At 68.7% G+C, this 55,614-nt stretch carries 51 protein-coding genes and 1 tRNA gene; 9 read left to right on the forward strand and 43 right to left on the reverse strand.

Features of this window, described 5'->3' with window-relative positions; all coding sequences use genetic code 11:
* Positions 1-120: 120 nt before the first annotated feature.
* From secG to V7053_RS01665, 13 genes are all read right to left on the reverse strand, one after another.
* Positions 121-378, reverse strand: a complete 258-nt coding sequence (gene secG, locus V7053_RS01605) for a preprotein translocase subunit SecG (RefSeq protein WP_334170514.1) — start codon at positions 376-378, stop codon at positions 121-123.
* Between the two features lie 57 nt (positions 379-435).
* Complete coding sequence (gene tpiA / locus V7053_RS01610; RefSeq protein WP_334170515.1) at positions 436-1,248, reverse strand: triose-phosphate isomerase; 813 nt, start codon at positions 1,246-1,248, stop codon at positions 436-438.
* 86 nt (positions 1,249-1,334) lie between these two features.
* Complete coding sequence (locus V7053_RS01615; protein WP_334170516.1) at positions 1,335-2,582, reverse strand: phosphoglycerate kinase; 1,248 nt, start codon at positions 2,580-2,582, stop codon at positions 1,335-1,337.
* A gap of 40 nt (positions 2,583-2,622) precedes the next feature.
* Positions 2,623-3,630 carry a type I glyceraldehyde-3-phosphate dehydrogenase gene (gene gap / locus V7053_RS01620; protein WP_334170517.1) on the reverse strand — a complete coding sequence of 336 codons (1,008 nt, stop codon included), beginning with the start codon at positions 3,628-3,630 and terminating at the stop codon, positions 2,623-2,625.
* Positions 3,631-3,920: 290 nt separating this feature from the next.
* On the reverse strand, positions 3,921-4,556 hold the full coding sequence (locus tag V7053_RS01625) for a superoxide dismutase (protein ID WP_334170518.1): 636 nt from the start codon (positions 4,554-4,556) through the stop codon (positions 3,921-3,923).
* 97 nt (positions 4,557-4,653) lie between these two features.
* The gene (whiA, locus tag V7053_RS01630) at positions 4,654-5,634 is read right to left on the reverse strand and encodes a DNA-binding protein WhiA (protein WP_241053998.1); all 981 of its coding nucleotides are present in this window, start codon (positions 5,632-5,634) and stop codon (positions 4,654-4,656) included.
* Between the two features lie 73 nt (positions 5,635-5,707).
* Positions 5,708-6,718, reverse strand: coding sequence for a gluconeogenesis factor YvcK family protein (locus tag V7053_RS01635; protein WP_334170519.1), 1,011 nt, complete (start codon positions 6,716-6,718; stop codon positions 5,708-5,710).
* Positions 6,718-7,641: an RNase adapter RapZ gene (rapZ, locus tag V7053_RS01640; protein WP_334170520.1), complete on the reverse strand. Its 924-nt coding sequence runs from the start codon at positions 7,639-7,641 to the stop codon at positions 6,718-6,720. The genes V7053_RS01635 and rapZ overlap by 1 nt, the downstream gene beginning before the upstream one ends.
* Before the next feature lie 14 nt (positions 7,642-7,655).
* Positions 7,656-9,587 (reverse strand): excinuclease ABC subunit UvrC, encoded by a 1,932-nt coding sequence (gene uvrC, locus V7053_RS01645; RefSeq protein ID WP_334170521.1) that lies wholly within the window; start codon positions 9,585-9,587, stop codon positions 7,656-7,658.
* Positions 9,588-9,666: 79 nt separating this feature from the next.
* Positions 9,667-10,329, reverse strand: a complete 663-nt coding sequence (locus V7053_RS01650; RefSeq protein WP_334170522.1) for a lysophospholipid acyltransferase family protein — start codon at positions 10,327-10,329, stop codon at positions 9,667-9,669.
* Positions 10,329-11,072: an HAD hydrolase-like protein gene (locus V7053_RS01655; RefSeq protein ID WP_334170523.1), complete on the reverse strand. Its 744-nt coding sequence runs from the start codon at positions 11,070-11,072 to the stop codon at positions 10,329-10,331. The genes V7053_RS01650 and V7053_RS01655 overlap by 1 nt, the downstream gene beginning before the upstream one ends.
* Before the next feature lie 118 nt (positions 11,073-11,190).
* Positions 11,191-14,118, reverse strand: coding sequence for an excinuclease ABC subunit UvrA (gene uvrA, locus V7053_RS01660; protein WP_334170560.1), 2,928 nt, complete (start codon positions 14,116-14,118; stop codon positions 11,191-11,193).
* A gap of 199 nt (positions 14,119-14,317) precedes the next feature.
* Positions 14,318-14,695 (reverse strand): GntR family transcriptional regulator, encoded by a 378-nt coding sequence (locus V7053_RS01665; RefSeq protein ID WP_334170524.1) that lies wholly within the window; start codon positions 14,693-14,695, stop codon positions 14,318-14,320.
* A 63-nt stretch (positions 14,696-14,758) separates the two neighbouring features.
* Here V7053_RS01665 and V7053_RS01670 point away from each other — a divergent pair, with 63 nt between their 5' ends.
* On the forward strand, positions 14,759-15,409 hold the full coding sequence (locus V7053_RS01670; protein ID WP_334170525.1) for an MBL fold metallo-hydrolase: 651 nt from the start codon (positions 14,759-14,761) through the stop codon (positions 15,407-15,409).
* A 42-nt stretch (positions 15,410-15,451) separates the two neighbouring features.
* Here V7053_RS01670 and V7053_RS01675 read toward each other — a convergent pair whose 3' ends face one another.
* A complete protein-coding gene (locus tag V7053_RS01675; protein ID WP_334170526.1) occupies positions 15,452-16,258 on the reverse strand; it encodes a trans-aconitate 2-methyltransferase in 807 nt (268 codons plus the stop codon).
* Between the two features lie 35 nt (positions 16,259-16,293).
* Between V7053_RS01675 and V7053_RS01680 the strand changes: the two genes are divergently transcribed.
* The 3 genes from V7053_RS01680 to V7053_RS01690 are packed head-to-tail and all read left to right on the forward strand — an operon-like array spanning position 16,294 to position 20,760.
* The gene (locus V7053_RS01680) at positions 16,294-18,882 is read left to right on the forward strand and encodes a DEAD/DEAH box helicase (RefSeq protein ID WP_334170527.1); all 2,589 of its coding nucleotides are present in this window, start codon (positions 16,294-16,296) and stop codon (positions 18,880-18,882) included.
* Positions 18,883-18,892: 10 nt separating this feature from the next.
* Entirely contained in the window at positions 18,893-19,447 is a 555-nt protein-coding gene (locus tag V7053_RS01685; protein WP_334170528.1) for a GNAT family N-acetyltransferase, read from the forward strand.
* Positions 19,444-20,760, forward strand: a complete 1,317-nt coding sequence (locus V7053_RS01690; protein ID WP_334170529.1) for an alpha/beta fold hydrolase — start codon at positions 19,444-19,446, stop codon at positions 20,758-20,760. Before V7053_RS01685 ends, V7053_RS01690 begins: the two co-directional genes overlap by 4 nt.
* 15 nt (positions 20,761-20,775) lie before the next feature.
* On the opposite strand, the gene uvrB is transcribed toward V7053_RS01690, so the two are convergent.
* Positions 20,776-22,884, reverse strand: a complete 2,109-nt coding sequence (uvrB, locus tag V7053_RS01695; protein ID WP_334170530.1) for an excinuclease ABC subunit UvrB — start codon at positions 22,882-22,884, stop codon at positions 20,776-20,778.
* A 72-nt stretch (positions 22,885-22,956) separates the two neighbouring features.
* On the reverse strand, positions 22,957-23,595 hold the full coding sequence (coaE, locus tag V7053_RS01700) for a dephospho-CoA kinase (protein WP_334170531.1): 639 nt from the start codon (positions 23,593-23,595) through the stop codon (positions 22,957-22,959).
* 72 nt (positions 23,596-23,667) lie between these two features.
* Between coaE and V7053_RS01705 the strand changes: the two genes are divergently transcribed.
* A complete protein-coding gene (locus V7053_RS01705; RefSeq protein ID WP_334170532.1) occupies positions 23,668-24,345 on the forward strand; it encodes an IMPACT family protein in 678 nt (225 codons plus the stop codon).
* A 12-nt stretch (positions 24,346-24,357) separates the two neighbouring features.
* Here V7053_RS01705 and V7053_RS01710 read toward each other — a convergent pair whose 3' ends face one another.
* The 5 genes from V7053_RS01710 to polA all read right to left on the reverse strand — a co-directional run bounded on the left by V7053_RS01710 (position 24,358) and on the right by polA (position 31,525).
* The gene (locus tag V7053_RS01710; protein ID WP_334170533.1) at positions 24,358-24,807 is read right to left on the reverse strand and encodes a flavodoxin family protein; all 450 of its coding nucleotides are present in this window, start codon (positions 24,805-24,807) and stop codon (positions 24,358-24,360) included.
* Positions 24,808-24,987: 180 nt separating this feature from the next.
* Positions 24,988-26,451: a 30S ribosomal protein S1 gene (gene rpsA / locus V7053_RS01715; RefSeq protein ID WP_334170534.1), complete on the reverse strand. Its 1,464-nt coding sequence runs from the start codon at positions 26,449-26,451 to the stop codon at positions 24,988-24,990.
* 179 nt (positions 26,452-26,630) lie between these two features.
* Entirely contained in the window at positions 26,631-27,566 is a 936-nt protein-coding gene (locus tag V7053_RS01720) for a polysaccharide deacetylase family protein (RefSeq protein WP_334170535.1), read from the reverse strand.
* Positions 27,567-27,596: 30 nt separating this feature from the next.
* On the reverse strand, positions 27,597-28,892 hold the full coding sequence (locus tag V7053_RS01725) for a GNAT family N-acetyltransferase (RefSeq protein WP_334170536.1): 1,296 nt from the start codon (positions 28,890-28,892) through the stop codon (positions 27,597-27,599).
* The gene (gene polA / locus V7053_RS01730; protein ID WP_443022484.1) at positions 28,892-31,525 is read right to left on the reverse strand and encodes a DNA polymerase I; all 2,634 of its coding nucleotides are present in this window, start codon (positions 31,523-31,525) and stop codon (positions 28,892-28,894) included. The genes V7053_RS01725 and polA overlap by 1 nt, the downstream gene beginning before the upstream one ends.
* A 103-nt stretch (positions 31,526-31,628) precedes the next feature.
* On the opposite strand from polA, the gene V7053_RS01735 reads away from it, so the two are divergent.
* On the forward strand, positions 31,629-32,156 hold the full coding sequence (locus V7053_RS01735; RefSeq protein WP_443022483.1) for a hotdog fold thioesterase: 528 nt from the start codon (positions 31,629-31,631) through the stop codon (positions 32,154-32,156).
* On the opposite strand, the gene V7053_RS01740 is transcribed toward V7053_RS01735, so the two are convergent.
* The 4 genes from V7053_RS01740 to V7053_RS01755 form a co-directional block, all read right to left on the reverse strand.
* Positions 32,141-32,680 (reverse strand): dihydrofolate reductase family protein, encoded by a 540-nt coding sequence (locus V7053_RS01740; RefSeq protein ID WP_334170538.1) that lies wholly within the window; start codon positions 32,678-32,680, stop codon positions 32,141-32,143. The two genes, V7053_RS01735 and V7053_RS01740, sit on opposite strands and share 16 nt — an antisense overlap.
* A gap of 33 nt (positions 32,681-32,713) precedes the next feature.
* Positions 32,714-32,938 (reverse strand): hypothetical protein, encoded by a 225-nt coding sequence (locus tag V7053_RS01745; protein ID WP_334170539.1) that lies wholly within the window; start codon positions 32,936-32,938, stop codon positions 32,714-32,716.
* Positions 32,935-34,125, reverse strand: coding sequence for an inorganic phosphate transporter (locus tag V7053_RS01750; RefSeq protein ID WP_334170540.1), 1,191 nt, complete (start codon positions 34,123-34,125; stop codon positions 32,935-32,937). The genes V7053_RS01745 and V7053_RS01750 overlap by 4 nt, the downstream gene beginning before the upstream one ends.
* Before the next feature lie 121 nt (positions 34,126-34,246).
* Positions 34,247-34,328, reverse strand: a tRNA-Leu gene (locus V7053_RS01755).
* Between the two features lie 282 nt (positions 34,329-34,610).
* On the opposite strand from V7053_RS01755, the gene V7053_RS01760 reads away from it, so the two are divergent.
* Positions 34,611-35,168 (forward strand): ANTAR domain-containing response regulator, encoded by a 558-nt coding sequence (locus tag V7053_RS01760; RefSeq protein ID WP_334170562.1) that lies wholly within the window; start codon positions 34,611-34,613, stop codon positions 35,166-35,168.
* A 75-nt stretch (positions 35,169-35,243) separates the two neighbouring features.
* Here the strand turns inward: V7053_RS01760 and pyk are convergent, their stop codons facing one another.
* From pyk to hisI, 11 genes are all read right to left on the reverse strand, one after another.
* A complete protein-coding gene (pyk, locus tag V7053_RS01765) occupies positions 35,244-36,728 on the reverse strand; it encodes a pyruvate kinase (protein ID WP_334170541.1) in 1,485 nt (494 codons plus the stop codon).
* A 129-nt stretch (positions 36,729-36,857) separates the two neighbouring features.
* On the reverse strand, positions 36,858-38,315 hold the full coding sequence (locus V7053_RS01770; RefSeq protein WP_334170542.1) for a glutamate synthase subunit beta: 1,458 nt from the start codon (positions 38,313-38,315) through the stop codon (positions 36,858-36,860).
* On the reverse strand, positions 38,308-42,918 hold the full coding sequence (gltB, locus tag V7053_RS01775; RefSeq protein WP_334170543.1) for a glutamate synthase large subunit: 4,611 nt from the start codon (positions 42,916-42,918) through the stop codon (positions 38,308-38,310). Before gltB ends, V7053_RS01770 begins: the two co-directional genes overlap by 8 nt.
* A gap of 132 nt (positions 42,919-43,050) precedes the next feature.
* On the reverse strand, positions 43,051-43,218 hold the full coding sequence (locus tag V7053_RS01780; RefSeq protein ID WP_334170544.1) for a hypothetical protein: 168 nt from the start codon (positions 43,216-43,218) through the stop codon (positions 43,051-43,053).
* A gap of 156 nt (positions 43,219-43,374) precedes the next feature.
* Positions 43,375-44,247, reverse strand: coding sequence for a tryptophan synthase subunit alpha (gene trpA, locus V7053_RS01785; RefSeq protein WP_334170545.1), 873 nt, complete (start codon positions 44,245-44,247; stop codon positions 43,375-43,377).
* Positions 44,244-45,611 (reverse strand): tryptophan synthase subunit beta, encoded by a 1,368-nt coding sequence (gene trpB / locus V7053_RS01790; protein WP_443022485.1) that lies wholly within the window; start codon positions 45,609-45,611, stop codon positions 44,244-44,246. The genes trpA and trpB overlap by 4 nt, the downstream gene beginning before the upstream one ends.
* Positions 45,612-45,711: 100 nt before the next feature.
* Positions 45,712-46,542: an indole-3-glycerol phosphate synthase TrpC gene (gene trpC, locus V7053_RS01795; protein ID WP_334170546.1), complete on the reverse strand. Its 831-nt coding sequence runs from the start codon at positions 46,540-46,542 to the stop codon at positions 45,712-45,714.
* Entirely contained in the window at positions 46,542-46,805 is a 264-nt protein-coding gene (locus V7053_RS01800) for an HGxxPAAW family protein (RefSeq protein ID WP_334170547.1), read from the reverse strand. Before V7053_RS01800 ends, trpC begins: the two co-directional genes overlap by 1 nt.
* Positions 46,806-46,890: 85 nt before the next feature.
* Positions 46,891-47,556 (reverse strand): Trp biosynthesis-associated membrane protein, encoded by a 666-nt coding sequence (locus V7053_RS01805; protein WP_334170548.1) that lies wholly within the window; start codon positions 47,554-47,556, stop codon positions 46,891-46,893.
* A 1-nt stretch (position 47,557) separates the two neighbouring features.
* Entirely contained in the window at positions 47,558-49,114 is a 1,557-nt protein-coding gene (locus tag V7053_RS01810) for an anthranilate synthase component I (protein ID WP_334170549.1), read from the reverse strand.
* A 43-nt stretch (positions 49,115-49,157) separates the two neighbouring features.
* The gene (gene hisI / locus V7053_RS01815) at positions 49,158-49,586 is read right to left on the reverse strand and encodes a phosphoribosyl-AMP cyclohydrolase (RefSeq protein WP_334170550.1); all 429 of its coding nucleotides are present in this window, start codon (positions 49,584-49,586) and stop codon (positions 49,158-49,160) included.
* A 78-nt stretch (positions 49,587-49,664) separates the two neighbouring features.
* On the opposite strand from hisI, the gene V7053_RS01820 reads away from it, so the two are divergent.
* Together V7053_RS01820 and V7053_RS01825 are read left to right on the forward strand one after the other, a co-directional pair.
* A complete protein-coding gene (locus tag V7053_RS01820) occupies positions 49,665-50,309 on the forward strand; it encodes a TIGR03085 family metal-binding protein (RefSeq protein WP_334170551.1) in 645 nt (214 codons plus the stop codon).
* Positions 50,310-50,355: 46 nt separating this feature from the next.
* A complete protein-coding gene (locus V7053_RS01825; protein WP_334170552.1) occupies positions 50,356-50,841 on the forward strand; it encodes a hypothetical protein in 486 nt (161 codons plus the stop codon).
* 37 nt (positions 50,842-50,878) lie between these two features.
* On the opposite strand, the gene hisF is transcribed toward V7053_RS01825, so the two are convergent.
* The 7 genes from hisF to V7053_RS01860 all read right to left on the reverse strand — a co-directional run bounded on the left by hisF (position 50,879) and on the right by V7053_RS01860 (position 55,509).
* Positions 50,879-51,652: an imidazole glycerol phosphate synthase subunit HisF gene (gene hisF, locus V7053_RS01830; protein ID WP_334170553.1), complete on the reverse strand. Its 774-nt coding sequence runs from the start codon at positions 51,650-51,652 to the stop codon at positions 50,879-50,881.
* 14 nt (positions 51,653-51,666) lie between these two features.
* Entirely contained in the window at positions 51,667-52,512 is an 846-nt protein-coding gene (hisG, locus tag V7053_RS01835; RefSeq protein WP_334170554.1) for an ATP phosphoribosyltransferase, read from the reverse strand.
* An 82-nt stretch (positions 52,513-52,594) separates the two neighbouring features.
* On the reverse strand, positions 52,595-52,858 hold the full coding sequence (locus V7053_RS01840; RefSeq protein WP_334170555.1) for a phosphoribosyl-ATP diphosphatase: 264 nt from the start codon (positions 52,856-52,858) through the stop codon (positions 52,595-52,597).
* Between the two features lie 123 nt (positions 52,859-52,981).
* Positions 52,982-53,455, reverse strand: coding sequence for a 6,7-dimethyl-8-ribityllumazine synthase (gene ribH, locus V7053_RS01845; RefSeq protein WP_334170556.1), 474 nt, complete (start codon positions 53,453-53,455; stop codon positions 52,982-52,984).
* 56 nt (positions 53,456-53,511) lie between these two features.
* Positions 53,512-54,192 (reverse strand): GTP cyclohydrolase II, encoded by a 681-nt coding sequence (gene ribA / locus V7053_RS01850; RefSeq protein ID WP_334170557.1) that lies wholly within the window; start codon positions 54,190-54,192, stop codon positions 53,512-53,514.
* A gap of 1 nt (position 54,193) precedes the next feature.
* Complete coding sequence (ribB, locus tag V7053_RS01855) at positions 54,194-54,841, reverse strand: 3,4-dihydroxy-2-butanone-4-phosphate synthase (protein WP_334170558.1); 648 nt, start codon at positions 54,839-54,841, stop codon at positions 54,194-54,196.
* Positions 54,838-55,509 (reverse strand): riboflavin synthase, encoded by a 672-nt coding sequence (locus V7053_RS01860; RefSeq protein WP_334170559.1) that lies wholly within the window; start codon positions 55,507-55,509, stop codon positions 54,838-54,840. Before V7053_RS01860 ends, ribB begins: the two co-directional genes overlap by 4 nt.
* Between the last annotated feature and the right edge of the window lie 105 nt (positions 55,510-55,614).

The raw sequence follows: 55,614 nt of genomic DNA on the forward strand, positions 1-55,614 counted from the left end.
CGCAAGGAGCCAGCCTCCGCCTAGGGCCCCGGCCGCCGTCGTCCGTTCGACAACCACAAAGGGGGGGAAACAGCTTTCGCTGTTCCCGCCCCTTCGGTTGCCCGGGCGACCGTCAACCCGTCAGGAGCTGCTGGTCCCGGAAAAGCGCATGATGAGTCCCAGAGCGACGATCACGACGCCCCACGTGATGCCGAGGATGATCGTGAAGCGGTTGAGGTTCCGCTCCGCGACCCCAGACGACGAGAGGCCCGACGACATTCCACCGCCGAACATATCCGACAGTCCGCCGCCACGGCCCTTGTGCATGAGGATGAGCAGGGTCAGCAGCAGGCTCGTGATGCCGAGCAGGATCTGCAGGATGATCTGGAGTACTTGCACGGTGGTGCCTCGTGGCCTTCCTCGAGTGGTGGTGCGGGCTGAACAGGACGAAGAACGCTAAGCGCCCGCGTGGCTCTCGAACCTGACAATGCTAGCAAACTCGGCTGGGTCGAGGCTCGCGCCGCCCACGAGGACGCCGTCCACGTCCGGCTGGCCGAGGATCGCAGCCGCGTTGGCTGCCTTGACCGAGCCGCCGTAGAGGAGCCGGGCGCCCCGGGCAGCGTCGTCGCCGAAGATCGAGGAGAGCTCAGCGCGGATCGCTGCACACATCTCCTGGGCGTCCTCTGGCCCAGCCACCTCGCCCGTGCCGATCGCCCACACGGGCTCGTACGCGACGACGAGCGACGACGCCTGCTCGACGGTCAGCCCTTCGACGTCGGCGCGAAGCTGCGCGAGGGTGTGCTCGACGTGGTGGCCCGCCTGGCGAATCTCCAGGCCCTCGCCCACACACAGCACGGGGACAAGGCCGTGTCGGTACGCGGCCTTCGTCTTGGCGTTGAGCTCCTCGTCGGTCTCGCCGTGCAGCGTCCGCCGCTCGCTGTGGCCGACCAGGGCGTAGGTGCACCCCAGCTTGGCGAGGAAGGCTCCGCTGATGTCCCCGGTGTAGGCACCCGAATCGAACGGCGAGAGGTCCTGGCCGCCATAGACGACCTTGAGGTCGTCCCCCTGCACGAGGGTCTGCACACCCCGGAGATCCGTGAAGGGCGGGAAGACGGCAACCTCGACCCTGCCGAAGTCGTGGCGCTTGTCCTCGAGGGTCCAGGCCAGCTTCTGCAGGAGGGTGATGGCTTGGACGTGGTCCATGTTCATCTTCCAGTTGCCTGCGATGAGGGGGATGCGGTCGAACGAGCCGTTCGAGGAAGTGGTCACGGTGTCTCCTGTGGGTGGTCTGCAAGCGAAGAGAACGCCAGGCGCGCCCCACCAAGGATGGGCGCGCCCGGCGTACTGGGGGGACGTCAGGCGCCGAGGGCGGTGAGGCCCGGCAGCTCCTTGCCCTCGAGGTATTCGAGGCTTGCGCCGCCGCCAGTCGAGATATGCCCGAACTGGGAGTCGGCGAAGCCGAGGGTGCGCACGGCCGCAGCCGAGTCACCGCCCCCGACGACGGTGAGCGCGCCCGCCGCTGTCGCGTCGGCGAGGGCCTGCGCGACGGCCTTCGTGCCCGCCGCGAACGCCGGGAACTCGAAGACGCCCATGGGGCCGTTCCAGAACACCGTCTTCGCGCCCGCGATCTCCTTCGCGAACGCCGCCGCGGTGTCCGGGCCGATGTCAAGGCCGATCCCAGCCTCGCCGAAGCCCGTCTCCTCGATCGCATCGGCTGAGGCGACCTCGTGCTCCGCGTCGGCCGCGAACTTCGAGGCGACGACGACGTCGGTCGGCAGCACGAATTCGGTGCCCGCCGCCGTCGCCCGCTCGAGGTACGCCTGGACCGTGGGGATCTGGTCCCGCTCGAGCAGGCTCGAGCCGACCTTATGGCCCTGCGCCGCAAGGAACGTGAACAGCATGCCGCCCCCGACCAGCAGCCGGTCGGCCTTGCCGATGAGGTTGTCGATCACCGCGAGCTTGTCGGAGACCTTCGATCCGCCGAGGACCACGACGTAGGGCCTCTCGGCTCCCTCGGTGAGGCGCTTGAGCACCTCGACCTCGGCTCGTACGAGCTCGCCCAGGTAGGAGGGCAGGATCGACGCGATGTCGTAGACGCTCGCGTGCTTGCGGTGCACGGCACCGAACGCGTCGTCGACGTACGCTCCCCGAGGGGCGTCGTCGGCACCGGTGAGGGCAGCCAGTTCGCGGGCGAGATCTTCGCGCTCGGCATCGATCTTGCTGGTCTCGCGCGCGTCGAAGCGGACGTTTTCGAGGACGAGGACCTCGCCGTCGCCGAGCTCCGCCGAGAGCTCGCGGGCGCTCGGGCCGACGACGTCGTCCGCGAGCCGCACCGGGAACGACGCGAGTTCCGCGAGGCGGTCGACGGCGGGACGCAGCGAGTACTTCTCTTCCGGCATCCCCTTCGGGCGGCCGAGATGGGCCATGACAATGACCCGTGCGCCGGCCTCTGCCAGCTTCGAGATGACGGGGAGGGACGCGCGGACACGGCCGTCGTCGGTCACGGTGGAACCGTCGAGCGGCACGTTCAGGTCCGACCGGACCAGAACGTGCCGCCCACGGACACCATCGGCGAGCAGCTCGTCGAGAGTGTGTGCAGTCATGGACTCAGGCTATCCGAGTTCCGAGAACGTTACGGCGCTCTCAGAGCTTGGACGCGACGAGCTCCGTGAGATCGACGAGGCGGTTCGAGTAGCCCCACTCGTTGTCGTACCAGGAGACGACCTTGACCTGGTTCCCGATGACCTTCGTGAGGCCCGCGTCGAAGATCGACGAGGCGGGATCGCTCACGATGTCCGAGGAGACGATCGGGTCCTCGGTGTACGAGAGGTAGCCGGCGAGGGGGCCGGACTCGGAGGCAGCCTTGACGGCCGCGTTGACCTCGTCCTTCGTCACCTCGCGGGAGACCGTGACGGTGAGGTCCGTGGCCGAGCCGGTGGGGACCGGGACGCGGATCGCGTAGCCGTCGAGCTTGCCCTTGAGCTCGGGGAGGACCAGACCGATCGCCTTCGCAGCGCCAGTCGAGGTGGGGACCATGTTGATCGCGGCGGCGCGCGCACGGCGCAGGTCGCGGTGCGGGCCGTCCTGGAGGTTCTGATCGGCGGTGTAGGCGTGGACCGTCGTCATGAGGCCACGCTCGATGCCGAACGCGTCGTTGATCGCCTTGGCGAGCGGGCCGAGGCAGTTCGTCGTGCACGACGCGTTGGAGATGATGTTGTGGTTCTCCGGGTCGTAGACCTCGTCGTTGACCCCCATGACGATCGTGACGTCCTCGTCGGTGGCCGGGGCCGAGATGATGACCTTCCGGGCGCCCGCGGCGAGGTGCTTCTTGGCGTCTGCGGCCTTCGTGAAGAAGCCCGTGGACTCGATGACGACGTCGACCCCGAGGTCGCTCCACGGCAGGTTCGCAGGGTCGCGCTCCGCGAGGACCTTGATCTCCTTGCCGCCCACGACGATGTTGCCGTCCCGGGCCTCGACCTTCTCGGCCAGGCGCCCGGTGATCGAGTCGTACTTGAGCAGGTGGGCCAGAGTCTCGGGGCTCGTGAGGTCATTGACGGCCACGATCTCGAGATCGGCTCCCTGCGCGAGCGCCGCGCGGAAGAAGTTGCGGCCGATCCGGCCGAAGCCGTTGATGCCGATGCGGGTAGTCACTCTGGTTGCTCTCCTTGATGCTCAGCCGAGCATCCCACCTAGGTGACTGCTCGGACTGTCTGAACGGTCTCGCACATCATTGGGCAGAGAATTTGCACAAGGAAAGGCCTGCAGCCCGAGTCTCCATTGTCATGGCTGAAAGGCTGACGGCCTTTCCGGACCCCATCCTACGGAAAAAGGGCCCGTCCGTGAACAGACGGGCCCTCTTTCCGGGGGTGGCGGGTGAATTCTCCGAAATGTGACAGAAATCTCAGCTCGGCGAGACCAGGTTCACCCGCGCATGGTCTGCCTCAGACCGGGGTGACGAGGCTCTTCGCGCCCGAGCGGGCGGCTTCGAAGCGCTGCGCGACGTCCGCCCAGTTCACGATGTTCCAGAACGCCTTGACATAGTCGGCCTTCACGTTCACGTAGTCGAGGTAGAAGGCGTGCTCCCACATGTCCAGCATGAGCAGCGGGATCGTCCCGACCGGGATGTTGCCCTGCTGGTCGTAGAGCTGCTCGATGACGATGTTCCCGCCGAGGGGCTCGAAGGCGAGGATCGCCCAGCCGGACCCCTGCAGGCTCGTGGCCGCGGCGCTGAAGTGCGCCACGAACTTGTCGAAGGAGCCGAACGCGTCGTCGATGGCCGCGGCGAGCTCGCCCTCCGGCTTGTCGCCGCCCTCCGGGGAGAGGTTCTTCCAGAAGATCGAGTGGTTGGTGTGTCCGCCGAGATGGAACGCCAGGTCCTTGCTGAGGCGCGTGACGTCGGCGAAGCTGCCGGCCTCCCGGGCCTCGGCGAGCTTCTCCAGCGCCGTGTTCGCGCCGGCCACGTAGCTGGCGTGGTGCTTGTCGTGGTGGAGTTCCATGATCCGTGCCGAGATATGCGGCTCGAGGGCCGCGTAGTCGTACGGAAGCTCAGGCAGTACGTAGGTCACAACATCCTCCATCGGTCGGTTTCCCGCCGCGCCGTATGCCGCGCGGCGAGCTGGTGACGGCTCCATCCTATGCAGATGGCCCGATCCTATGCGGAACGCCCTCCGGCGGTCAGCCGTCGAGCATGTCTGGCGTAACGTTCGCTTCAGTACCCGGAATGCCGGTTTCCACCGCTTTCTTGTCCGCCATGGCGAGGAGGCGGCGAATTCGGCCGGCAATCGCATCCTTCGTCAGGGGCGGGTCCGCGAGGCGGCCCAGCTCGTCGAGGCTCGCCTGCTTGTGCGCCACCCGCAGCTCGCCCGCGTAACGGAGATGGTCGGGGACGTCGTCGCCGAGGATCTCGAGCGCGCGTTCGACCCGCGCCCCTGCTGCGACGGCGGCCTGGGCCGAGCGCCGCAGGTTGGCGTCGTCGAAATTTGCGAGCCGATTCGCGGTGGCGCGCACCTCCTTGCGCATCCGGCGCTCCTCCCACGCCATGAGGGCATCGTGTGCCCCCATCCGGGTCAGAAGCGCCGCGATGGTATCGCCGTCCCGCACGACGACGCGGTCCACCCCGCGCACTTCACGGGCCTTGGCAGCGATGCCGAGTCTGCGCGCCGCACCGACGAGCGCAAGGGCCGCCTCCGGTCCCGGGCACGTGACCTCGAGCGAAGAGGATCGGCCTGGCTCGGTCAGCGAGCCGTGAGCGAGGAACGCGCCACGCCAGACGGCCTCCGCGTCGGCGGCCGAGCCGTTGACGACGGCGGAGGGCAGCCCGCGCACGGGTCGGCCCCGGTTGTCGAGAAGCCCAGTCTGGCGCGCGAGCGCTTCGCCCTCGCGGACGACGCGGATGACGTAGCGGCTCCCCCGCCGCAGGCCGCCACCCGAGACGACGATGATCTCGGCGGCGTGTCCGTAGACCTCGGCGATCGCGGTCTTCAGACGGCGGGCTGTCGACGCGAGGTCGACCTCGGCCTCGATGACGATGCGGCCGGAGATGATGTGAAGGCCGCCGGCGAATCGCAGCATGGCCGAGACCTCTGCCTTGCGCTCCGACGACTTCTTCACCGCGAGGTGCGAGAGCTCTTCCTTGACACTCTGTGTCAGAGCCATGCCGCCGCCTTCCCGCGCTGACCCGCCGCAGATTGCGATGCCATCCCCACACTCCTCATTTCTCGTCCGGACGTCATGCGGCGCCGCCGGAGAACACCTCGTGATAGGCCGCCGCAAGTCGGAGCGGATCGTGTACCGCCCGGTGGCCCGAAGCACCCACTCTACCGAAGTGGACCTCTGCGCCGAGCTCTGCAGCGGCCCGTTCGAACTCGGCCGGATCCCCGACCGAACCGGCCTGCGCGATGACGGCGTCGATCGTGAATTCGGGGGCCGCGCGCTGGATCACGCGCAGGTGGTCCGCGCCAGACATCCCGCTCGTCTCGCGCGTGTCCGTCGTGAGGTTCATCGCGAGGCATCGACGCGCGGGAGTGTCGGAGAGGGCCTGCCGCAGTTCCGGCAGGAGAAGGTGGGGCAGCACCGAGGTGTACCACGAGCCGGGGCCGAGGACCACCCAGTCGGCGAACTCGATGGCGCTCAGCGCCTCCGGGCACGCCGGCGCGTCCTCGGGCAGAAGCCGCACACCCTCGAGCCGCCCGGCAATCGCGCACGCGGCCTGGCCTCGGATGAGCTCGCCCGGAGTGCCGTCGGCAGAGGCGACCGTCCCCTCGATCATGAGCGGGACCTGCGACATCGGCAGGACTTGGCCACGGGCGCCGAGGAGCGCCCCGGCCCATCGCAGGCCGTCCACGACGTCGCCCAGGAGCTCGCAGAGCGTCATGATGAGCAGGTTGCCCATCGCGTGGTTCTCGAGGCCGCTCGTTCCCGCGGGCGACCGGAAGCGGTGCTGCATGACGTCACGCCACGTCCGTCCCCAGTCCGTGTCGTCGCAGAGCGCGGCGAGCGCCATGCGCAGGTCCCCCGGAGGGATGACGCCGAAGTCCTTGCGAAGGCGGCCGGAGGACCCGCCGTCGTCGGCAACCGTGACGACGGCGGTGAGGTTCGCCGTGAGGAGGCGGAGCGCAGACAGCGACGCCGAGAGGCCGTGACCGCCGCCCAAGGCCACCACGGAGGGGCCCTTGGGGACCCCGCCCGAGGTCCCCGATCCGGGCGGGATCAGGGGAAGCTGGCCGGTGAACATGCTCATCACTCGCGCCCGAGGTCGCGGTGCGAGGTCGTCACCGTGACCCGGGGCTGCTGCGAGAGCCGCTTGGCGAGCTCCTCGACGATCGCGACGGAGCGATGCTTTCCCCCGGTGCAGCCGACCGCGATGGTCGCGTAGTGCTTGTTCTCCTTGCGGTATCCCCGGAGGACGGGCTCGAGGGCGTGGACATACCGCGTCACAAACTCCTCGGCACCGTTGGCGACAAGGACGTAGTCGCGGACGTCCGGGTCGAGCCCGGTGTGGGGCCGGAGCTGAGGGATCCAGTGGGGATTGGGCAGGAAGCGGACGTCCGCGACGTAGTTGGCATCGGCCGGGAGCCCGTACTTGAACCCGAAGCTCATGACGTTGATCCGCAGCGTCACCGGGCCCTTCTCGGAGAAGAGCTCCGTGATGGCGGTGGCGAGGCCGTGCACGTTGTACTCGGACGTATCGAGGACGAGGGTGGACTGCTCGCGCAACTCCGCGAGGATCTGGCGCTCGGCCGTGATCCCGTCGAGGATCCCGCCTCCCCCCTGAAGCGGGTGGGGGCGACGGCCCTGCTCGAAGCGACGGATCAGCACGTCGTCCGTGGCGTCGAGGAAGAGCACGCGGTATTCGACGCCGCGCGAATCGAGGGCATGGAGCGCCTCGCGGATGTCCGCGAACAGGGCCTTGCTCCGGACATCCATGACGACGGCGAGCTTGGGGATGCGGTCCGACGCGTGTGCGACGAGTTCGGACAGCGTCCCGAGCAGCTGCGGCGGAAGATTCTCGACAACGTACCACCCGTGGTCCTCGAGCGCGTTCGCAGCGGTGCTGCGCCCTGCACCGGACATACCCGTGACGATGAGCAGCTCTCCGCCATGGGGTTTGACGGGAGTCAGCTCAGTGGGCTCGTGCGGGTCCGCCGCGCTGGTCTGGGTCATGACGCCCAGCCTAGCTAAGACTCCAGGATTTCGCCGGTCGCGTAGTTGACCGCGGGGGCGGGCTCCTCCGCCCCAGATCCGTGGAACGCCGCGTACACCGACGCTGCGAGGGAGGGCCCGACGCCGGCCACGCCCGCGAGCTCGTCCGGGCTGGCGGCCCGAAGCTTCTTGACCGAGCCGAAGTGCGTCAGGAGCGCTTTCTTGCGTGCCGGGCCGAGGCCGGGAACATCGTCGAGAAGCGACGCGGTCATGGCCTTCCCACGCTTCTGGCGGTGGAAGGTGATGGCGAACCGGTGCGCCTCGTCGCGGATCCGCTGGAGCAGGTACAGCCCCTGCGAGGCGCGCGGGAGGATCACCGGGAAGTCCCCTTCGGGGAGCCATACCTCTTCGAGCCGCTTCGCGAGGCCGACGACCCGGACCTCGTCCTCGCCGATACCCAGCTCGGCGAGGGCCTTCATGGCGGCCGCGACCTGCGGCTGGCCGCCGTCGACCACCACGAGGTTGGGCGGGTACGCGAACTTGCCCCGCTCCTCCACGGGGAGCTCTTTGTCCGCGAGGTAGCTCCGGAAGCGGCGCGTGAGCACGTCGTGCATCGCGGTCGTGTCGTCTCGGGCAGCGTCCCCCGTGACGGAGAACTTCCGGTATTCGGACTTCTTCACGAGTCCGTCCTCGACGACGACCATCGAGCCGACGACGTTCGTGCCCTGCACGTGCGAGATGTCGAAGCTCTCGATGCGCAGGGGCGGCTCGGGAAGTTCGAGCGCCTCCTGCAGCTCCTGGAGTGCGAGGGAACGCGTCGTGATGTCGCCGGCCCGACGCACCTTGTGGAGCTTGAGCGCCTGAACAGCGTTCTCGTGCACGGTCTTCGCGAGCGCGGCCTTGTCGCCGCGGCGCGGCACGCGCAGATCCACCTTCGCGCCTCGGAGCCGCGAGAGCCAGACGGTGAGCTGTTCGGCGTCGTCGGGCAGGACGGGAACGAGCACCTCGCGCGGAATCCTCGTGTCCGTCTCGGCCTGGGCGCCGTACACCTGCTGCAGGAGGTGCTCCACGAGGGCCCCGCCTGTGGTCTCCTCGACCTTCTCGACGACCCACCCGCGCTGCCCGCGGATCCGCCCCCCGCGCACGTGGAAGACCTGGACGGCTGCTTCGAGCTCGTCTTCTTCGACGGCGAAGACATCTGCGTCGGTGTCCTCGGAGAGTACGACGGCATTGCGCTCGAAGACCTTGCGCATGGCGATGATGTCGTCGCGGAGCGAGGCCGCCGCCTCGTAGTCGAGTTCCGCCACTGCGGCGGCCATCCTCTTCTCGAGCTGGGAGATGAAGCGCTTCGCTTCCCCTCCCATGAAGGCGCAGAAGTCCTCGGCAAGGGCCCGGTGCTCCTCGGCGGTCACACGGCCGACGCAGGGGGCGGAGCACTTGTCGATGTACCCGAGGAGGCACGGGCGCCCGCTCTGCGCGGCGCGCTTGAAGACCCCTGCGCTGCAGCTGCGCACGGGGAAGACCTTGAGGAGGGTGTCCATCGTCTCGCGGATCGCCCCCGCCGTGTACGGGCCGAAGTACCGCGTGCCCTTCCGCCGATCGCCCCGCATGACCTGTACCCGGGGGTACTTCTCGCCCATCGTCACCGCAAGGTACGGATACGTCTTGTCATCGCGGAAGGCGAGGTTGTACCGAGGGGAAAATTCCTTGATCCACGTGTACTCGAGCTGGAGCGCCTCGAGCTCGCTCCCGACCACGGTCCACTCGACGCTCGCGGCCGCGTGCACCATGGCGTACGTCTTGGGGAGGAGCGTGAGCGGGTTGGCGAAGTACGAGGTCAACCGCTGGCGGAGGTTCTTCGCCTTTCCCACGTAGATAACCCGGCCATGCGGATCCCGGAACCGGTAGACGCCCGGATCGTTCGGGATCTCACCGGTCTTCGGCCGGTAGCTAGCTGGATCTGCCACTGCTCCAGTTTAGTAAGGGCGGAGGGGTGGCCGCGTCACTCCTGAGCGGGCGCGCTACTCCTGTGCAGGGGGCCTCTCGCTACTCCTGCGCGGGCGGCTTGTTGTACCCGCTCGCGCGCGCCTGACCGCTCAGTGCTGCGATGGCGTCCATGATGCGGTCCGTTGCCTCGCGCCGCACGGGGAGCGAGTGGTCGGGCCCGAGCTTGTCGAAGTAGAGCGGCTCACCGACCCGCATGCTGAAGTGCTGAGGCTTGACGGCACTCGTCCCGGCCGGCTGGAGGCGGTCCGTGTCGGCGAGCCCAACGGGGACCACGGGAGCCCCTGTCGTCAGCGTGAGCCACCCGACGCCGGTGCGCCCCCGGTACAGGAGGCCATCGCGGGAGCGGGTCCCCTCGGGATAGATTCCCACTCCTTCGCCCCGTTCGAGCACATCGAGAAGCGTCTTGAGCGCCGCCACGCTCGCGGCCTGCTCCCCCCGTTCCACGGGAATGGAGCCCACACCCTCGAAGAACGACTTCATGATCTTGCCCTTCACACCCTTGCCCGTGAAGTACTCGGCCTTCGCGAAGAAGCCGACCCGCCGTGGCATGAGGGCCTGGATGATGACCGAATCCAAGAAGGAGAGATGATTCGAGGCCACAATGAACGGCCCCTCCTCGGGCACGTTCTCGAAACCGGTCAGCGTAGGCCTGCACAACGTCGCAATGAGGGCGCGGATGCTCGTGCGGGTGGCCTGATACATCAGCGGCACTGGCTGGCTCCCGCTTCGATCCCTGCCGCGGCCCGAGCGGCAGAGGCGGACGGCGCACCGAGCGGAATGAGGCGTTCGACGGCGTCGCCCGCCTCGCGGGCGTCGGACGCATAGGCGGCCAGGTTCTGCGCCTCGAGCTCGCCGGGCTCGGCGAAGCCCCACGCGACGCCGATGCAGGCGATGCCGTTGCCCTCAGCGCCGGCAGCGTCGTGCCGACGGTCCCCGACCATGACGGCGCGGTCCCGCGACGCGTGATTCACTTCGAGGGCGGCGGCGACGATGCTCACCTTGCCGTCCGGAAGGGGCGGGAGCGTCTCGTCGTCGGGCGCGCCGTGGATGCTGTGGAAATACGCGTCGAGGCCCTGCAGCCTGAGGAGCCTCTTCGCGAGGCCTTCCGGCTTCTGCGTGGCGACGGCCAGATGGTATCCACGCGAACGGAGTCGGCCCAGCAGTTCGGGGATCCCTGGATAGGGACGGCTCTTGGCCATGCCCTCTGAGATGTAGCGCTCCCGATAGGACTGGACGACCAGCGTCATCACGCCCTCCGGCACCGACGCGAAGCGGCGCAGCGATTCGATGAGCGGCGGTCCGACCATCGAGTCGAGGGCAGACTGATCCGGGACCGGCAAGCCGTGGATCTCGAGGGCTGCCGCGATGCCGCCTGTGATGCTCCCGGCGGGATCGACGAGGGTGCCGTCCAGATCGAAGATCACGAGGGCGGGGGCGTCAGTCACCGGGCAAGTGTCCCATATGCGAGTCAGTAGCCGAAACTCGTATACTCGCAAAGGAATATTGGTGGGGGCGCGACGCGTCAGCGCATGCCGAGACGTTCATGGCAACGCCCCACCGAGTTCACCTGACGCTCCTGTCGAAGATCTCCGCCAGGAATCGGCCCGTGTAGCTCTGCTCGATCTTCGCCACGTCCTCGGGAATCCCCGTGGCGATCACCTGTCCCCCACCTGAGCCGCCGTCGGGGCCCAGGTCGATGATCCAGTCCGCGCTCTTGATGACGTCGAGATTGTGCTCGATCGTGATCACGGTGTTGCCCTTCTCCACGAGCCCCTGAAGGACGAGCAGCAGCTTGCGGATGTCCTCGAAGTGGAGGCCCGTCGTCGGTTCGTCGAGCACGTAGACGCTGCGCCCATTCGAACGGCGCTGCAGCTCGGAGGCGAGCTTCACGCGCTGCGCCTCGCCGCCCGACAGCGTCGTTGCCGGCTGTCCGAGCCGGACGTACCCGAGGCCGACGTCGACGAGCGTGGTGAGATGCCGCGCGATCGGGGCGAACGCCGAGAAGAATTCGGCGGCCTCGTCGATCGGCATGTCGAGCACGTCCGCGATCGTCTTGCCCTTGTAGTGGACCTCGAGCGTCTCCCGGTTGTAGCGGGCCCCATGGCACACCTCGCACGGAACGTACACGTCCGGAAGGAAGTTCATCTCGATCTTGATGGTGCCGTCGCCCGAGCAGGCCTCACAGCGGCCGCCCTTGACGTTGAACGAGAACCTGCCGGGCTGGTACCCGCGCACCTTCGCCTCCGTCGTCTCCGCGAAGAGCCGGCGAATGTGATCGAACACGCCAGTGTAGGTTGCCGGGTTCGAGCGCGGGGTCCGGCCGATCGGACTCTGGTCGACGTGGATGACCTTGTCGAGGTGTTCGAGGCCCTCGATGCGCGTGTGCCGCCCGGCGACCTGCTTCGCGCCGTTCAGGCGGTTGGCGAGCACCTTGTACAGGATTTCATTCACCAGGGTCGACTTCCCGGAGCCGCTCACGCCGGTGACGGCGGTGAGGACGCCGAGCGGGAACGTCACGTCGACATTCTGCAGGTTGTGCTCTCGCGCCCCGATGACCTTGAGCTGCCGCTTGCGGTCGACAGGTCGGCGCTTCTTCGGGAGCTCGATGACTCGGCGCCCCGAAAGGTAATCGCCCGTGAGCGACTCGCGGTTCTCGAGAAGTTCGGCGAGGGGACCGGAGTGGACCACCTTGCCGCCATGCTCGCCTGCGCCCGGCCCGATGTCCACGATCCAATCGGCCTCGTGGATCGTGTCCTCGTCGTGCTCCACCACGATGAGGGTATTCCCGAGGTCCCGGAGGCGGGTGAGCGTTTCGATGAGGCGCCGATTGTCGCGCTGGTGCAGGCCGATGCTGGGTTCGTCGAGCACGTAGAGGACTCCGACGAGCCCCGAGCCGATCTGGGTCGCGAGACGGATGCGCTGCGCTTCGCCCCCTGAGAGGGTTCCGGCGGCGCGCTCGAGGTTGAGGTACTCGAGACCCACGTCGAGGAGGAACGTAAGGCGCGCGTCGATCTCCTTGAGGACCTGGTGCGCGATCTGCCGTTCCCGATTGCTCAGCTCGAGCGTCCCGAGGAATTCGCTCGCCTCCCGCAACGGCAGGGCGGACACGGCAGCGATGGACTTCCCGCCCACGAGGACCGAGAGGGAGGCGGGATTCAGGCGCGCTCCCCCGCACTCCGGGCAGGGGATCTCCCGCATGTACTCGGCATACCTGTCCCGGGCAGAGTCGGACTCCGTCTCGGAGTGCTTGCGCTGGATGTACGAGACGGCACCTTCGAATCCCGTGCTGTACTTGCGCTCGCGGCCGAACCGGTTCCGGTACTGCACGACGACCTTGTGGTCCTTGCCGTGCAGGACGGCGTCGCGGGCATACTGCGGAAGGCTGTGCCACGGGGTGCTCATCGAGAAGCCGAGCTCATCGGAGAGGCCCTCGAGCAGTCGCGTCCAGTACTCCTGCGTGGCCTGGCCCAGAGACCAGGGGGCAATCGCTCCCTCTGAGAGGCTCAGCTCCGGGTCGGGGACGACAAGGTCCTCGTCCACCTCCAGTTTGGTGCCGATGCCGGTGCACGCGGGGCAGGCGCCGAAGGGGTTGTTGAAGGAGAACGAGCGAGGTTCGATCTCGTCGATCGCCAGCGGGTGCTCGTTCGGGCATGCGAGGTGCTCAGAGAACGCGCGGAGACGGTGATCGTCGTCGGGCGCCAGATCGACGAAGTCCGCGAGGACTCGACCCTCTGCTAGCCCCAGAGCCGTCTCGACCGAATCGGCGAGACGCTGGCGGATCCCCTCCTTGACGACGAGGCGGTCGACGACGACCTCGATCGTGTGCTTGAACTGCTTGCCGAGCTTGGGCGGCTCGGCAAGCTGTACGAGCTCGCCGTCAACACGAGCGCGGGCGTAGCCCTTGGCCGCAAGATCCTTGAAGAGGTCGACGAATTCGCCCTTGCGGCCACGCACGACGGGCGCGAGCACTTGGAACCGTGTGCCGTCCGGCAGGTCGAGAAGCTGATCCACGATCTGCTGGGGGGTCTGGCGGGTGACCGGCTCGTGGCAGATCGGGCAATGCGGACGGCCGACGCGGGCCCACAGGAGGCGCATGTAGTCGTAGATCTCGGTGATCGTGCCCACGGTCGAGCGCGGGTTCTTGCTCGTCGACTTCTGGTCGATCGAGACCGCCGGCGAGAGCCCCTCGATGAAGTCGACGTCCGGCTTGTCCACCTGCCCCAGGAACTGGCGTGCGTACGCCGAAAGCGACTCGACGTAACGCCGCTGGCCCTCGGCGAAGATCGTGTCGAACGCGAGCGAGGACTTTCCCGAACCGGAGAGCCCGGTGAAGACGATCATCGCGTCGCGCGGGAGGTCGAGGTCGATGTTGCGCAGGTTGTGCTCGCGCGCGCCCTTCACCACGAGGCGCGACAGGTCGGCCCGGAGCGAGCTCACCTGCCTCTCGGTCACGTCCTGTCCCCCTCCGAGAGACAGGGCGCGCGCCGGCATGTCCTCGCGCGCGTCGCGGAGGACGCCCTCGGACACGGCGTCAGACGCGTCGGCAGACAGTTCCTCGGACAGGGAGGACAGAGAGGGGGGAGTTTGCACCCGATTATGGTAGTCGAAGACGTCTTCGAACTTCCAACCGCTCCGCTCAGGGCGGACAGCCTTCCGCAGTGCTCGTCCCGCCCAGCCGCCAGCACGGACATCAGAGACGCGAATAGGCCTGCTCGAGCAGCTTCGCAGCCTCTTCGAAGCTGCAGCCCCGCGCACTCGCCGTGGACGCGAAGGCCGAGGCCGCCGTCGTCAGTTCCTCCTCGCGTTCGTCGCGCGGCGCGACGACGGTCCCGGCGCGGCCGCGCGTCACGACGACCTTGGCTTCCTCGAGCTCGCGGTACGCCCTCGCGACGGTGTGCGGGGCAAGGCCCAAGTCCGCGGCGAGGGAGCGGACCGGCGGAAGACGTCGCCCCGCGGGGAGCGAGCCGTCGGCGACGAGGTCGGCAACCCGCCGACGCAGCTGCTCGAAAAGGGGCGTTGCATGGTCCTGGTCCGGGCGCCATGCACCTGGAAAGTCCGCTTCTTCCATGACCACCAGAGTAAGGCGCATGGGCCGCGTCCACACGGTGCCGAGCCCGCCTAGACTGGCGCAATGACGAGCCTCATCCACGACCTCGACCACGTCACCGTCCGGAGCGTCTCGGTGGGCGACATGGACAACAATGTGTACCTCATCACGGCGAAGGAATCGGGGCAGCAGGTGCTCATCGACGCGGCCGACGACCTCCCCGCTCTCCGGCAGCTCCTCGAGGAGGGTGCACAGGACACGGCCCAGCCGGCCCGGCTCGCGCTCATCGCGACGACGCATCAGCACTGGGACCATGTCCGGGCCCTTGAGGGACTCGTTGCTGAAACGGGCGCCCGCACTGCGGCGGGACGGCAGGACGTTTCCGGCATCCCCGTTCCGGTCGACGTCGTCCTCGACCACGGCGATGTGGAGCACTTCGGTGGTTTCGACCTGAGCGCGGTGCACCTGCGGGGCCACACGCCCGGCTCCATCGCGTACGTCCTGAAGGACGGCGCGGCGCCGTACCTCATCTTCTCCGGCGATTCGCTGTTCCCGGGTGGGGTCGGCAACACCCAACAGGACCCCGACCGCTTCGCGCTGCTCTTCGGCGACGTCGTCGAGCGGCTCTTCGACGTCTATCCGGACGAGGCGGTCGTGCTCCCCGGCCATGGCCTCCCCACGACTCTCGGAACGGAACGCCCTCAGCTCGACGTGTGGCGGGCACGCGGCTGGTAGAGGGCGGCATCCCGCGGCGCGCAGGGCGGCGAGCAGCTGCCGCTAGAAGATGCCCGCCGCGGACGGCTTCCTCCCGACGCAGAAGAGTCGTCGGAAGGGGTAGACCGTCCCGTACTCGCGGGCAGGATACGCGTCGAGGAGCAGCTGGTTGTACTGCTCCTCGAACTGGGCTCCTTCTTCGGGGCTCAGCGCGTCCAGGACGGGGCGGAGGGCGGTGCCTCGGACCCAGTTGAGCACGGGGTCCTCCCCCAGGAGCACCTGGCAGTAGGTCGTCTCCCAGACATCGGCCTCCCACCCCGCGGCGCGCATGAGGTCGAGATAGTCCGGGGGCTCCCCCACCGCGTCGGTGTGGCGCAGGACGCCGCGCAGGCGGCGCTCCCACTGCGAGGACTGGGCGAGCTCACGCAGCAGCATGTGGGACGGCGCCCCGAAGTTCCCGGGAACCTGCACCGCGAGCCACGCGCCCGCCGCAAGCTGCTCGAGCCACCTTCCCATGAGCGCCTGATGGCCCGGCACCCACTGCAGCACGGCATTCGAAACGACGACGTCGACGTCGTCGTCGGGGGCCCAGGCGACGATGTCCCCGAGCCGGAAGCTCAGACCCGGCCGCCCCGGCGTCGTGCGTTCGGCCGCAGCAATCATCTCCGGCGAGCTGTCGATCCCCTCGACGACGGCGTCGGGCCAGCGGTCTGCGAGCGCGGCCGTGAGCGTCCCGGGCCCGCAGCCGAGGTCGACGACGTGCAGCGGCGCATCGGCCCCTACCCGCGAGGTGAGGTCGAAGAAGGGGCGCCCCCGGTGGTCGCCGAAGCGGACGTAGAGGGCCGGATCCCATGTGGGCGAAGCGCTCATGGCTCCAACGCTAGTGCGGATAGGCTGGAGGCGCCATGAGACTTGACCAGCTCCTCCCCGACGTCGGCCGCGCCGATGATGCCAGCATCCTCCCGGAGGCGCTGCCCGACGCCGTCTACGAGCGATTTGTCGCATGGGCGGAAGGCCGAGGCCTCTCGCTCTACCCGGCTCAGGACGAGGCCGTCATGGAACTCGTGCAGGGGAACAACGTGATCCTCGCGACGCCGACGGGCTCCGGCAAGTCACTTGTCGCGATCGCTGCCCACTTCTATGGCCTCGCGACGGGCCAGCGCAGCTATTACACCGCGCCGATCAAGGCCCTCGTCTCGGAGAAGTTCTTCGCGCTGTGCGAGATCTTCGGGGCCGAGAACGTCGGCATGGTCACCGGCGACTCGTCAGTCAACGGCCAGGCCCCCATCATCTGCTGCACCGCGGAGATCCTCGCGAACCATGCCTTGCGCGAGGGAGCGGCAGCGGAGCTCGGACCGGTTGTCATGGACGAGTTCCACTTCTACTCTGACCCGCAGCGAGGGTGGGCGTGGCAGGTTCCGATCCTCGAGCTCCCGCAGGCGCAGTTCCTGCTCATGAGCGCGACCCTCGGCGACGTGAGCCGGTTCGAGCGCGAGCTCACCGAGCGCACTGGGCGGACGACGACGACGGTCGCCGGCGCCGAGCGGCCCATACCCCTGCATTACTACTACGAGGAGAAACCGGTCCACGAGACGCTCGAGGAGCTGCTCGCGACAAAGCAGGCGCCGGTCTACGTGGTGCACTTCAGCCAGCTCGAGGCGATCGAACGGGCCCAGCAGCTCATGAGCGTCAACGTGTGCACGCGCGAGGAGAAGGACCGCATCGCCGAGCTCATTGCCCACTTCCGCTTCGCGGCCGGGTTCGGGAAGACGCTCAACCGCCTTGTCCGGCACGGCATCGGGGTGCACCACGCCGGGATGCTGCCCAAGTACCGGCGGCTGGTCGAGCAGCTCGCCCAGGCAGGGCTTCTCAAGGTCATCTGCGGGACCGACACGCTGGGGGTGGGGATCAACGTCCCGATCCGCACCGTGCTCCTGACCGCACTCAGCAAGTTCGACGGCCAACGCACTCGGCATCTGAACGCCCGCGAGTTCCACCAGATCGCGGGACGTGCTGGCCGCGCCGGGTTCGACACGGCCGGAACCGTCGTCGTCCAAGCTCCTGAACACGTCGTCGAGAACAACCGCGCGCTCGAGAAGGCCCGCGCGAAGTTCGGCGACGACGCCCGCAAGCTGCGGCAGGTGGTCAAGAAGAAGCCGCCGGAGGGCTTTGTCTCGTGGGGGCACCCGACGTTCGAACGGCTCGTCGAGGCATCGCCCGAGCCACTCAGCTCGAGCTTCACAGTCACGCACGCGATGCTGCTCAATCTCGTGGCACGCCCCGGGAACCCTGTGGTGGCCGCACGTCGCCTCCTCGAGGAGAACCACGAGCCCCGCGTCATCCAGCTACGGCTCATGCGACGGGCCCTCGGGATCCTCCGGGAACTCCTCGCCGCGGGCGTCGTCGAGCGGATCCCCGAGAACGAGTTGAGCGCCGACGATCTCGCGACGGGACGGACCCTGCGCCTCACCGTCGATCTCCAGGAGAACTTTGCCCTCAACCAGCCGCTCTCGCCGTTCGCGCTTGCCGCCCTCGATCTGCTCGACCCCGAATCGCCGCCGTACGCCCTCGACGTCGTCTCAGTCATCGAGGCGACGCTCGAGAAGCCCCGGCAGATCCTCTCGGCGCAGCTCAAGCGGGCGCGTGCAGACGCGGTGGCCGCGATGAAGGCCGAAGGTGTCGAGTACAGCGAGCGCATGGCGGTCCTCGACACCGTCACGTACCCCGAACCGCTCAAGGAGCTCCTCGAGGCAGCTTTCGAGGAGTACCGGAAGCACGCGCCCTGGGTCGGTGATTTCGAGCTCGCGCCCAAGTCGGTCGTGCGGGACATGTACGAGCGGGCCATGGACTTCGGCGAGTTCGTCCAGTTCTACTCGCTCGCACGCAGTGAAGGGATCGTGCTTCGCTACCTGACCGACGCCTACAAGGCGCTGAGCCAGACGGTGCCGCAGGATTCCCTCCGAGAAGACCTCGAGGACCTCGTCGCATGGCTCGGCGAACTCGTGCGCCAAGTCGACTCGAGCCTTCTCGACGAGTGGGAGGAGCTCACGAGCGGGCACGAACTGCACCCCCACGACGTGCCTCCTCCCCCGCCTCCTGCCCTCACCTCGAACCGGCGCGCATTCCGGGTCATGGTGCGCAACGAGCTGTTCCGGCGCGTAGAGCTGTTCGCCGACGAGGACTCTGCCGGCCTCGCCGAGCTCGACCGCGATTCCGCCGTCGACGGCGCGCCCGGTTTCGGCGCCGACGCCTGGGAGGACGCGCTCGATGCGTACTTCGACGAGCACGACGACATCGGGACGGGACCGGATGCGCGGGGCCCGCAGCTGCTCATCATCGACGAGCAGCCCCGGGTGTGGCACGTCCGGCAGATCTTCGACGACCCGGCTGGCAACCACGACTGGGGCTTCTCGGCGGACGTCGACCTAGAGGCCAGCGACGAGGCGGGTTCCGCCGTCATCCGAGTGACCCAGATCGGACGGCTCGGCGGATAGGTTGGGGAACATGGCGTATCCACCCGAAGCCGCGCGCCTCCGGCGCGCTGATTCTCCCCACCCACCCGAAGCCGCGCGCCTCCGGCGCGCTACCCCTGACGACGTTCCGGTCATCCTCGAGCTGATCGGCGACCTCGCTGCCTACGAACGCGAGCCGGACGCCGTGAAGAATACGGTGCCAGTCCTGACCGAGCAGCTCTTCGGCGATAATCCGGCGATCTTCGCGCACGTCGTCGAAGAGGACGACGCCGCGGGACCTTCCCGGATCGCAGGCTTCGCCCTCTGGTTCCTCAACTACTCGACGTGGGAAGGCACTCACGGGATCTACCTTGAGGACCTGTACGTGCGCCCCGAAGCGCGGGGACGGGGCTATGGGAAGGCCCTGCTCCAGGAGCTCGCCCGCACCGCCGTCGAGCGGGGCTATGCGCGGATGGAATGGAGCGTCCTCACCTGGAACGAGCCCTCGATCGGCTTCTACCGAAGCATCGGAGCCCACCCGCTGGACGAGTGGGACACCTTCAGGCTCACAGGCCGCAGCCTCACGGAATTCGGAACCCCTGCATGAGCCGAGAAGGTCTGGCGCGGCACCGCGTCCTCGGCCAGCACGCTTTCCGGGGCCTCCGTTCCACGGAGCACGTCTTCGAGGTCCCACTCGACCACGGGGACCCTGAAGGCGAGCACATAGAGATCTTCGCCCGCGAATACGTCTCTGCCGCCCATCCGGCCGAATCGACCGATCGCCTTCCATGGCTCGTATTCCTCCAAGGCGGTCCGGGGGGACGCGGAGTCCGGGTCACGTCCCTCTCCGGCTGGATGAAGGAGGCAGCGAAAGACTTCCGCATCCTCATGCTGGATCAGCGCGGCACGGGGCTCTCGGCCCCGGCCGACCGCCTCACCCTCCCGCTCCGGGGCAAGCCGAGAGACCAGGCCGAGTACCTCGTGCACTTCCGGGCCGACTCGATTGTCCTCGACTGCGAGGCGATCCGGCGCGCTCTGGGTTCGGGTCCGTGGACGGTCTATGGCCAGAGCTACGGTGGCTTCTGCACGCTCACCTATCTCTCCCTTGCCCCACAAGGGGTCAAGGAGGCTCTGATCACGGGCGGCCTCGCGCCGCTCGACGGACCGGCCGAGCGGGTCTACCGCGCGACGTACCCCCGCCTCGCCGCCCGGAACGCCCAATACTTCTCCTGGTATCCGGACGATTGCGGGCGCGTCGCGGAGATCGCGGACCACCTGCGGACGGTGTGCGAGCGCCTCCCCGACGGGAGCCGGCTCACGCCGGAACGCTTCCAGCTCGTGGGGAACCTCCTCGGCGGGAACACCCGCGTCGACACCCTCCACTACCTCCTCGAGGACGCCTTCACACGATCGGTCGAGGGACGACGCCTCACGGACGCCTTCCTCCTCCAGGTGCACGGGATCGTCACGCGTGCGCCCAACCCGCTCTACGCCGTCATGCACGAGTCGATCTATGGGCAAGGCGAATCCACCGGCTGGGCGGCGTGGCGGATCCTTGACGAGTACCCCGAGTTCCAGCCGCACGCGGCGGAGCCTCTCCTTCTCGGCGAGATGGTCTGCCCGTGGCTCTTCGAGCAGGATCCAGCCCTCGTTCCCCTTGCCGAGACGGCTGCGCTCCTCGCAGAGAAACCCGACTGGGGCGAGCTCTACGACCCGGCCCGGCTCGCCGAGAACGAGGTCCCAGTGGCCGCAGCCGTCTACCGCGACGACATCTACGTGGACCGCTCGCTCTCGCTCGAGACCGCGGGCAGAATCCGGGGCCTCAAGGTCTGGGAGACTGCCGACTTCCACCACGACGGCATTGCCGACGACGGCGAGGGCATCTTCGCCCGGCTCCTCGGCCTCGTGCGAGGAGCCTGAAGCAACGACTCAGGCTCAGGCGTGACCAGCGGCCTGCATCTGCCGCAGCTCCTTCTTGAGATCGGCGACCTCGTCGCGCAGCCGCGCCGCCAGCTCGAACTGCAGCTCGGCCGCCGCGCCGTGCATCTGCTCGGTGAGCTGCTCGATGAGTCCTACGAGATCCTCCGCCGGCGCAGCGGCGACTCGGTCGCGCCGCAGCTCCGCCTCAGCCTTGTCGGCCGGCGCCGGCGCCCCCTTGCGCTTGCCGCCCTTCGCGAGACGCTGGCTCTCGAGCAGGGCACGCGTGTCCTGGTCCTCGCGGAGCAGCTGGTCCGTGATATCCGCAATCCGCTTGCGAAGGGGCTGCGGATCGATGCCGTGCTCGCGGTTGAACGCGAGCTGGATGTCGCGGCGCCGGTTCGTCTCGTCGATGGCCCGTGCCATCGAGTCCGTGATCTTGTCCGCGTACATGTGCACTTCACCTGACACGTTGCGGGCCGCGCGTCCGATCGTCTGGATCAGCGACGTGGACGAACGCAGGAAGCCTTCCTTGTCCGCATCGAGGATGCTCACCAAGGAGACCTCCGGGAGGTCGAGGCCCTCACGGAGGAGGTTGATGCCGACCAGGACGTCGAAGACGCCGAGGCGGAGCTCACGGAGCAATTCGACGCGCCGCAGCGTGTCGACGTCGGAGTGGAGGTACTGGACCTTCACCCCATGTCCCATGAGGTAGTCGGTCAGGTCCTCGGCCATACGCTTCGTGAGGGTTGTGACGAGGACGCGCTCGTCGCGCTCCACGCGGTCGCGGATCTCGCCCAGGAGGTCATCGATCTGGCCCTTCGTGGGCTTGACCACGACCTGTGGGTCAACGAGCCCTGTCGGGCGGATGATCTGCTGCACGACGCCGTCGGACTTGCTGAGCTCGTACTTGCCCGGGGTGGCCGAGAGGTAGATGGTCTGGCCGATCCGCTCGAGGAACTCATCCCACTTGAGGGGCCGGTTGTCCATCGCGGAGGGCAGACGGAAGCCGTGGTCCACGAGCGTCCGCTTCCGCGACATGTCGCCTTCGTACATCGAGCCGATCTGCGGCACCGTGACGTGGGACTCGTCGATGACCAGCAGGAAGTCCTCGGGGAAGTAGTCGAGGAGGCAGTGCGGGGCAGACCCCGCCTCGCGTCCGTCGATGTGGCGCGAGTAGTTCTCGATGCCGGAGCAGAATCCCATCTGCTGCATCATCTCGAGGTCGTATGTCGTGCGCATGCGGAGGCGCTGTGCCTCGACGAGCTTGTTCTGCGACTCGAGCGTCTTGAGCCGGCCGGCGAGTTCATCCTCGATGGCGGTGATGGCCCGGTTCATCCGCTCGGGACCGGCCACGTAGTGGGAGGCGGGAAAGACGTACATCTCCTGTTCATCACGGATGACCTCACCCGTCACAGGGTGGAGTGTGTGGATGCTCTCCACCTCGTCCCCGAAGAACTCGATGCGGAGGGCTAGCTCCTCGTACATCGGGATGATCTCGACCGTGTCCCCGCGGACGCGGAACGTCCCGCGGTGGAAGTCGATGTCGTTCCGTACGTACTGCATCGACACGAACTTCCGCAGGAGCGCGTCTCGGTCGAGCTCCATGCCCTGCCGCAGGGTCACCATTCCGGCGACGTACTCCTCGGGCGTCCCCAGGCCATAGATGCAGGAGACCGTCGCGACGACGATGACGTCGCGGCGAGTGAGCAGCGAATTCGTCGCCGAGTGGCGCAGCCGCTCTACCTCCTCGTTGATCGAGGAATCCTTCTCGATGTAGGTGTCCGTCTGCGGGACGTACGCCTCGGGCTGGTAGTAGTCGTAGTACGAGACGAAGTATTCGACGGCGTTGTGAGGGAGGAGCTCGCGGAATTCATTCGCGAGCTGGGCGGCGAGGGTCTTGTTCTGAACCATCACGAGCGTGGGACGCTGGAGCTTCTCGATCACCCAGGCGGTCGTGGCGCTCTTGCCCGTGCCAGTCGCGCCGAGCAGCACGACGTCCTTCTCGCCGTTCTGGATCCGCTCCGCGATCTCCGCGATGGCCGTTGGCTGATCGCCCGCCGGCTGGTATTCGCTGACGACCTCGAAGGGGGCGACGACGCGGTTGATCTCCTGGGCAAGACTCATGCATCAAATCTACGCCGGGGTGCGGACAGGGCATGTCCGCATTCGCCCCCGGCTGACTTGCGTGGGACGCGTCTAGGACGCAGAGGGTGGCTCCGTCGCCGAGACCGTGCCGGTCCCTGCCCGGGGGGCCAGCAGGTCGTGCCAGAGCCGGTCGACGGCGTCGCGCAAGTCGAGAAGCGAGCCGGTGTTCTCGATCACGTAGTCGGCCGCCTTGAGGCGTTCCTCCCTCGAGGCCTGGGCCGCGATGCGTGCGCGCGACTCGTCGGCGGTTAGCCCGTTGCGGTCCCCCAGCCGGCGGATGCGGACCTCGTCCGGCGCGTCGACCACCACGACGACGTCGAAATCCGCCGCCTGCCCGGTCTCGACGAGGAGCGGGATGTCCTGGACGACGACGGCTTCACCCGGCGCTCCGGCGACGATCTCCGCTGCCCGGGCGCGAACTCGCGGGTGGATGATCGAGTTGAGCAGCTCGCGTCGCGGCGGATCCGCAAAGACCAAGCTGCCGAGCGCGGCCCGGTCCAGCCCGCCGTCGTCCTTGAGCATCCCCGGGCCGAACGCGGCGACGATCTCCGCCAGGCCGTCGGTACCCGGCTCGACGACCTCCCGCGCGATGAGATCGGCGTCGACCAGGACGGCACCCAGCTCAACGAGGCGCCGCGCCACCTCCGACTTCCCCGAGGCGATTCCGCCCGTCAACCCGACCCTCAGCACCCGACCAGACTATCCGTTACCCGCCATCCGACAGCACACGCTCCCGCGAGGGCCGAGCCCTACACTGGTGCGGTGACGTCGACCGCGAGCCGTGCCCTGCGCTACAGCACGATCCAGGGCGAGCATCGCCACGAGCTCGAGATCAGGCGCTCGCGTTTCATCACGGTCCTCCGGCGCGCCGAGACCGAGGAGGAGGCGCGCTCCCTCGTCGCGGAGCTACGGCGCGAATTCCACGATGCGCGGCACCACTGCAGCGCATTCGTCCTCGGACCCGACCGCTCGACCCAGCGAAGCAACGACGACGGCGAGCCCTCGGGGACCGCCGGAGTGCCCATGCTCGAGGCCCTTCTCAAAGGCAGCACGGTCGACGGCGAAGCCGACCTGAGCGACACGGCCGCCGTCGTCGTGAGGTACTTCGGCGGGATCCTGCTCGGTGCCGGCGGCCTCGTCAGGGCATACTCCGAGTCAGTGTCACGTGCCCTGGCCTCGGCCCCGCTGGTGCGGCGCCAACGGCTCCGGCTTCTCTCGGTCGAGGCGCCGCACGGCGCGGCAGGCCGGCTCGAAAACGACCTCCGGGCGTCCGGAGTGGCCGTTCTGGGGACTGAGTACGGCCCGACGGCCGCGATTCTGCGCCTCGCGATCGAGGACAGCGATGTCGCTGCCGCCGGTTTCTCGGAACGCCTCGCGACGCTCACGGGCGGGGGCTCTCCCGCCGCCGACCTCGGAACGTCCTGGGTAGACCTCGGCTAGCCGCCTCTGGCCTCACGCCTCTCGGACCGCCTGAGCGGCGAGTTCAGCACCCCAACGCTCTGCCCTCTCGAGCTCCCCGTCGAGCAGCGGCCCTTCCTTGCCCTCCACGTAGTACCACGTCGGTTCGGCCGCCTGCTCGGCGCCCGCGGCTTCGAGGCCCTTGGCGATCTTCTTCGCGGCGTCTCCGTGGAAGACGGACTTCACGCGCGTGTCGAACGATGCCGCGCGGATGCCCGCCAGCGACCCGGGCGCGAGCGCACTGAGCCAGCCGGCGACCTCCGGCAGGGGGCGCCACGCGTTGATCGGGCTTCCGACAACCAGCAGCGAACCAGGCTTCAGGTGTCCGGCATTGAACTTCTCGGCTTCAACCGCGTGGCTCTCCGCCCCGATGCCACGGGAGATAGCCTCCGCGATCTGGCGCGTGTTGCCGAAGTTCGACTCGTAGACGACGACTGCTTCCATCGTGGGTTCCTCCTTGGCTTTGCGCGGAAGACAGGCCCGCGCTCTCCCAGAGTAGGGACCGCATCGCAGCCGAGTCAGAGCCAAAGGGCCCACCAAACTGCGCGAAGGGCGGGCCCTGCAGGTGCAGAGCCCGCCCTTCGCGCGGAGACTTTCCCGGCGGCCGGAGTCAGCCGCGGCGGATCAGTTGCCCGTCAGCTTCTCACGAAGCGCGGCGAGAGCCTCGTCCGAGGCGAGCGTGCCGCTCTCCGGAGCCGGGGCCTCGGAGGAGTAGCTCGTCGGGACCGACTCGCGGCCGGAGGCCGCCGCGGCGTCGTCGGCAAGGTGCTGTGCAACCTGCTTCTTGTGCGCCTCCCAGCGGGACTGCGCGTCGGCGTACTGCTGCTCCCACGCGGCGCGCTGCGACTCGTAGCCCTCGAGCCACTCGTTGGACTCCGGGTCGAAGCCCTCGGGGTACTTGTAGTTCCCCTCCTCGTCATACTCCGCAGCCATGCCGTAGAGCGCAGGGTCGAACTCGGTCGACTCGGGGTCGACACCCTCGTTGGCCTGCTTGAGCGAGAGGGAGATGCGGCGACGCTCGAGGTCGATGTCGATGACCTTGACGAAGATCTCGTCGCCCACCGAGACAACCTGCTCGGCGAGGTCGACGTGACGCTCGGCAAGCTCGGAGATGTGGACGAGGCCCTCGATGCCGTCCTCGACGCGAACGAACGCACCGAACGGAACAAGCTTGGTGACCTTGCCGGGAACGACCTGGCCGAGCGCGTGGGTCCGCGCGAAGGTCTGCCACGGGTCTTCCTGGGTGGCCTTGAGCGAGAGCGAGACGCGCTCGCGCTCGAGGTCCACCTCGAGCACCTCGACCGTGACCTCCTGGCCGACCTCGACAACCTCGGAGGGGTGGTCGATGTGCTTCCACGAGAGCTCGGAGACGTGGACGAGGCCGTCGACGCCGCCGAGGTCCACGAACGCACCGAAGTTGACGATCGAGGAGACGACGCCCGTGCGGACCTGGCCCTTCTCGAGCTTGTTGAGGAAGGTCGAGCGGACCTCGGACTGGGTCTGCTCGAGCCACGCCCGGCGGGACAGGACCACGTTGTTGCGGTTCTTGTCGAGCTCGATGATCTTCGCCTCGAGCTTCTGGCCGATGTACGGCGCGAGGTCGCGCACGCGGCGCATCTCGACGAGCGAGGCCGGGAGGAAGCCGCGAAGGCCGATGTCGAGGATGAGGCCACCCTTGACCACCTCGATGACGGTACCGGTGACGACACCGTCCTCTTCCTTGATCTTCTCGATGTCGCCCCACGCGCGCTCGTACTGCGCACGCTTCTTCGACAGGATCAGACGGCCTTCCTTGTCCTCCTTCGTGAGGACGAGGGCCTCCACCTGATCGCCGACCGCCACGACCTCACCAGGGTCGACGTCGTGCTTGATGGAAAGCTCACGGGAGGGGATGACGCCCTCGGTCTTGTACCCGATGTCGAGGAGGACCTCGTCGCGATCGACCTTGACGACAGTGCCCTCTACGAGGTCGCCGTCGTTGAAGTACTTGATAGTGGCGTCGACGGCGGCAAGGAAGTCATCGGCAGAGCCAATGTCGTTGATCGCGACCTGCGGGGTGCCGGACTTCTCGGTGGAGGTGATGGTCATGTAGTAGGGGCTCCGATGTGGATCGTTAGTCGGTCAGGCAGCCCGGTCCCATGCCACACAGCACGGGTCAGGCATCCTGAAAATTGGATTGGAACAGCTGCGCAGTACGCGCCCGTCCAGTTTAGTCGGCGCCCTCAAGCCGGGTCAAAGCGAGGGCACGCCGGTCCGGCAACATTCAGCTACGCCGGGTGGCCCGGCACCGCGAGCCCGGACTGGGACAGCGTAGTGAACCGGATCCCGCGGCCGAGGAGCGCGGGCAGACCGGCCGCATATCCGGCCGCGGTGCCCGATCCGGGCTGGTTCATGTGGCTGATCACGATGTCGCCCGGTTCCACGGTCCGGAGCTGGGCGGCCACCTTCCACGCGGGGAAGGTGGCTCCGGCGTCGGCGTTGACGGAGAAGTTGAGCGGCACGAGGCCGGCGGCAGAGGTCGCCGCCGCCGTGATGTCGTCGTAGAACGCCGTGCCGGGTCGGAACCAGGGAACAGGTGCGCCGGCCAAGGAGGACACGCGCTCCTCGTTGCCGAGCACCTCCTCAAGGGCCGCGGCGAGCGACGCCGTGCCCGGAATACCGTAGGCGCTCCGCCCCGACACGGAGAGCGGGACGTGGGCCGTTCCATGGTTGCCGATCTCGAACAGCGGATCGGCGGCCAGTTCCGCGCTGAGCGACGGATTCTCCTCGATCCAGCGCGCGTTGAGGAAGAGCGTCGCGGGCACGCGGTAGCGCCGCAGCGTCTGGATGAGGGCCGCGTCGTACCGCGAGCCGCCGGGCCCTCCGCACGCGTCAAAGGTGAGCGAAACAGCTGTGGTCGCGGTGCGCGTCACGACGCCCGTCACCGCAAGGCCCCACTGTGTGGGCCGGCGGCCGCGGAACCGGTCCTCGATCGCCTGCCGTTCGGCGGCATCGAGCACGTGGGGCCGCACCCGCGTCGGGGTGGCCGAGGGCGCCGCAGCCGAAGGGTGCGCCGACGGAGCGGGTGTCTCGACGGCGGGCTCTGCGATCGTCGTCCCGGCGACCTGGGAGGACCCGCACGCCGTGAGGAGCGCACCCAAGGAGGCCGAACCCAGTGTGGACAGCACAGTGCGCCGCGAGGCGTGCGGCATCGAGGAGGGCATAGGCGCTCCGAGGTCCGGTGAGCGGGCCGCTCAGAAGTGGGTGAGACAGTGCGCGGGGCGCTCGACGGCGAAGATCCGCTCCGCCTCGAGGGCGGCACCGGGATGCTCCTCGCTCACGCGCCCTGCCTCCCTCAGAATAGTCGCCCGGACGCCCCCTACGTACAACGACGCGAGTTCCGCAACGTCCAGCACGAGGTCCGGCAGCTCGCCGTCGGCGCGGGACACCTTCGCCGTCCCGCCCTCCACCGCCAGCCGGTACCGACCAGCTGCCATCCCGAGCCCGTCGACGACGTCGAGGACGAGCGACCCGTCCACGCCGTATCGCCGCGCCTCGAGCGCCGCCGGGACGTCGAGGATGCGCAGCCACAGCATGTCCTGCGCCGCCTCGGCGCGAAGGGCGCGCGCGTCCTCGAGCGCCCAGGCAAGGGGATCGTCGGCCGGGGCCTCGTTCCACACGACCCGGCGGACGAGGTCGAGCGAGCCGAGGAAGTCCCACAGCGCGAGGTACGCCTCCGGCGTCGCCGCGACGAGGTCCCGGACCTCCATCGTGGGCGGCTCGTGCTCCCAGCCCCGGAACGCGTAGGTGACGTAGCCGTCCGGAGTGCCGTCGACGTCGAAGTGCAGCGCCGCGCGAAGGGCCAGGTCATCCCCTCCCCCGTCCCGGTCCCAGAGGCCGGCGGCCGAATGGCGGTAGCGCTCCTGGCGGTCGACGGATCCCGGCGTCGCCCGGTGGGCGCGCTCGAACACCGATGGCGCAAGGTCGAAAAGGACCTCGGGCTCCGCGGCCTCCACTCGGCCGTCAGTCGGCACGGCGAGCTTGAAGGCGGGGCCCGTCGCGACCGTGACCCGGCGTTCGGCCGTCGCCACTCCGAAGCCGAAGCGACGGTAGATGGAAGCCTCGGACGCGGTGAGCGCGGCGATCGGGACGCCGTCGGCCTTCGCCCGCGCGAGGTCCTCCGTCATGAGCCGGCGGAGGAGGCCCCGGCGACGGTGGCTCGTGCGGACCGTCACGGCCGTCACCAGATGGGCCGGCACGAGCGCGCCGTAGCCGGCGTTGAGCGTCTTGCGGAACGTGGCGAAGGTCGCCACGGGGACCTCGGGGCCGAGCGCCCCGGCAGGGACCGGCCCCGTCTGGTACGCGCCCGTGAGCTCGCGTCCGTCGACCACGAACGCGGCCGCCGTCTTCGCGACCAGTTCCTCCGAACGCCGCTTCTCGTAGAAGCCTGCGCCGACGGCCCTGATCCAGTCGCGGGTCTGCCCGTAGCCCTCCTCGCCCCACTGCGACGGTCGGAACCGCCGAAGCTCGTAGTCCCCGGCGAGCGTCATCAGTGGCCGGCTTCGTTCCAGGTGCGGCCCACACCGACCTGCACGTCGAGCGGCACCGAGAGCTCGGCCGCGGACCCCATGCGCTCCACCACGGCCTCGCGGACGGCTGCCTCTTCGCCGGGGGCGACCTCGACGACGAGCTCGTCGTGGATCTGGAGGAGCAGCCGGGAAGCCAGCCCCCGAGCCTCGAGCTCGTGCTCGACGCCGAGCATCGCGAGTTTGATGATGTCCGCCGCCGAGCCCTGGATGGGAGAGTTGAGCGCGACCCGCTCGGCGACCTCGCGCCGCGCGCGGTCGGTGCTGTTGAGGTCCGGGAGGTAGCGGCGGCGTCCGAAGATCGTCGATGTGTAGCCGTCCTTGCGAGCCTGCTCGACCACGCCGCGCAGGTAGTCGCGGACGCCACCGAACCGGTCGAAGTAGTCCTTCATCAGGGTGCGCGCCTCGTCCACCGAGATGTCGAGCTGCTTCGAGAGCCCGAAGGAGGTCAGGCCGTACGCGAGGCCGTAGGACATGGCCTTGACCTTGGCCCGCATTTCCGACGTGACGTCGGTAGGGGCCACGTGGAAGATGCGCGAGCCGACGAAGCGGTGGAGATCCTCGCCCTCGCGGTACGCCTGGATCAGCCCTGCATCGTTCGAGAGGTGCGCCATGATGCGCATCTCGATCTGCGAGTAGTCCGCCGAGAGCAGCGACTCATAGCCCTCGCCGACCACGAACACGTCGCGGACGCGCCGCCCCTCCTCCGAACGGATCGGTATGTTCTGGAGGTTCGGATTGTTGGAGGACAGGCGCCCCGTCGCGGCGATGTTCTGCGCGTACGTCGTATGGATGCGCGAATCGGACGTCACTGACTTCTTGAGGGTCTCGACCATCTGCCGGAGCTTGCTCGACTCGCGGTGCGCCATGAGCCCCTCGAGGAACGGGTGCCCCGTCTTGTCGAGCAGCTCCTTGAGCGACGCGGCGTCCGTCGTGTAGCCCGTCTTGATCTTCTTGGTCTTCGGCAGCTCGAGCTCGTCGAAGAGTACTGTCTGGAGCTGCTTGGGCGAACCGAGGTTCACCTCGTGGCCGATCGCAGCGTACGCTCGCCCGGCCGCCTCCTCGCTCGCGCGGCCGAGAGCGCCCATGAGCGCATCGATCTGCTCCTTCGAGACGGCGATCCCGGCCCATTCCATGTCGAGCAGCACCCGTGCCAGCGGCAGCTCCATTTCGGCCAGGAGCGAGGCTGCCCCCACTTCGGCCAGCCGGGGGGCGAAATCCGCGCTGAGGGCCCGGACGACGGCGGCCTCCCGCACTAGCGCTCCTGCTGCCTCGTCGTCCCCCGCGAGGGAGAGCGCCAGCTGCCCGCTTGCGGGAGCCGAGCCGAGCTGGATGTCGAGGTGGTGCTGGGCGAGGTCGGCCAGGGCATAGCTCCGGCGGTCCGGCTCGATGAGATAGCCGGAGATCGAGACGTCGTCGACGACCCCCTCGAGCTCAACTCCGAGCGCGCGCAGGGCCTTCGCGGACTCCTTGTACTCGTGGATCGCCTTGGGCACAGCGGGGTCCGCGAGCCACTCTGCAAGCGGCGCCGGGAACACGCCGTCGACCGCAAGATAGACCGCCTCGCCATGCGAGGCGAGGGCGACGGCGGTCGCCTCCTGGCGCTCCCCCGCCGGCTCGGCGCGGACTGCGACAGCGACGGGCACGGCGCCCGCGGCGCTCGCGAGGCGCGCGAGCGCCGAAGGAAGCTCGGCTTCGGCCGGGCTGGTGTACTCGGGCACCTCGAAGACGTCGGTGCCCGAGGCCTCGGGCTCGGTCGCGAAGATCTCGTAGACGCGGGCCCGGAGGTTCTTGAACTCGAGCTCGTCGAAGAGCGATTCGACGGCCGCGGTGTCCGGCTCGGGCGAGGCCAGCTCGTCGAGCGCGACCGGGAGCTCGAGGTCCGTGATGAGCCGGTTGAGGCGGCGGTTCCGTTCGACCGCCTGGAGGTTCTCGCGCAGGCTCTCACCAGCCTTGCCCTTGATCTCGCCCGCGTGTTCGAGGACCCCCTCGAGCCCGTCGTACTGCGTGATCCACTTCGCAGCCGTCTTGGGACCCACTCCCGGGACCCCGGGGAGGTTGTCCGCCGACTCGCCCACGAGCGCCGCGAGGTCTGGGTAACGGGCGGGCGGAACGAGGTACTTCTCCTCGATCGCGGTGGCGTCCATGCGCGGGATGTCGCTCACGCCCTTGCGCGGGTACAGGACCGAGACGTGGTCGTTGACGAGCTGGAAGGTGTCCCGGTCGCCCGAGACGAGGTAGACCTCCATGCCCGCATCCGCGCCCTGGGACGCGAGTGTCGCGAGGATATCGTCCGCCTCGTAGCCGGGGAGCTCGAGCGTGCGGATGCCGAGCGCCTGCATGACGCGCTTGATGAGGTCGATCTGGCCGCGGAACTCGGACGGCGTCTCATTGCGCCCGCCCTTGTACTCGCTGTATTCCGCCTTGCGGTGAGTCGTCTCGTCGCTCACGTCGAACGCCACTGCAACGTGGGTGGGCTTCTGATCCCGCATGAGGTTGATGAGCATCGAGGTGAAGCCGTGGACCGCGTTCGTGTGCTGCCCCTCGGCATTCCGGAAGCTCTCGGCAGGGAGGGCGAAGAACGCACGGAAGGCCATGGAATGGCCGTCGACGACGAGGAGCCGGCGGGGCTCCCCCTGAGGATCGAGGACGACAGTCTCGGCTTTGCTCGTTTGACTCACGGGTGCCAGCCTAGTGGGCATGCACACGAAAGACACTCACGGCGGCGCACCCCTCCCGGGGGCCCCGGGCCGCGGCCTGCCGGCCCGTCACGAGCGGGAAGTCATGGACGCAGGCGTCCCCGATCACCTCCGTGCCTGGCTTGCTGAGAGCGGGGTTGGAGCCCTCGTCGTGAAACTGGGGATTGTGTTCGAGGAACTCGGTCCCGAGCGCTCCGTCGCGACCATGCCGGTCGAGGGGAACACTCAGCTCGCGGGCATCCTGCACGGCGGTGCGAGCGCAGCGCTGGCGGAGACGCTCGGATCGTTCGCGGCGACTCTCCATGCCGGCCCTGGACGCATCGCGATGGGGGTCGACCTCAACGCCACCCACCATCGACCGGTCTCTGCGGGGATCGTCCGGGGCGTCTGCACCGCGAACCACCTGGGCCGCACCATGACCTCGCACGAAGTCGTCATCGAGGACGAGTCGGGGCATCGGATCTGCACCGCGAGAATCACCAATCTGCTCCGCGACCTGCCGGCACGGGACGCTCAGGCGACCCGATAGTCCAGTTCCACCGTGCCATCCCGCTGGGTGATGCCTTCGAGCCGGAAGTCGCGCGGCGCTGCGAGCGGACGCGCACCGAAGAGCGGCACGCCTCCGCCCAGCGCCACGGGCACGAGGGTCACGACGACGCGGTCCACGAGCCCGGCCGCTAGGAACTGCCCCGCGAGGTTCCCGCCGCCCACGAGGTACACATCCTTGTCCCCCGCGTCCCGGCGCAGCTCGCCTTCGAACTCCGTCACCGCCCCGCGAACGCCGACGACGTCGGCGCCGTCCTCCGCTGCATGCTCCTGGTGGCTGAAGACCCAGCAGGGTGCGGTGTAGGACCACTCGCCGGGGTGGTGCTCACGAATCCACTCGTAGGTCGCGCCGCCCATGACCACGCAGCCGACGCCGCGCTCGAACTCGCGATAGGAAGCGCCGAGGCCCTCCACGTCGTCGAACTTCTCGAGCCAGGCCAGCCCCCCGCCGTCCTGGGCGATGTAGCCGTCGAGGCTCGCCCCCACGTAGTAAACGAACTCCGCCATGGCCACACCCTAGGCGAGCCGGAGCGAGGCCTGCTAGGGATGGAAATACGGCACGATGAGGTACACGCCGTACAGGACGGCCGCCCCGGAGAGCGCGTAGCACGCGCGGCTCGCGGCGGCCAGCCAGCGCCGATTCGCGCGGACGGGATCCTCGCTCTCGGCCCGCAGGCGCACTCCGAGCGCGAAGAACAGCACGATGCAGCCTGCGCCGAGGACCGTCGCCACCGCGACGACGAGAAACGCTCCCCCGTCGATCATCGCAGGTCCCCCTTCGGCGAGCGCTTGCGGGGCGGGAAGCTGACGGCTTCGCTCGCTTCCTCAACCTCCACTACGTTGTGGTGGCCCACTCGCTGGCGGCGGTTCAGCAGGAACATCCACCCGATGGCAGCCGCCCCGACGACGGTGATGGCGATGACCCCCAGCGGTCCGAGCCCGATGACGACGGCGGCCAACCCCCCAACGACGGCGGCGGCGGGCAAGGTCAGAATCCAGCCCACGGCGATCCGGCCCGCGGTGCCCCAGCGGATGGAGGTCCCACGGCGGCCGAGGCCTGAGCCGATCACGGAACCGCTCGTGACCTGGGTCGTAGAGAGGGCGAACCCCAGATGCGACGACGCAAGGATCGCTGCGGCAGTACTGGACTCCGAGGAGAAGCCTTGCGCGGGCCGCACTTCCGTCAGGCCGGTTCCGACCGTGCGGATGATCCGCCACCCGCCCGCGTAGGTGCCGAGGCCGATGGCGGCGGCGCACACGACGATCACCCACCACTGAGGACCGCTTCCCGGTGTCTGTGCGCCGGCGGAGATGAGCAGGAGGGTAATGATCCCCATGGTCTTCTGGGCGTCGTTCGTCCCGTGGGACAGCGCCACGAGGCTCGAGGTGAAGATCTGGCCGACGCGGAAGCCCGCACGCCCCTGATGCAGCTTCTGCCCGGTTTCAGGGTCTCGGCGCGCGGTGACGGCATAAGCGATGCGTGTGCAGACCCATGCCGAGAGGCCCGCGATGACGGGCGCCGCGACGGCTGGCAGGATGACCTTCGAGATGATGCTCGGGAAGTTCACCGCCGAGACGCCGATGCCGACGACGGCAGCGCCGATGAGCCCCCCGAACAGCGCGTGGGAGGAACTCGACGGGAGGCCCCGCAGCCACGTGAACATGTTCCACAGCACGGCGCCGATGAGCCCGGCGAAGATGAGGTCCGGCGTGATGTGGACGCCGGGCGAGCCCTCGCGGATGATGCCGCTCGAGATGGTCTTCGCCACTTCGGTCGAGAGGAAGGCGCCCACGAGGTTGAGCACGGACGCGAGCGCGACGGCGGGCCGGGGCTTGATCGCGCCCGTCGCGATCGGTGTCGCCATGGCGTTCGCGGTGTCGTGGAAGCCGTTCGTGAAGTCGAAGAAGAGCGCCAGTGCGATGACGAGCGCGATCATGGCGGTGATATCCACCCGGGTTCCCATCGGAGATCGACGTTGTGGGGGCGCCGTGCTCCCGCCGCCTGCGTTCACCTGGAGTTCACCGTCCGGATGCCGCGGGTTCACCTTGCGCCGAGGATCCATCCTATACCGGTGCCCGAGGAGGGACTCGAACCCTCACACCTTTCGATACCGCATTTTGAGTGCGGCGCGTCTGCCGATTCCGCCACTCGGGCCTTCCCGCGCGAGCCCCTCCCGGAGCGGCCGCGCGGCACTACTCTACAGGCCCGAGAGGCGCCCCGTCGTCCACGACCAGTCCGCCGCCGGCCCAGCGACTCCGCCGGCAACTCGCCCGCAAACTGCGCAGACGCAACGCGCCCCGGTAGGATCGTGGTAAGTCCAGCCCGAATCTGCAGCAAGGAGCCCGAGTGTCCGAGAAGACGTCGGAGAAGACAGCCAAGCCCACGCCGTCGCCCAAGAGCGCCGCGCCGTCGGACAGGGCGCATGCCGCGCGTCGCGTGGTCGTTGCGGAGGACGAGACGCTCATCCGCCTCGACATCATCGAGATCCTGCGAGGCGAAGGCTTCGACGTGGTCGGCGAGGCCGACAACGGCGAGAAGGCCGTCGCGCTCGCGGAGGAACTCCGCCCTGACCTGGTGCTCATGGACGTCAAGATGCCCGTCATGGACGGCATCACGGCCGCCGAGAAGATCGTGAAGGCACGGATCGCGCCAGTCGTCCTCCTCACCGCGTTCAGCCAGAAGGAGCTCGTCGAGCGGGCGCGGGACGCCGGGGCCATGGCCTACGTCGTCAAGCCGTTCACCCCGAACGATCTGGTCCCGGCCATCGAGATCGCCCTGTCCCGCCACGAGGAGATCCGTTCCCTCGAGGCCGAGGTCACGGATCTCCAGGAGCAGTTCGCCACGCGCAAGCTCGTCGAGCGGGCCAAGAGCCTGCTCATGACGAAGATGGGGCTCACCGAGCCTGAGGCGTTCCGCTGGATCCAGAAGACGTCGATGGACCGTCGTCTCAGCATGCGCGAGGTGGCCGAGACCATCATCAGCCAGGTGAGCTGAACTCCGGACTCGGAAGCGACGAGGGCGGCACCCGGTGGGTGCCGCCCTCGTCGTCTGACGGGCTGTCGCGGAGGATCAGACCTCGGGCCAGGGACCGACTTGCTCACGGGTCGGCTTGACGGCGCCGTCGAGCAGCTGCCCCGCGTCAGCGAGGTCGCCGACCTTGTGGACGCGCAGCGCGTTGGTCGACCCGGCGACGCCGGGAGGCGAGCCCGCGGCGACCACCACGATGTCGTTGGGCTGAGCCATTCCGGCGCGCAGAAGGTACTCGTCCACCTGCGCGATCATCTGGTCGGTGTGCTCGGCGAATTCCACCATGCGGGGCTGAATGCCCCAGCACAGGCTCAGGATGTTGAGCGTCGAGGTCAGCGGGGTGAACGCGAAGATCGGCTTCTGCGGCCGGAGGCGGCTGAGCCGCCGGGCGGAGTCGCCCGACTGCGTGAAGGTGCAGATGTACTTCGCATCCAGCTGGTCCGCAATCGTGACCGCGGCGCGAGTGATCGCCCCGCCTCGCGTCTTCGGCTGGGAGCCGAGGGGCGGGACCCGCTCGAGACCGTGGTCCTCGGTCGACTCGATGATCTTCGCCATCGTCCGGACCGTCTCGATGGGGTAGGCCCCCACGCTCGTCTCGCCCGAGAGCATGACCGCATCGGCGCCGTCGAGCACGGCGTTCGCGCAGTCGGACGCCTCCGCGCGCGTCGGCCGAGGATTCTCGATCATCGACTCGAGCACCTGCGTGGCGACGATGACGGGCTTCGCCCACCGACGGGCAAGCTCGATCGCCCGCTTCTGCACCAGCGGAACCTCCTCGAGCGGAAGCTCCACACCCAGATCGCCGCGCGCGACCATGATCGCGTCGAAGGCGTCGATGATCTCGTGGAGCTGGTCGACGGCCTGGGGCTTCTCGATCTTCGCGATGACGGGGACCCGCCGGCCCTCCTCGTCCATGATGGCGTGGACGCGGTCGACGTCCTTCGCATCGCGGACGAACGAGAGGGCGATGAAGTCCACGCCGCGCTTGAGCGCCCAGCGGAGATCCTTCTCGTCCTTGTCGCTCAACGCCGGAACGTTCACCGCGACGCCAGGGAGGTTGATGCCCTTGTTGTTGGACACCATCCCGCCCACGACGACCTCGGTGACGACCTTGACGTCGTCGACAGCCGTCGCGCGCAGCGCGACCTTGCCGTCGTCGATCAGGAGCGTGTCGCCGACCGAGACGTCCTCGGTCAGGCTCCTGAGCGTCGTCGAGCAGATCTCCTTCGTCCCCGGGACGTCCTCGGTCGTGATCGTGAAGACATCGCCGGGAGCCAGCTCGTACGGGCCGTCGACGAAGCGGCCGAGGCGGATCTTCGGACCCTGCAGGTCCGCCATGATCCCAACGGCCTTGTGCAGCTCCGCCGACGCCTTCCGCACATTCTCGTAGGTCGCGTCATGCACGGTGTAGTCGCCGTGGCTCATGTTGAGCCTGGCCACGTCGACGCCGGCCTCGATCACTGCGAGGGTCTTCTCGTAGCTCGAGATGGCCGGCCCAAACGTGGCAACGATTTTCGCTCGTCTCATATACCTCACCCTAGGGGTTGTGTGGTGAACGTGGATGTCTGGGGGATGAACTTCACGGATTCCGCCGGAGCGGAATGGATCGGACAGAGCACAGGGTCCCCCTTTGTCCTCGGGACCCCGAAACGTGCATCAGAGGACGGAGATCGCGCGGTCCGTCGGGGCCACCGGCGCCGGGAGAATCGTGCTGCCCATGAGGAACTTGTCGACCTCCGCGGCGCACGCCCGGCCCTCGGCGATCGCCCACACGATGAGCGACTGGCCGCGGCCGGCGTCGCCCGCGACGAAGACCCCCGGCGTGGCCGTCATGTACTCGCCGTCTCGACCGACATTGCCGCGCTCGTCGAACGGGGCGTTGATCTGCTCGGGCAGTCCGTTCTCCTCGGCCCCCGTGAAGCCGAGGGAGAGGAGGACGAGGTCCGCCGGAATGACCCGCTCCGTCCCAGCCTTCGGAAGACGTCGACCGTCCACATACTCCGTCTCGGCGACCTTGAGGCCTGTCACCTTGCCATCGGTGCCGATGTACTCGACGGTCGACGCGAGATAGGTCCGCTCGCCGCCCTCTTCGTGGGCGCTCGCGACCTCGAAGAGCGTCGGGAACATCGGCCACGGCTGGTGGCCGGGACGCTCCGACGGCGGCTGCTTGCCGATCGCGAGAGTCGTGACCGACGCCGCCTGCTGGCGGTGGGCGGTCCCGAGGCAGTCGGCCCCCGTGTCGCCGCCGCCGAGGATCACGACGTGCTTGCCACGGGCGTCGATCTGGTTCTCGACCGGGTCGCCCGCGACGGCATGGTTGGCCTGCACGAGGTACTCCATCGCGAAGTGGACCCCATCAAGCTCGCGCCCAGGGATCCTGAGGTCGCGCGGAACGGTCGCGCCCGTTGCGATGACGACAGCGTCGTACCGGCGGCGCAGCTGATCCCAGCTCACGTCGCGGCCGACCTCGACGCCGGCCCGGAACCGGGTGCCCTCGGCCTTCATCTGCTCGAGACGACGGTCCAGGATCTCCTTCTCCATCTTGAAGTCGGGAATGCCGTACCGCAGGAGTCCGCCGATCCGGTCGTCGCGCTCGTACACGGCGACCGTGTGGCCCACCCGTGTGAGCTGCTGCGCGGCGGCAAGGCCGGCCGGGCCGGAGCCGACGACGGCTACGGTCTTCCCGGTGAGGCGGGCTGGCGGCAGAGGCTCGACGTAGCCGCCCTCGAAGGCCTGCTCCGCGATCGAGACCTCGATCTGCTTGATCGTCACGGCAGGCTGGTTGATGCCCAGCACGCAGGCCGACTCACACGGGGCCGGGCACAGCCGACCGGTGAATTCCGGGAAATTGTTCGTCGCGTGCAGGCGCTCGCTGGCGTCCTGCTCCTTGCCCCGCCACGTGAGGTCGTTCCACTCCGGAATGAGGTTACCGAGGGGGCACCCGTGGTGGCAGAAAGGGACACCGCAGTCCATGCACCTGGCGGCCTGACGCTTGAGGACGCCGTTCTCCTGCGCCTCGTAGACCTCCTTCCAGTCCATGATGCGGACGGGGACGGGACGGCGCGGCTGCGTCTCACGCTGCCGAACCTTCAGGAATCCGCGTGGATCAGCCACCGGTCACCTCCAGAATGCGAGACCAAACTTCTTCCCCGTCCGGGTCCAGGCCCTCCTCGAGGGCACTGAGACGGGTCTGCTGGACCGCCGCATAGTCGCGGGGCAGCACCTTCGTCATGCGGGCCGCCGTGTCGTCGAAATTGTCGAGCAGGCGCTGACCCAGCTGCGAGCCCGTCTCCTCCACGTGCTTGGCGATGAGGTTGCGCACAATGTCGCGGTCCTCGTCATCGAGTTCGAGGAGCGTGAGCTCGCCCGAATCGAGTGCCTGGGTGTTGACCTTGGTAGCCTCGAGGTCGAGCACGAACGCCGTACCGCCGGACATGCCTGCCCCGAAGTTGCGTCCCGTGCGGCCCAGAATGACCGCCTGGCCACCCGTCATGTACTCGCACCCGTGGTCGCCGATGCCTTCGACGACGGCGGTCGCGCCCGAGTTGCGCACGAGGAACCGCTCGCCGACCATGCCCCGGAGGAAGATCTCCCCGCTCGTGGCGCCGTAGCCGATCACGTTGCCCGCGATCACGTTGTCCTCGGCCGGGAACACGTTGGTCCGGTCGGGACGGACGATGACGCGGCCGCCGGAGAGGCCCTTCGCGACATAGTCGTTCGAGTCGCCGAACAGCCGCAACGTGATCCCCGCGGGGAGGAAGGCCGCAAGCGACTGTCCCGCGGTGCCAGTGAGCGTCACGTCGATCGTGTCGGTTGCGAGCGTGTCGGTGCCGAAGGTGCGGGTGACCTCGTGGCCGAGCATCGTCCCCACGGACCGGTCTGTGTTGACGACCGGGAGGCTGATCTTGACCGGGCTGCGGTCCGTGAGCGCCTCCTGCGCCATCTCGATGAGCTGGACGTCGAAGTGCTTGTCGAGCTCGTGGTTCTGGCCCGTCGTGTTGCGCAGCGGCGCGTCCTCGTCGAAGTCCAGGCCCGCGAGGATCGGCGTGAGATCGAGCCCCTCGGCCTTCCAGTGGTCGATCGCGTCCTTCGTGTCGAGGAACTCCGAGCGTCCGATTGCCTCTTCAAGCGAACGGAAGCCGAGCTCGGCCAGGATCTCGCGGATCTCCTCGGCGATGAACTCGAAGAAGTTCACCACGAACTCGGGCTTGCCGGTGAAGCGCGCCCGCAGCTCGGGATTCTGGGTGGCGACCCCCACCGGGCACGTGTCCAGATGGCACACGCGCATCATGATGCAGCCCGAGACGACGAGCGGAGCGGTGGCGAATCCGTACTCCTCAGCCCCGAGCAGCGCCGCGATGACGACGTCGCGCCCCGTCTTGAGCTGGCCGTCGACCTGAACCACGACGCGGTCTCGAAGCCCGTTGAGCATGAGGGTCTGCTGGGTTTCGGCGAGGCCGAGTTCCCACGGCACCCCGGCATGCTTGAGCGAGTTGAGCGGCGAGGCTCCAGTCCCGCCGTCGTGCCCCGACACGAGGACGACGTCGGCCTTTGCCTTGGTCACACCGGCGGCGACCGTGCCGATCCCCACCTCGGAGACGAGCTTGACGTGGACGCGCGCGCTCGGGTTGGAGCGCTTGCAGTCGTAGATGAGCTGCGCGAGATCCTCGATCGAGTAGATGTCGTGGTGCGGTGGCGGCGAGATGAGCGTCACGCCCGGGGTCGAGTGCCGCGTCCGCGCCACCCAGGGGTAGACCTTCTGGGCCATGAGCTGACCGCCCTCGCCGGGCTTGGCGCCCTGGGCCATCTTGATCTGGATGTCGGTCGCGTTGGTCAGGTACAGGCTGGTCACACCGAAGCGGCCGGAAGCGACCTGCTTGATGGCGGAGCGCCGTTCGGGATCGAGCAGGCGGTCGACGTCCTCACCGCCCTCGCCGGTGTTCGAGCGGGCACCCAGGCGATTCATCGCGATCGCGAGGGTCTCGTGAGCTTCCTTGGAGATGGACCCGTAGCTCATCGCGCCCGTCGAGAACCGCCTGACGATGCTCGAGACCGACTCGACCTCGTCGATCGGGACGGCCGGACGCAGACCCGCGCGGAACGCAAGAAGGCCGCGCAGCGTCATGAGGTTCTTCGACTGGTCGTCGACCCCCGTGGTGTAGGCCTTGAAGACGTCATAGCGGCGCTCACGCGTCGCGTGCTGCAGGCGGAAGACCGTCTCCGGGTTGAACAGATGCGGCTCGCCGTCGCGACGCCACTGGTACTCCCCGCCGTTCATGAGCGCCCGATGCGGCTGCTCGATGCCCGACGCCGGGTAGGCCATCTCGTGTCGTGCCGCGACTTCCGCCGCGACGACGTCGAGCCCGACCCCGCCGAGCTGGCTGTGCGTCCCAGCGAAGAACTCGTCGACCAGGTCCTGCGACAGGCCGAGCGCCTCGAAAGTCTGCGCACCGCAGTACGAGGCAACGGTCGAGATGCCCATCTTGGACATGATCTTGAGCACGCCCTTGCCGAGGCCCTTGATGAGGTTGTAGACCCCGTCCTCGGGCGTCACGCCAGGCAGGTCGCCCGAGCGGATGAGCTCCTCGACGGACTCCATCGCGAGGTAGGGGTTCACCGCAGACGCACCGTAGCCGATGAGCACCGCCACGTGGTGCACCTCGCGGACGTCGCCGGCCTCGACGACGAGCGCGGTCTTCGTGCGGTTCGCGCTGCGCAGGAGGTGATGGTGGACGGCGGAGACCAGGAGCAGCGACGGGATCGGAGCCCACTGCGCGTTCGAGTCGCGGTCGGACAGCACGACGTACTGCACGCCGCGGTTGATGGCTCCGGAAACCTGCTCGCAGATCTCGGTCAGCCGCGCCCGCAGTGCGGCTTCGCCGCCTTCAGGCCGATAGAGGCCCCGGACCTTGATCGCGATCCGGTCGCCCTGGGCGTTTTCGATGTTCGCGATCTTCGCCAGCTGGTCGTTGTTGATCACCGGGAACGGCAGGATGACCTGCTTCTCCTTGACCTGCCCCATGCTGAGGAGATTGCCGTTCGGGCCGATCGCGCCGTTGAGGCTCGTGACGAGCTCCTCGCGGATTGCATCGAGCGGCGGGTTCGTGACCTGCGCGAAGGACTGGACGAAGTAGTCGAACAGCAGCCGCGGCCGCTTCGAGAGGACGGCCACCGGAGTGTCGGAGCCCATGGCGCCGATCGGCTCGGCGCCCGTGCGGGCCATCGGACCGACGAGGATGCGCAGCTCTTCCTGCGTGTAGCCGAAGGTACGCTGGCGCACGTTGACGGACTGCGGGGTGTGGATGACGTGCTCGCGCTCGGGGAGGTCGGCGAGGCGGATGACGTTCTGGTCAACCCACTCCTGCCAGGGGTTCGCGCCCGCGACCTCTGCCTTGACCTCGGCGTCCTCGATGATGCGTCCGGCCTCGGTGTCCACGACGAACATCTTGCCCGGCGCGACGCGGCCCTTCTTGACGATCTTCGCCGGCTCGACATCGACGACGCCGACCTCCGATGCGAAGACGACGAGGCCGTCCTCGGTGACCCAATAGCGGCACGGGCGCAGGCCATTGCGGTCCAGCGTGGCGCCCACGAGCGAGCCGTCCGTGAACGAGACGGCGGCGGGACCGTCCCACGGCTCCATCAGGAGGGAGTGGTACTCGTAGAAGGCCCGGCGGGCAGGATCCATCGTCGCGTGGTTCTCCCACGCCTCGGGGATCATCATCATGATCGCGTGCGTGATCGGGCGCCCGGAGAGCCACAGGAGCTCTGCGACCTCGTCGAAGGAGGCCGAGTCGGACGCGCCCGGGGTGCAGATCGGGAAGAGCTCCTCAGGGACCTCCCCGAGGAGTGGGCTCGAGAGCTGCGACTGGCGGGCACGCATCCAGTTGCGGTTGCCCTTGACCGTGTTGATCTCCCCGTTGTGGGCGATGGTGCGGAAGGGCTGGGCGAGCGGCCACGAGGGGAAGGTGTTCGTCGAGAAGCGCGAGTGGACGATGGCGAGCTTGGTCGCGAAGCGATCGTCCGAGAGGTCCGGGTAGAACGGCTCGAGCTGCGCGGTGGTCAGCATTCCCTTGTAGACGATCGTGCGCGACGAAAGCGACGGGAAGTACACGCCGTGCTTGTTCTGCGCGCGCTTGCGGATACGCCACACCCGCGCGTCGAGATCGTTGCGGTCGAGCTGCTCCCCCGTCGCGGAGACGAAGAAGGGCTGCGCGAAGCGCGGCATGCACGCACGCGCCATCGCCCCGACAAGCTCGGCCACTATCGGGACTTCGCGCCAACCGAGGACCTTGAGCCCTTCGGCTTGGGCCAGGGCCTCGATGCCTGCGCGGGCCGCGGCATCCTCGCGATCCTCGGCAGGAAGGAATGCGATGCCCACGGCGTACTGCCCGAGCACGGGCAGCTCGAAGTCGACGGTTGCGCGGAAGAACTCGTCGGGAAGCTGAAGGAGGATGCCAGCGCCGTCGCCCGTACCTTCATCGGCGCCGACGGCCCCGCGGTGCTCGAGGGCGCGCAGCGCGTGGAGCGCGGCATCGACGATGTCGTGCCCGCCTTCGCCGCGGAGCGTCGCGACGATCGCGAGACCGCACGCGTCCTTCTCCTGCTCCGCACGGTAGAGCCCTGCGGACGTCGGAAGGGACGAGAACCGCTCGAACGGCGAGACCGCCTCTGCGGGCAGGTGCTCGACGGCGGTGCCGTGTGTCGGGTGAGTCATGACGAAACGTCCTTCCTCCTGATCGATTCGCGACAGGGGACAACGCTGGCCCCGCGTTGCTGGCCACGACGGGACCCAGCACGGCGCTGATTACTGGAAATTGTAGGGGCGGCGCCGCGCCGCCGAACAGCGTCAGGTGCCTCCTACGTCGGTCCGGCGGAAGTGCTCCCGCGGCCGGTGGTCCACGTCCTTGTGGTGCGAGCGTCGCTTGCGGGCGGTGGCCCGGGGCGGAGCGAGCGGGGCTGAACCCTGTTCGCCGTCGTCCTCCGCTGAAAGCGTCGCGTCCTGAGTGCGGGACACGGCTCATTGGAGACGGCTCGATGTTTCGCCAGATTACCACGGTCGCCGCATACCGAGACGGTTCCGTCCGCATGCTGGATGGGCATGGCCTCCCCTGCGTGCTGTGTTACGATTTGCGGCTTCTGCCTCCTCTCGGGAGAGGAGGCCAAGCCGTCGTCAGGCGTGTGCGGAGCGCACGAGACCGCCGCTCAGCTCAGCGGTGAGACGGCCGACAGCGTCGGCGCCTCCATCCCTCAGAGCGCTCACGATGGCGGTTCCGACAATGACGCCGTCCGCGTAGGCGGCGATCTCGCGCACGTGGTCCGCGTTCGAGACGCCGAGCCCGACGCACACGCGTTCGGCACCCGCCGCGCGGGCCTCGGCAACCACGCGCTGGGCGCTCTCGTCGACGGCGGCACGGGCGCCTGTCACGCCCATGAGCGAAACGGCGTAGGTGAAGCCCCGCGTCGCAGCGACGGTCATCGCCATCCGTTCCGCGGTGGTGGACGGCGCGACGAGGAAGACTCGGTCAAGACCGTACTTGTCGGAAGCTTCGAACCACTCCGCTGCCTCGTCGGGAATGAGGTCCGGGGTGATGAGCCCCGCTCCCCCGGCTTCGGCGAGCCGACGCGCGAATTCGTCGACGCCCATGCGCATGACCGGGTTCCAGTACGTCATGACGAGGACGGCGGCCTCGGTCGCGTCGGTCACAGCCTTGACGACGTCGAACACGCTCGCGACGTGGAAGCCGTTTTCGAGGGCCTCGGTCGTCGCCGCCTGGATCACGCTCCCGTCCATCACCGGATCGGAATAGGGGATGCCGATCTCGATCACGTCGGCCCCGTTGCGGGCGAGCGCGATCGCCGCGTCGATGCTGCCTTGGACCGTGGGGAACCCCGCGGGAAGGTAGCCCACGAGGGCCGCCCGGCCCTCGGCCCTCGCGCGGTCGATGGCAGCCGCGGCCTTGCTCGCCGTGGTCGTCTGGCTCACGCCCTGGGCAGTTCCGCGCTGCGCGGCCTGCTGCTGCGTAGGTTGCTCCGTCGCGCTCATGCCAACTCCTCCACCGCGCCGGTGCCCTCGCCCGGCACGAAGCCCCTGGGGCGCCGCGTCGAGAGCGTCGTCCCCTTCACCTGACCGTTCTCGTCGAGCATGCCGAACCATTCGGCTGCCGTCTGGACGTCCTTGTCGCCGCGCCCCGAGAGGTTCACGATCACGATGCGATCGGCGGGATTGCCGCCTTCAGCCGCGAGGCGCTGGCCCACCTTGATCGCGCCGGCCAGCGCGTGCGAAGACTCGATGGCGGGGATGATGCCCTCGGTCCGGCAGAGGATGCTGAAGGCCTCCATCGCCTCGGTGTCCGTGATCGGTTCATAGGTGGCACGACCGATGTCGTGGAGATACGAATGCTCGGGTCCGACCCCGGGGTAGTCAAGGCCCGCGGAGATGGAGTGCGACTCGATCGTCTGCCCATCCTGGTCCTGCATGAGGTAGGAGCGCGCGCCGTGGAGCACGCCGGGACGGCCCAGCGTGATGGTCGCCGCGTGGCGCCCCGTCTCGACGCCTTCGCCGCCGGCCTCGAAGCCATAGAGCCGGACTGAGGGATCGTCGAGGAAGCCGTGGAAGATCCCGATCGCGTTCGAGCCGCCGCCTACGCACGCACAGACAGCGTCGGGGAGCTGACCGGTCTGCTCGAGGATCTGCTCGCGTGCCTCTTCGCCGATCACCTCGTGGAAGAAGCGGACCATGGCGGGGAAGGGATGCGCGCCGGCTGCGGTGCCGAGCAGGTAGTGAGTGGTCCGGACGTTCGCGACCCAGTCGCGGAGCGCGTCGTTGATGGCGTCCTTGAGCGTCTGGGAGCCGTTCGTGACGGGGACGACGGTGGCACCGAGAAGCTGCATGCGCGCGACATTGAGGGCCTGCCGGCGGCAGTCTTCCGCGCCCATGTACACGACGCACTCGAGGCCGAGGAAGGCCGCCGCCGTTGCACTCGCAACCCCGTGCTGACCGGCACCGGTCTCGGCGATGATCCGCGTCTTGCCCATGCGCTTCGCCAGGAGTGCCTGCCCGAGCACGTTGTTGATCTTGTGCGAGCCGGTGTGGTTGAGGTCCTCGCGCTTGAGGAAGACCCGGACCCCACCCGCGTGCTGGGAGAACCGCTTGGCCTCCGTGAGGAGCGAGGGTCGCCCCGAGTAGGTGCGGTTGAGCTCGGCGATCTGGGCGAGGAAGTCCGGATCCTGCTTCGCCTTCTCGAACGTCTCCTCGAGCTCGTCGAGGGCCGCGATGAGCGACTCAGGCATCCACCGTCCGCCGTAGGCTCCGAAATAGGGGCCCGGGGCATGCCGCAGGCTGCCCGAGAGGAAGGCGTCGGCCGGGTGGGCCTCCGCCTCGTTCGTCGCAGCGCCAAGGGCGTTCACGCCCGGCACAGATGCTTCTGGCGCGTTCTCGGCCACCAGTCTCTCCATCCTTGTCGAAGTCCGCCGGAATGGGACGTCCGGGACCGGGCGTCCCCTCGGCTCAGTGCGCGCCGAGGCGCTCGGCGATGGCCGCCGCGCCACTGCGCTGAAATGCTGCGATCCGCTCGCGGGGCGAGCCGTGGGTCACGAGGGCCTCGCCGACGAGCACTGCGTTGGCACCGAGGGCCGCGTATTCCGCGACGTCCTCAGGGCCGCGGACGCCCGATTCGGCGACGACGATGGGGCCAACCGGGATGCGGTCGGCGAGCCGGCCGAACACGCCGCGGTCGACGTCGAGCGTCTTGAGATTGCGGACGTTGACCCCGAGGATCCGGGCGCCGGCGGCGAGGCCGCGATCGATCTCCTCTTCCGTGTGGGTCTCCACGAGGGCATTCATGCCCAGTCCGTGGGTGAGGTCGAGGAAGCCCCTGAGCTCCGCGTCGTCGAGCGCTGCGACGATCAGGAGCACAAGGTCGGCGCCGTGCGCCCGGGCCTCGTGGATCTGGTATTCATCAACGGTGAAGTCCTTGCGGAGCAGCGGCGTCGCGACGGCGGCCCGCACGGCGTCGAAGTCTTCAAGGCTCCCGTTGAAGCGCCGTCCCTCGGTCAGCACGCTGATGACGGACGCCCCGCCCTCGGCATACTGCCGTGCGAGCGCGGCAGGGTCTGCGATGTCCGCGAGGTCACCCTTGGAAGGGCTCCGTCGCTTGACCTCGGCGATGACCCTGAGGTCCCGCCGGGGCTCGTCGCTGCCGCCGAGCGCGTCGAACGCGTCGAGAGCCTGCGGCCGCGCGGCCGCCGCCTCACGAACAGCTTCGAGGGGGACGTCGCGCCGCCGCACCTGAAGGTCCTCACGGACCCCCGCGATGATGTCGTCGAGGACGGTCGCCATCAGTGGGTGTTGTTGAGCTTGCTGCCGCCCACGCCGTAGCCCGCACGGCGCATGGCCCAGCCGACGATCAGGCCGATCGCGATGATCACGACGCCGGCCCAGAAGATCGGGGCGTTGGCGATGACGAACGCGATGCACGAGACGAGCGCGCCGATCAGCATGATGAAGACGCACGTCCACGCGGCTGGGCTGTTCCCGTGGCCGAGGTCCTCGCCGTGGAGGGCCACCTTGGTGTTGTCCTGGGAACCGCTCGCGTTGCTCATGTCGTTCTTCTCCTCGGTTGGGTGTCTCATGTCATTCTGCCATCTCCGGCCCGGCGCTCTGAGCCGCATGACATCGCTGGCGCCTTCAGCTCGTCGGGTCCTCGCCGCGCGTCAGCCGGTCCCATCCGTCGATCTCATCAACGCGGGTGCCCGGCCCGCCCTCGGCCTCCGCCGCCTCCCCGCGCGGTCCGCTCCCACGCCTGTGGGGAGCCGCTCCGGCGTCGTACTTGGTGCGCGTGGGCCATCTGCGGGCCGCGACAATTGACAGGATGCCGCACAGGGCAAGCAGGGTCCCGGCCACCGCGGCGGCGGCCGGGAACCACGTGAGCACGGTTGTGGCTGGCCCGCCCGAGACGCCCGTGGCCTTCGCGATCGAACTGTCCGCCGCGGCCCGCGGGTCCGCGATCACCGCGATGCAGGAGGCCGCGACGCCGACCCCGGCGAGGACGACGACGGCGCTCGCGACGAAGCGGCCGACGCGGCCCGCGACCGCGGCAGCCAGGACGCCCGCGAGGCCGACGAGTGCGAGGGCGGTCACGGCGGTCGCTGCGTTGCTCCCCTGGACCATTACGTGAGCGGTGCGGACGGCCGCGCCCTGGACGTCCGCGTCGATCCACGTCTGGGTGGTCGACCCGAACGCGAGGATCGCGACAAGGACGCTCAGCCCGACGACGGTCGACTTCCGGGCCCACGCCGGCACAGGCGCCGGTTCGTGGCCGGCGGAGGGAACGATGTTCGACGATTCCGTCACGCTAGATCCCCTCCCCGACTCCGGGAAGGGTCGCGGCAGACCGCAGGGCTGAGGCCGTGTGCACTGCCCGCAGCGGCGCTGCGGCCTTGTTGACGGACTCGAGCGCCTCGGCGACTGGATCCGAGTCGGCGACGATCCCGCCTCCCGACTGCACGTACGCCCGGCCGTCCCGCAGCAGGGCAGTGCGGATCGCGATCGCCATGTCCATATCGCCCGCGAAGTCGAAGTAGCCGACCACGCCGCCGTACACGCCCCGGCGTCGGGGCTCGACTTCGTCGAGGAGCTGCAGCGCACGCGGCTTCGGCGCGCCGGAAAGGGTTCCCGCAGGGAACGTCGCGGCCAGGACGTCGTAGGCCGTGGCGTCCGGCCTAAGGTGGCCGTCCACGGTCGACACGAGGTGCATGATGTGGCTGAACCGCTCCACCGCCATGAACTCGCTGACCTCGACCGTCCCGGGGCGGCAGACCTTGGAGAGATCATTGCGGGCGAGGTCGACGAGCATGAGGTGCTCGGCGCGTTCCTTCTCGTCCGCGAGGAGTTCCTCGGCGAGGGCCCGGTCCGCTTCGACCGTCGCACCGCGCGGGCGGGATCCGGCGATGGGATGGGTGACGACCTGATCTCCCGTCACCGTCACGAGCGCCTCGGGCGAGGAACCGACGATCGAGTACTCACGGCCGTCCGCGTCCGCGAGGCTCAGCAGGTACATGTAGGGGCTCGGGTTCATCGCCCGGAGGATCCGGTAGACGTCGAGCGGCGGGGCAGCGAAGTCGAGCTCGAAACGGCGGGAGATGACGACTTGGAAGACCTCGCCGTCCACGATGGCCTCCTTGCCGCGGGCGATGGCGGCGAGGTACCCCGACTCCTCCCAGTTCTCGACGACCTTGTCGCGATAGTCGACCACGGGCCCCAGAACGGAGACGGCGGCCTGGGAAGGCTCAAGCACGCGCTCGACCATGCGGGTCAGGCGGGCGACGGCGTCGTGCCATGCCTCGTCCACGCGCTCGTTGCTGTTGTCGAAGTTGATCGCGTTCGCCACCAGGGTCACCGTGCCGTCCACGTTGTCGTGCACGGCGAGGTCGGTCACGAGGTTCATCGCGAGCTCCGGCAACTCGAGGTCGTCCTCAGGCGGCGAGAGGAGCTTCTCCCACCGGCGCACGGCTTCCCACCCGACGAAGCCAACCATGCCGGACGTGAGCGGGGGCAAGGAGTCGAAGCGCTCGGTGCGCAGCGCAGCGACCGTGTCCCTGAGCGCCTCGAGTGGATTCCCGCCCCGGGGCACGCCCACCGGCGGCTCGCCCGTCCAATGAGCCTCGCCGCCCTTGCTCGTGAGCGTCGCCCGGGACTCCGACCCGATGAACGAATAGCGCGACCACGAGCCTCCGACCGCCGCGGATTCGAACAGGAACGTGCCAGGGTGCCCGTCCGCGAGCTTGCGGTAGAGGCTGATGGGCGTCTCGGCGTCGGCCAGCAGCTTGACGCGGACGGGGATGACGCGCCGGTCCGCGGCGAGCTTCCTGAACTCCCCGAGCGTGGGTTCGATGACTCCTAGGTCCAGCATGGTGTGGGTGGGGTGCCTTCCAGGGGCGGGTGGGTAAAAGGGTTCAGGCTTGGCCGACGACGGCGGGCAGGCCCCTGCCGTCGAAGCACGTCCTCGTGCCGGTGTGGCAGGCTGCGCCGACTTGATCGACCTGGACGAGCAGAGCGTCGCCGTCGCAGTCGAGGGACACCGACTTGACCCATTGGACGTGCCCGGACGTGTCGCCCTTGCGCCAGTATTCCCGGCGGGAGCGCGACCAGAACGTCACCCGTCCGCTGGTGAGCGTCCGCCGCAGCGCCTCGTCGTCCATCCAGCCCACCATCAGCACCTCGAGGGTGTCGTACTGCTGCACGACAGCAGCGACGAGCCCGGCCGGGTCTCGCTTGAGACGCTCGGCGACATCGGGCGCGAGAGCGGGGTGCGCGCCGTCGACCGCCGGTGATGGGGCTGCCGTCTGGACGCGCTCGGAGGTGGGCTCATTCTGCTCGGACATCCCCTCAAGTCTAGTGGTCGCGAAGGGCACGCTTGACCGTGCGCGCGGGCACCCCCGCGCGTGCTAGTTTCGCTAGTGATGCACTTCGTTCCGCCGTCCCGGGAAGTCCTGGCCGAGACCCTGCTCGCGGCCGGACCCAACGCGCCCACCCTCTGCGAGGGATGGGCCACGAAGGAGCTCGCGGCGCACCTGTACCTCCGCGAGCGGAACGCGCGCGTCGGCTTCGGCCTCGCCGTGCGCCGGCTGCGGGGGGTGTCCGATGCTGCGACGGCCCGGCTGGCGGCAAAGTCCGCAACCCCCGGCGCCTACGCCCAGCTGGTCACCTCGTTCCGGGCGGGGCCTCCGAGGACCTCTCCGCTCCGGATTCCTCGGCTCGACGAGGCGGCCAACCTTGCGGAGTTCTTCGTGCACACCGAAGACGTGCGCCGCGCCACCGAGCGCTGGGCCCCGCGCGCCCTCGACGACGGGTACGCGGACGCACTCTGGGAGCACCTCGTGCGCCAGGCCGCGATCCTGTACCGCGGCGTCGATCTCGGCATTGTGCTCGTCAGTTCCCAGGGCCCACGGCACGTCGCCAAACGGGCGGCCGTCTCGGTGGCAATCGTCGGCGAGCCCGGCGAACTGCTCCTGCATGCGACGGGCCGGGGCTCGCACGCGCTCGTAACGTTCGAAGGGCAGCCCGACGCGGTCGCCCTCCTCACGGCAGCCGAGGTCGGCTTCTAGCGCCACCCGCCGCCGTCGTCCGCCCCGAAAGTGGCAGGATGAGGGCATGCCCGCGTTCGACGAGACCTGGAAGTCCATTGCCCCGCTGTGGGCAGCTGTCAACGGCCCCGGGGGCGACGCCCACAGCGGTTCTCCAGCCGCCGCGGCGACGGCGCTTTCCCCGTCCTCCGGCGGCAATGCTGTCGTCTTCGCCGTCAGGACGGCCGACGTCGAGCAGCCGCCGCGACTGCCCGAGGGCGGCGACGTCGTCGGGGCACCGCTCGGTCCGTATGACGCGGTCGAGGTCACGCTCTTCGGTCGCCCTGCGGCGAAGGGCCGCATCGCCTTCGGAGACAGCGTCGCAGTCGTCGGCCGCTTCGAGTTCGAGCACGGAGCGGACCCCGACGAACTCGGTCCGGCGGTCCTCTCGGCTCTCGCCGAAGAAGCCTTCCTCGAGGGTGCCGAGGTCATCTACACGATTGTCGAAGGCGTCGAAGCCCCGTCGTACCTCGGAACAGGCTGGACCGAGGCCGGGCGCCTCGCCAGATCGTAAGCCGACCGCCTCGCGCGACCGCCCAGGGGGAGGCTGGTCAGCGGACCTCGTGCCCGGCGGCGCGGAGGGCGTCCTTCACGCGGCGGATCATGTCGTCGGGGCCGAAATGGAACATCGACGCCGCGAGCACAGCGTCTGCGCCTGCGTCGACGGCGGGCGGGAAATGCTCGGGCGTGCCTGCTCCGCCTGACGCGATGAGCGGGACGGTGACCGCTGCGCGGATGAGGCGGATGAGCTCGAGGTCGAAGCCCTCCTTCGTGCCGTCCGCGTCGATCGAGTTCAGGAGGATCTCACCGACCCCCCGGTCGGCGGCCTCCTTCGCCCACTGGACGGCGTCGATGCCGGTTCCCCGTCGCCCCCCGTGCGTCGTCACCTCGAACCCGGAGGGCGTGCTGGCCTCCCCCTGGACCCGACGTGCGTCGACGGAGAGGACCAGGACCTGCGAACCGAAATGCCGGGTGATCTCGTCGATCACGTCCGGTCTCGCGATCGCCGCCGTGTTGATCGACGCCTTGTCGGCGCCCTCCCGCAGGAGACGGTCGACTTCCGCGACGCCCCGGACGCCGCCGCCTACCGTGAGCGGGATGAAGACCTCCTCGGCGGTGCGGCGGACGACGTCGAACGTCGTCTCCCGCTCGGACGAGGACGCCGTGACGTCGAGGAACGTGAGCTCGTCGGCGCCCGCCCGGTCATACCGGTGGGCGAGCTCGACCGGGTCGCCTGCGTCGCGGAGACCCTTGAAGTTGACGCCCTTGACGACGCGCCCGGCATCGACGTCGAGGCACGGAATGACGCGGACTGCGACGCCCATGGTTCGCCCCTCCCCTAGATCCGGCAGGCGTGGATGCTGCTCACGAGGATTGCGCGAGCGCCCAAGTCATACAGCTCGTCCATCACCCGGTTGGTCTCCCTCTTCGGGACCATCGAGCGGACCGCGACCCACTCGGAGTCACGCAGCGGCGAGACGGTGGGCGACTCGAGGCCGGGTGTGAGGGCCGAGGCCTGCTCGACGAGTTCCTTGCGGACGTCGTAGTCCATGAGGACGTACTTTCGGGCCACGAGCACGCCCGTGAGCCGGCGGATGAGCACGTCGATCGCCGAGACAGCGTGGCCCTTGCGGCCGATGAGCACGGCCTCGGACTGGAGGATCGGATCGCCGAAGACTTCCATCCCGGCGGCCTTGAGCGTGTTCCCCGTCTCGACGACATCCGCGATGGCGTCGGCGACCCCGAGGCGGACCGAGGACTCGACCGCGCCGTCCAGGCGCACGATCCGCGCCGGCTTGACGCCCTGCTCGGCAAGGTAAGTGCGGACGAGGCCGTCATAGCTCGTCGCCACGCGGCGTCCCTCGAGCTGGGTGACGGACGCGAACTCGCCAGCCGGCCCCGCGAAGCGGAACGTCGACGCAGCGAAGCCGAGGGGCAGGAGTTCCTCTGCCTCTACCTCGGCATCGATGAGGAGGTCGCGGCCGGTGATCCCGACGTCGAGGGTCCCCTGGCCCACGTAGACCGCGATGTCGCGGGGACGCAGGAAGAAGAACTCGACGTCGTTCTCCGGATCGAGCATGACGAGCTCGCGGCCTTCCCGGCGCTGGCGGTAGCCGGCCTCGGAGAGCATGGACGAGGCGGCCTCGGACAGGGAGCCCTTGTTGGGAACTGCTACACGGAGCATGGCGGTCTTTCTGGTCTCGAAGGAGGTGTGCTCGGCTTCTGCCACGGGCGCGCTCGAAACTGAAAGCGAGTGCGCTCCGCGGCTAGAGATGCGCGTACACGTCCTTGAGCGTGAGACCCTTCGCGATCATCAGCACCTGGACGTGGTAGAGGAGCTGGGAGATCTCCTCCGCGGCCGCCACGTCCGACTCGTACTCGGCTGCCATCCAGACCTCGGCGGCTTCCTCCACGATCTTCTTGCCGATGCCGTGGACCCCTGAGTCCAGTTCGACGACAGTGCGCGAGCCCTCGGGGCGGCTCGTGGCCTTCTCGCTGAGCTCGGCGAACAGCGACTCGAAATCCTTCACGGGGTCAAGACTATCGGAGCGCATCCGGCCTCCCGCACCCGAAGCAGCCGTGTGACTGCGTGCATGTGACGAAGCCGACACCGGGCGGGAGAGGGACGGATCGGAGGGTCCGATGGATCCGGATCAGAGCGCCCGGAGGGTCGCCGCTGTGAGGAGGGCCGCCGTCGTCGCCTCGTAGCCCTTGTCCTCGCTCGAGCCGGGGAGCCCGGCCCGGTCGAGGCCCTGCTGCTCGTCGTCGCACGTGAGCACCCCGAAGCCGACCGGAACCCCCGTCCGGACGCTCACGTCAGTGAGGCCGACCGTGGCTGCCTCGCACACGTACTCGAAGTGGGGTGTGCCGCCGCGGATCACGACGCCGAGTGCCACCACGGCGTCATGCGTCTCGGCGAGCTTGCCAGCGGCGACCGGGAGTTCGAAGCTCCCCGGCACGCGCACGACGGTGGGTGCGTCGATGCCGGCCTCCTTGGCTGCGCGCAGCGCTCCGTCGAGCAGTCCGTCCATGATCTGGGTGTGCCAGCTGGCCGCGACGATGGCGAGCCGCAGCTCGGCCAGCCCGGGGTCGTCAAGGGCAAGGGTGGGTGCGCCGTGTCCGCTCACGAGGGGAGGATCCTGTCTGTCGTGGGCCCACTCGCCGTGGGCCCGAAGTGCTTGGTTCAGTGGTTGTCGGGGTGCGTCGTCGGCAGAGCGGCCTCCACGTCCAGCGTGAGAAGGTGCGCCATGCGCTCCTTCTTCGTCTGCAGGTAGCGAAGGTTCTCGGCGCGCGAGGGGACCTCGGTCCGCACCATCTCGACCACATGGACGCCGGCCTGGGCCAGCCGGTTCTGCTTGTCGGGGTTGTTGCTCAGGAGCCGGATGTGCGTGAGCCCCATCTCCGAGAGGATCTGCGCGGCGGCGTGGTACGAGCGCCCGTCCACGGGAAGGCCCAGCTGCTCGTTCGCCTCGACCGTGTCGAAGCCTGCCTCTTGCAGCGAGTAGGCCCGGATCTTGTTGGCGAGCCCGATGCCGCGGCCTTCGTGCCCCCGCAGGTACAGGAGCGTTCCGCCCTGCTCTCGGATCAGCCCGAGCGCGTACGCGAGCTGTTCCCCGCAGTCGCAGCGGTAGGAGCCGAAGACGTCCCCGGTCAGGCACTCCGAGTGGAGGCGCACGAGCGGCGCCACGCCGGGTGCCGGCGGCTCGGGCGAGCTCACAGCAAGGTGTTCCGCTCCGGTCTCCTCGTCGATCCAGGCTTGGGCGATGAACTCCCCGAACGCGGTGGGCAGCTTGACGACAGGGCCACTCGTCACTGGGTGGCCGGGCCGTCGTGCTCCGTTGGCCGGGACCGTACTGGTCGTCATGTCATTCCTCCCCGGCGCCCCGGCGGGCCGCCACGAACTCTGCGAGGTCCTCGATGGAAATGAGCGGGCAGCCATGCTCGTCGGCGAACTCCCGCAGCGCGGGCAGCCGCATCATCTCCCCATCGTCGTGGACCACTTCTGCGATCACTCCTGCCGGAGCCAAGCCTGCCAGACGGCACAGGTCCACAGCCGCCTCGGTGTGTCCCCTGCGCGCCAGCACACCACCCTCAACCGCCCGCAGCGGGAAAATATGCCCCGGTCGGGTGAATTCCGCCGCCGTCGACCGGGCGTCAGCGAGGGCCACCACGGTCTTCGAACGATCTGTGGCGCTGATTCCCGTGGAGACGCCGCTCCGGAGGTCGCACGAGACGGTATAGGCGGTGCCCTTGGCATCCTGGTTCTCTGCCACCATCGGCGGGAGCGCAAGCCGGTCTGCGATCTCGCCGGAGAGCGGGGCGCAGACGACCCCGGACGTGTGCCGGATGGTCCAGCCCATGAGGGCGGGGGTCGAGAATTGTGCGGCGAAGATGATGTCGCCTTCGTTCTCCCGGTTCTCGTCGTCGACGACGACGACGGCGCGCCCCGCGCGGAGCGCGTCGACCGCGGCCTGGACGGGCTCGAGCCGGATGGCCTGGATCTGGGCGCTCATGCCGACGCCCCCTGACCGGCGAGACCGGCCTGTCCCGCTTGGCCCGCTGTGCGTCGGTCCCGGCTCCCGAACGAGAGCAGACGCGCCGTGTACTTCGCGAGGACGTCAACCTCGAGGTTGACGGCAGCCCCGACGGGCTTCGACCCGAGGCCAGTTTCAGCGAGCGTCGCCGGGATGAGGCCGACCTCGAACCACTGTTCCTCGTCCCCCGCGGGGCTCACGCCCGTCACGGTGAGGGACACGCCGTCGACCGCTATGGACCCCTTCTCCGCGATGTAGGGTGCGAGTGCCTCGGGCACCGAGAAGCGGAGGCGGTGCCAGTTCTCGAGCGGCTCGCGCTCGGCGAGGACCCCCACGCCGTCCACATGCCCTTGGACGACGTGTCCGTCCAACCGACCGCCAGCGGGAACGCATCGCTCGAGGTTCACGGTGTCGCCGGCTTCGAGTCCGCCGATCGTCGTCCGGGCCAGGGACTCCCCCATGACGTCGACCGTGAACGTGTGGCCGTCGTTGCGGGTCGCGGTGAGGCAGCAGCCGTCGACTGCGATCGAACCGCCGAGGGGCAGGTCTGCGGCGAGCGTGGGTGCCGAGAGGGTGATGACGGCGCTCTCGCCCGTCGAATCGACAGCGACGACAGTGCCGCGTTCGGCGATGATCCCGGTGAACATCAGTTGCTTCCTTCTGAATTGGGACGGGTCGAGTGGATCGGACGCGTCGGGGAATGGGGACCGGTCGGGTCAGGCGGGCTGGGCTGATCGCCACCAGTGGCCTGA

Origin of the sequence: Sinomonas sp. (genome assembly GCF_036848755.1) — a bacterium.
Lineage (GTDB): Bacteria > Actinomycetota > Actinomycetes > Actinomycetales > Micrococcaceae > Sinomonas.

What these genes read in the sequence shown, in the direction of transcription:
- V7053_RS01615 (WP_334170516.1), bottom strand. Translation starts at nt 2,582, where the DNA reads ATGACTGCACACACTCTCGACGAGCTGCTCGCCGATGGTGTCCGTGGG.
- V7053_RS01625 (WP_334170518.1), bottom strand. Translation starts at nt 4,556, where the DNA reads ATGGAGGATGTTGTGACCTACGTACTGCCTGAGCTTCCGTACGACTAC.
- whiA (WP_241053998.1), bottom strand. Translation starts at nt 5,634, where the DNA reads ATGGCTCTGACACAGAGTGTCAAGGAAGAGCTCTCGCACCTCGCGGTG.
- V7053_RS01635 (WP_334170519.1), bottom strand. Translation starts at nt 6,718, where the DNA reads ATGAGCATGTTCACCGGCCAGCTTCCCCTGATCCCGCCCGGATCGGGG.
- rapZ (WP_334170520.1), bottom strand. Translation starts at nt 7,641, where the DNA reads ATGACCCAGACCAGCGCGGCGGACCCGCACGAGCCCACTGAGCTGACT.
- V7053_RS01650 (WP_334170522.1), bottom strand. Translation starts at nt 10,329, where the DNA reads ATGTATCAGGCCACCCGCACGAGCATCCGCGCCCTCATTGCGACGTTG.
- uvrA (WP_334170560.1), bottom strand. Translation starts at nt 14,118, where the DNA reads ATGCCGGCGCGCGCCCTGTCTCTCGGAGGGGGACAGGACGTGACCGAG.
- V7053_RS01665 (WP_334170524.1), bottom strand. Translation starts at nt 14,695, where the DNA reads ATGGAAGAAGCGGACTTTCCAGGTGCATGGCGCCCGGACCAGGACCAT.
- V7053_RS01670 (WP_334170525.1), top strand. Translation starts at nt 14,759, where the DNA reads ATGACGAGCCTCATCCACGACCTCGACCACGTCACCGTCCGGAGCGTC.
- V7053_RS01675 (WP_334170526.1), bottom strand. Translation starts at nt 16,258, where the DNA reads ATGAGCGCTTCGCCCACATGGGATCCGGCCCTCTACGTCCGCTTCGGC.
- V7053_RS01680 (WP_334170527.1), top strand. Translation starts at nt 16,294, where the DNA reads ATGAGACTTGACCAGCTCCTCCCCGACGTCGGCCGCGCCGATGATGCC.
- V7053_RS01685 (WP_334170528.1), top strand. Translation starts at nt 18,893, where the DNA reads ATGGCGTATCCACCCGAAGCCGCGCGCCTCCGGCGCGCTGATTCTCCC.
- V7053_RS01690 (WP_334170529.1), top strand. Translation starts at nt 19,444, where the DNA reads ATGAGCCGAGAAGGTCTGGCGCGGCACCGCGTCCTCGGCCAGCACGCT.
- uvrB (WP_334170530.1), bottom strand. Translation starts at nt 22,884, where the DNA reads ATGAGTCTTGCCCAGGAGATCAACCGCGTCGTCGCCCCCTTCGAGGTC.
- V7053_RS01710 (WP_334170533.1), bottom strand. Translation starts at nt 24,807, where the DNA reads ATGGAAGCAGTCGTCGTCTACGAGTCGAACTTCGGCAACACGCGCCAG.
- rpsA (WP_334170534.1), bottom strand. Translation starts at nt 26,451, where the DNA reads ATGACCATCACCTCCACCGAGAAGTCCGGCACCCCGCAGGTCGCGATC.
- V7053_RS01720 (WP_334170535.1), bottom strand. Translation starts at nt 27,566, where the DNA reads ATGCCCTCCTCGATGCCGCACGCCTCGCGGCGCACTGTGCTGTCCACA.
- V7053_RS01725 (WP_334170536.1), bottom strand. Translation starts at nt 28,892, where the DNA reads ATGACGCTCGCCGGGGACTACGAGCTTCGGCGGTTCCGACCGTCGCAG.
- polA (WP_443022484.1), bottom strand. Translation starts at nt 31,525, where the DNA reads ATGGCCTTCCGTGCGTTCTTCGCCCTCCCTGCCGAGAGCTTCCGGAAT.
- V7053_RS01735 (WP_443022483.1), top strand. Translation starts at nt 31,629, where the DNA reads ATGCACACGAAAGACACTCACGGCGGCGCACCCCTCCCGGGGGCCCCG.
- V7053_RS01740 (WP_334170538.1), bottom strand. Translation starts at nt 32,680, where the DNA reads ATGGCGGAGTTCGTTTACTACGTGGGGGCGAGCCTCGACGGCTACATC.
- V7053_RS01745 (WP_334170539.1), bottom strand. Translation starts at nt 32,938, where the DNA reads ATGATCGACGGGGGAGCGTTTCTCGTCGTCGCGGTGGCGACGGTCCTC.
- pyk (WP_334170541.1), bottom strand. Translation starts at nt 36,728, where the DNA reads ATGAGACGAGCGAAAATCGTTGCCACGTTTGGGCCGGCCATCTCGAGC.
- gltB (WP_334170543.1), bottom strand. Translation starts at nt 42,918, where the DNA reads ATGACTCACCCGACACACGGCACCGCCGTCGAGCACCTGCCCGCAGAG.
- trpA (WP_334170545.1), bottom strand. Translation starts at nt 44,247, where the DNA reads ATGAGCGCGACGGAGCAACCTACGCAGCAGCAGGCCGCGCAGCGCGGA.
- trpC (WP_334170546.1), bottom strand. Translation starts at nt 46,542, where the DNA reads ATGGCGACCGTCCTCGACGACATCATCGCGGGGGTCCGTGAGGACCTT.
- V7053_RS01800 (WP_334170547.1), bottom strand. Translation starts at nt 46,805, where the DNA reads ATGAGCAACGCGAGCGGTTCCCAGGACAACACCAAGGTGGCCCTCCAC.
- V7053_RS01810 (WP_334170549.1), bottom strand. Translation starts at nt 49,114, where the DNA reads ATGCTGGACCTAGGAGTCATCGAACCCACGCTCGGGGAGTTCAGGAAG.
- hisI (WP_334170550.1), bottom strand. Translation starts at nt 49,586, where the DNA reads ATGTCCGAGCAGAATGAGCCCACCTCCGAGCGCGTCCAGACGGCAGCC.
- V7053_RS01820 (WP_334170551.1), top strand. Translation starts at nt 49,665, where the DNA reads ATGCACTTCGTTCCGCCGTCCCGGGAAGTCCTGGCCGAGACCCTGCTC.
- V7053_RS01825 (WP_334170552.1), top strand. Translation starts at nt 50,356, where the DNA reads ATGCCCGCGTTCGACGAGACCTGGAAGTCCATTGCCCCGCTGTGGGCA.
- hisF (WP_334170553.1), bottom strand. Translation starts at nt 51,652, where the DNA reads ATGGGCGTCGCAGTCCGCGTCATTCCGTGCCTCGACGTCGATGCCGGG.
- hisG (WP_334170554.1), bottom strand. Translation starts at nt 52,512, where the DNA reads ATGCTCCGTGTAGCAGTTCCCAACAAGGGCTCCCTGTCCGAGGCCGCC.
- ribA (WP_334170557.1), bottom strand. Translation starts at nt 54,192, where the DNA reads ATGACGACCAGTACGGTCCCGGCCAACGGAGCACGACGGCCCGGCCAC.
- ribB (WP_334170558.1), bottom strand. Translation starts at nt 54,841, where the DNA reads ATGAGCGCCCAGATCCAGGCCATCCGGCTCGAGCCCGTCCAGGCCGCG.
- V7053_RS01860 (WP_334170559.1), bottom strand. Translation starts at nt 55,509, where the DNA reads ATGTTCACCGGGATCATCGCCGAACGCGGCACTGTCGTCGCTGTCGAT.